Raw genomic sequence first — 55,207 nt, 5'->3', positions numbered from 1 at the left:
ACCGTCGGTCGGGTCGTGGCCGTACAGCCGCGCCTCGGGCACCCCGTGCTCGTGCAGCGCGGTGACCCGCCGGGCGGCCCGTTCCCGCAGCTCGTCGAGCGGACCGTACTGGATCGACTCGGTCGGGCACGCCTGCGCGCAGGCGGGCGTCATGCCCGCGCCGATCCGGTCGTAGCAGAGCGTGCACTTCCACGCCCGGCCGTCGCCCTTGCGCTGGTCGATCACGCCGTACGGGCAGGCGGAGATGCAGTAGCCGCACCCGTTGCAGATGTCCTCCTGCACCACCACCGTGCCGAACTCGGTGCGGAACAGCGAACCAGTCGGGCACACGTCCAGGCAGGCCGCGTGCGTGCAGTGCTTGCACACGTCGGACATCATCAGCCAGCGGAAGTCGGTACGGGACTCCACGCCGGTGGACCGCCCGGGCGGCTGGGTGCCGGGCATCCCGAGGAACTCCGGACCGGCGGCCATCCGCGCCGCCGCCTCCGGCTGCCCCGTCGGCAGGCCGGGGTTCGTACCGGTGTCGGCGGCAGTGACCGCGCCTGCCGCTGCGGACCCGGGGCTGGTGGCCGGGCCGGTCGGGTCACCGGCGAACGGCGGCGTGCGGTGCCCGGCCGGGCGGGGCTGCTCGATGAACGCGACGTGCCGCCACGAGTTCGCGGTCAGCGCGCCGGTGTTGTCGTACGACATGCCGAGCAGGTCGAACCCGGAGTCGGGGACGCCGTTCCACTCCTTGCAGGCCACCTCGCACGCCTTGCAGCCGATGCAGACGCTGGTGTCGGTGAAGAAGCCCATCCGGGGCGGCGCGGCGACCCAGCCCGCGTCCGGGGCCGGGTCCAGCGGGCCGTACAGGCTGTTGGCGTCAGGCATGCGGTTCCCCGTCCTGGTGCGCGGCGGGCGACTGCTCGTCGGTGCTGCCGGCGGCGTCGTCCCCGCCGGCCGCGTCGGTGGTCACCATCGGGACCTTGCGGTCCGCCGTCATCCCGGCCCGCCGCTGGTATTCGCCGACCAGGTCGAGCAGCGACGGGCCGGTGGGCCGCCGCCCGGGCCGGATGTCACAGGTGCCGACCTTGCTCTCCTGGATGAGGACGTTCGGGTCGAGCGTGATGCCGAACAGGTCGTTCGCCGAGTCGCCGGTGACCAGACCCTCGCTGCCGAAGTGGTACGGCAGCCAGACCTGGTGGATGATCCGGCCGTCCACCCGCAGCGGGGTGAGCCGATCGGTGACCAGCACCCGCGCCTCGATCACCGCCCGGCCGCTGATCAGGTGCGCCCAGCCCAGGTGCGCCAGCCCGATCTCGCCGGCCAGCTCCGGGGACACCTCGACGAACATCTCCGGTTGCAGCTCGGCCAGGCGCGGCACGGTACGGCTCATCCCGCCGGCGGTGTGGTGCTCGGTGAGGCGGCTGACCGTGAACACGTACGGGAAGACCTGGCTGTGCGGCTCCGGCGGACTCGGGTTCATCCGGTTGATCGGGTGCTCGTAGATCTTGCGGGTCGGGTTGGCCTGCTGACCGTAGAGCGGGTTGCGCATCGGCGACTCGGCCGGCTCGTAGTGCGTCGGCAGCGGGCCGTCGAGGACGCCGCTCGGCGCGTACAGCCACGCCTTGCCGTCGCCCTGCATGACGAACGGGTCGTCACCGGCGAGCGCGGCCGGCCCGGAGGCGCCCTCGGGCGGCCGGTACGACGGCGGCTTCGTCTTCTCGAAGTCCGGCACGTCGTACCCGGTCCACTCGCCGGCGTCCGGATCCCACCAGACGTACTTCTTGCGCTCGCTCCACGGACGGCCGTCCGGGTCGGCGGAGGCGCGGTTGTAGAGCGTGCGCCGGTTCGCCGGCCACGCCCAGCCCCACTCGGCGGCCACCCAGTCCTGCTCGTGCCGGGACCGGCGGCGGGCCGCCTGGTTCACCCCGTCGGCGTAGACGCCGGAGTAGATCCAGCATCCGATCGCGGTGGAGCCGTCGTCGCGGGCCTCGCCGAAGGCGTCGAGCGGGCGGCCGGTTGCCACCTCGTACCCGTTGATCTCCTTGAGCACCGCCTCGGCGCTCGGCTCGGCGTGCGGACCGTGCGTCGGGTAGTCCCAGGCCAGGTCCAGCAGCGCCCGGTCGCGGCGCTCGGTGGAGCCGGCCAGCTTCTCCCGCAGCACCCGGCCGAGGTGGTAGAAGAACCACAGCTCGGAGCGGGCGTCGCCCGGCGGGTCGACGGCCTTCTCCCGCCACTGCAGAACCCGCTGGGTCTGGGTGAACGTGCCCTCCTTCTCCACGTGCGAGGCCGCCGGCAGAAAGAACACCTCGGTACGGCACTCCTCCGGCACGATCTCGCCGGTGGCGATCTCCGGACCGTTCTTCCAGAACGTGGCGCTCTCGATCATGAACAGGTCCCGGACGACGAGCCAGTCCAGGTTGGCCATGCCCAGGCGCTGGGCCCGGCCGTGCGCCGAGCCGACCGCCGGGTTCTGGCCGAGCAGGAAGTAGCCCTTCACCCTGCCGTCGATCATGTTCAGGACCTGCTGGTACGTGCCGTGGTCGCCGGTCATCCGGGGCATGTACCCGTAGCAGAAGTCGTTCTCCGGCGTCGCCGCGTCACCCCAGTACGCCTTGAGCAGGCTCGCCGCGAAGGCCCGCGAGTTGCCCCAGAATCCCTTCTGGCCCGGGTGCCGGATGCTGTCCACCCACTCGTCGAAGGTCGGGTGGTCGGCGTGGTGCGGCATCGGCAGGTAGCCGGGCAGCAGGTTGAACAGCGTCGGGATGTCGGTGGAGCCCTGGATGCTGGCGTGCCCGCGCAGCGCCAGGATGCCACCGCCCGGCCGGCCCATGTTGCCCAGCAGCGTCTGGATGATCGAGCCGGTGCGGATGTACTGCACGCCGACGCTGTGCTGCGTCCAGCCGACCGAGTAGACGAGCGCACCGGTGCGCTCCCGGCCCGAGTTCTCCGTCCAGGCGCGCGCCAGTTCGAGGAACTTCTCCTCCGGGATCCCGCAGACGCGGGCCACCATCTCCGGCGTGTAGCGGGCGAAATGGCGCTTCAGGATCTGGTAGACGCAGCGCGGGTGCTGCAACGTCTCGTCCCGGGGCGCCTGCGCCGGCACCGGCTCGCCGTGCGACTCGTGCTCCAGCCCGGAGGCCGAGTCGCGTTCCTTGCCGGTGCCCCGGACCTTCGCGTTGTCCTCCTGGCCCTCGTACTGCCAGCTCGCGTGGTCGTACGAGCCGGTGTCCGGGTTGTAGCCGGAGAACAGGCCGTCGAGGTCCTCGGTGTCGGCGAACTGCTCGCTGACGATGTTGGCCGCGTTGGTGTACGCCAGCACGTACTCCCGGAAGTCGAGCTCGTTCTCCAGGATGTAGCGCACCACGCCGCCGAGCAGCGCGATGTCGGTGCCCGCCCGGATCGGCAGGTACGTGTCGGCGAGCGCGCTGGTGCGCGTGAACCGCGGGTCGACGTGGAAGACCTTCGCCCCGCGCTTCTTCGCCTCCATCACCCACTGGAAGCCCACCGGGTGGGCCTCGGCCATGTTCGAGCCCTGGATGACGATGACGTCAGCGTTGGCGAGGTCCTGCTGGAAGTCCGTGGCGCCGCCGCGACCGAAGCTGGTCCCCAGACCGGGGACGGTGGCGGAGTGTCAAATACGGGCCTGGTTCTCGATCTGGAGTGCCCCCATCGCCGTGAACAGCTTCTTGATGAGGTAGTTCTCCTCGTTGTCAAGCGTCGCGCCGCCGAGGCTGGAGATGCCGAGCGTCCGGTTCAGCGGGCGGCCCTCGTCGTCGACGTCCTCCCAGGTCTCCGCGCGGGCGGCGAGGATCCGGTCGGCGATCATGTCGAGCGCGACGTCGAGGTCCAGGTCCTCCCACTCGGTCGCGTACGGCCGGCGGTAGCGGACCTTGGTCTGGCGCAGCGGGCTGGTCACCAGGCTCTTGCTGGCAGAGCCCTTCGGGCAGAGCCGGCCCCGCGAGATCGGGCTGTCCGGGTCGCCCTCGATCTGGGTGACCCGGCCGTCCTTGTGATAGACGCGCTGCCCGCAGCCGACCGCGCAGTACGGGCAGACCGAGCGGGCCATGCCGTCGGCGGTCTCGGTGCGCGGGGCCAACTCGGCGGACCGCGCCGACTGGGCGGCGGCGCCGCGACCGAGCGGGTCGGTGCCGGTGAGTTGCCGGTAGACCGGCCACCCCTGGATGAAGGTCTTCAGACCCACCCGGGCACCCCCTCCGCGTCGAGAACGGCTCACCTCTGCCCGTAACCCTAGGCCAGCCGCCCGGGGCGTGCGACTCGAGCCCGCAGACAGAACCGCCCCGGCCTGATGGCCGGGGCGGTTCTGGGCGTCGGTGTGCATGTCGCCTCTCGGCGAGTGGCGCAACGCGGCTCCAGCCGAACGGTATTCCGCGAAGGCAATTTAGGTGAGGCCCGGGGACACTGGACACACCGACGCTCTGCACAACGGTACCGGGGTCACGGTTCTTCCGCTCGTTCGTCGTGACCCCGGTCACCGCCGGGTCAGCTGTTCCAGTGCTGGGCGACGAGGTCGGCGGCCTGCTGTTCCCACTGGGCGTAGTGGTCGGGGTAGGCGGAGACCTGGACGGTCTGGGCGGCGTCGGTCAGGGGCATGTCGCGCCAGCCGTCGACCTGCTTGAGGCCGGTGAGGAACGCGGTGGTGGAGTATTCGGGGTCGGTGATCTGCTCGACGGTGCCCCAGCCGCTGGAGGGGCGCTGCTGGAACAGGCCCTGGGAGTCGTGGTCGTTGCGGTCGCCGAGGTGGCCGAGGTTCTCCAGCTTCGACTCCTGCAGGGCGGTGGCGATGGACACGACGGCGGCGCGTTCGTCCATGCCGGCCTTCTTGGTGGCGGCGATGATGGCCTTGACGTTGGTGGTCTGCTCGTCGTCGAGGTCGATGTGGGACTGGGTGCCCTGCACGCCGTGCGGGATGAGGGTGGTGGTGTCGAGCTTGCCGGTCTGGGTGGTGACGGCCGTGTCCCGCACCGGGGTGGTGGTGTCGTGGTTGAGGGGGCCGGCGGCGAGGCCACCGGCGACGGTCAGGCCGGCGATGCCGAGGATGCTCTTGCGCAGGATGCTGTTCATGATGGGGGCTCCGTTCGGGGGTCGACGCCCGCGCCGAGGGGGTTCGGTGCGGGTGCGAGCACCGTCAGGCGCTCAAGGAAGTCTTGGGGGTCCGGCGCGCTGCTCACGCGACTCCGCACGGGGGTGCCCGGGGGGCTTTTGCGGGGCTGGCTGCTCGCGCCGGAGACATGTTCAACGACCGCCGGCCCGGCGTCATTCCCGGGACGCCGCCGCCCGCCTCACGGGGTGCGGGGTGCTGCGGGGGTGCTGGTGTGGTCGTTCACCAGGTATAACGCCCCGCCGCCGTCCCGGATTCCGCCGGCCGGGTGTCCCCGACCACCCCGAAACCGGACAGCGCCGCCCAGCCCTCGCATCCACCACCGACCGCCCAGCGCCCATCACCCGCTCGGCGCCCGCCGCCAGCACCCGCCGCCCAGCGCCCCGGCTACCCGCCGCCCAGCGCCCCGGCGCCCGCCGCTCAGGGCCCCGCCCACCGGCGCCCGCCGGCCAGCCCTCAGCGCCCGGCACCCGCCGCCCAGCCCTCAGTACCCAGCGCCGCGTCCGGCGTCCGGCGGCGTCGATCATGAGGTTGACGGCACTTCGTGTCCGGTTCGTCACCGCCAACCTCATGATCGACGCGGCGCCCCGGCGCGGCCGACAGCGACCCGGCGAGAGGCGGACCCCCACCTACCCGGGCTGGGGGATCCGGGCGGTGAACCTGCACGGCCGGGCCGCCCAGACGGAACAGTGCGAGATCTTGGTACGCCGCCGCCCCCAGAAGGGCGGAAACGTACCAAGATCTCCATCGGGCGGCGGCCAGAGAACCAGCACATGGCGGACGTCAGCCGGGCACCCCGGAGAAGCCCACCACGCCCCTGCGCATCAACCACCACGGGCGACCTTGGAAGGAAACGGCCCCCATAAGGGCCAAAAACTTCCAAGATCTCCGGCGGAGTGCCCCGCGAGGTGAACAAGGCGAGCATCGCGACGGGCGATCATGAGGTTAGCGGCACGTGCCGACCGTTTTGTCCGGTCCAACTTCATGATCGACGGGGCGAGGGGGGCCGGCGGGTGAGCGTCGGTGGCCTGCGGGCGCGGGCCGGCTGCGGGTGGGGCGGGCGGGCACTCAGGTGGGGCGGGGAGGGTGCGGTGACGGCGTCTGTGCGGGACGGACGGGGGGAAAGGGGCCGGGTTGGGGTTACCCTGATGCCATGTCGGTCACCGCGCACGCGTACCTCGCCCGCCCCGGGCGACCCGCTGTGGTGGCGCGCACCCTGGACGAGCTGACCGGTCCGACGACCGGCATCGTCGAGCTGCCGGTGCACCTGATGTGGAGCAGCGAACGCGCGTTCGACCTGGGCGACCCGGACGAGTTGCTCTGGATGTACGAGAACGTGCTGCGTGAGACGACCCGGGTGGAGGATCTGCGCGAGCTGATCCACGCGGGCACGCTGCGCCGGCTGTGGCCGCTGCTCAACCTGCCCCGGGGCGTACGCCTGGCCTGGGAGGGCCGGCACCGGAGCCTGCGCCCGGCGTGACCCACCCGCACGACTTCTACCGGCAGGTGGCCCGGGTGGCGCTGGCCGCGGCCGGCCCGCACCGCTTCGTGCTCGGCGGCGGCGTCGCGTGGGCGGCGCACGGCCTGGTCACCCGCCCCACCGAGGACGTCGACCTCTTCGCCGACGTGGAGGGCGCCGCCGCGGCGGCGGCCGACGGGGTACGCGCGGCGCTGGAACGGGCCGGTTACCGGGTGGCCGAGGTGGACCCGGGTGGGCTGGGTGAGGTGTTCGACGGCTTCGACCGGGACCTGCGCGACTTCGTGGTGAGCCGGGACGGCCGGCAGATCCGGCTCAGCCTGGCCCGCCTGGACCGGCACCGCAGCCCGGTGGTGATGGACCTCGGCCCGGTCATGGACGTCCGGGACCTGATCGCCAACAAGACCGCCGCGCTGGTGAACCGGCGGGAGGTACGCGACTACATCGACGTGTCCGCCGCGCTGGACCGGTACACGGTCGCGGAGCTGCTGGAACTGGCCCGGCAGGTCGACCCGGCGCTGGACGACGAGGACGTGCGCGCGGCGGGCCGCTACCTCGACGGGCTGGCCGACCGGCGGTTCACCCGGTACGGCCTGGACGCGCCGCGCATCGCCGAGGTACGCCGCCGGATGGCCGCCTGGCCCCGCTGAGCAGCGGAACCAGACGACCGAGCCGCGACGCGCCGGACGGCCGAGCGGGCGGACCAGTGAAGCAGCCGGCCGGACGGCCGGACCGGACCAGTGAAGCAGCCGGACCGGACGAGACGGCTCACTTCGTCGGGCGGCCGCCCGTGACGCCGAGGATCTCGCCGGTGACGTAGCTGGACTCCTGCGAGGCGAAGTAGACGTACGCGGGCGCCAGCTCGGCCGGCTGACCGGGACGGCCCAGCGGCGTGTCGGTGCCGAACTCCTTGACCTTCTCCTCCGGCATGGTGGCCGGGATCAGCGGCGTCCAGATCGGGCCGGGCGCGACCGCGTTGACCCGGATGCCCCGGTCGGCCAGGTTCTGCGCGAGCGCCTTTGTGAAGTTGGCGATGGCCGCCTTGGTGGTGGCGTAGTCGAGCAGCTGCGGCGACGGGTCGAACGCCTGGATCGACGACGTGTTGATGATCGTCGAGCCTTCCTTCATGTGCGGCACCGCGAACTTGCAGAGCCAGAACATGGCGTACACGTTGGTCTTGAAGACCCGGTCGAACTGCTCGGTGGTGATGTCGAGCAGGCCGTTGTCCTGCGACATCTGGAAGGCCGCGTTGTTGACCAGGATGTCGACGCCGCCGAGGTCGCTCAGCGCCTGGTCGACGAGCGCGCGGCAGTTCGCCTCCTCGCGCAGGTCGCACTGGACGGCGACGCCCTTGCGCCCGGCCTGCTCGATCAGGCCGACGGTCTCGCGCGCGTCCTTGGCCTCCTCGTCGCCGAGGTAGGTGACGAGCACGTCGGCGCCCTCGCGGGCGAAGGCGATCGCCACGGCCCGGCCGATGCCGGAGTCGCCGCCGGTGATGACCGCCCGCTTGCCGGTGAGCCGGTCGCTGCCCCGGTACGACTCCTCGCCGTGGTCGGGCTTCGGCCCCATCTCCTGTTCGGTGCCGGGCGGCGTCTGCTGCTGCGCCGGCTGTCCCTCGCTCTGTCCGTACTGCTCGGCCGGGTGCTGCTGGGTGAACTGGTCCTCGCTCATGGATCCGCCCCTACCCCGGTGACGGGCGCGAAAACAGCAGCCTGTGACCGGAGGGGAAACAATTCGGGCCGCTGTGGCGCACGCGACATCTGGTGGTTATGGTGCGCAACGGCGCCCACGAGGCGCGTACCCCATTTGGAAAGGCACCTCATGACCTCCTCCTCCGGCGCCTCCCGGCGCCAGGTGCTGGCCGTCGCGGCCGCCGCCGCGACCGCTCCTCTGCTGGCCGGCGCGCCCGCCGAGGCGAAGCCGAAGCCGAAGACCTGGGACCTGACGATCCTCGGCACGTCGGACACCCACGGCAACGTCTACAACTGGGACTACTACTCCGACGCGGAGTTCGACGACAGCAAGCACAACGACGTCGGCGTCGCGAAGCTCGCCACGCTGGTCAACCAGATCCGCGCCGAGCGCAAGGGCAGGGCCACGCTGGTCCTCGACGCCGGTGACACGATCCAGGGCACGCCGCTGGCCACCTACTACGCCAAGCAGGAGCCGATCACCAGCACCGGTGAGACGCACCCGATGGCCCGGGCCATGAACGTGCTCAGGTACGACGCGGTGACGCTCGGCAACCACGAGTTCAACTACGGCCTGCCGCTGCTGGCGACCTGGATCGAGCAGCTCGGCTTCCCGGCGCTGGCCGCGAACGCGCTCAACGCCAAGACCGGCAAGCCGGCGTTCCTGCCGTACGTGATCAAGGAGGTCCGGCTCGGCGGGCACGGCGCGCCGAAGCTGCGCGTCGGCATCCTCGGCCTGACCAACCCCGGCGTGGCCATCTGGGACAAGGGCAACGTCGAGGGCCGCCTCGTCTTCGCCGACATGGTCGCCACCGCCGCGAAGTGGGTGCCGGAGATGCGCCGCCGCGGCGCCGACCTGGTCGTCATCTCCGCCCACGGCGGCGACAGCGGCACCTCCAGCTACGGCCCGGAACTGCCGAACGAGAACCCGACCGCGCTGATCGCCGAGCAGGTCCCCGGCATCGACGCGATCCTGTTCGGCCACGCGCACAACGAGGTGCCGGAGAAGTTCGTCACCAACCTCACCACCGGCGAGCGGGTCCTCACCTCCGAGCCGTCGAAGTGGGGCCAGCGGCTGACCCGGATGGACTTCACGCTGACCCGGGAGAAGGGCCGCTGGACGGTCACCGCCAAGTCGGCCACCACGCTGAACACCAACACCGTGGTCGAGGACCCGGCGGTGCTCGCGGCCGTGCGCGGCCAGCACACGAAGACCGTCGAGTACGTCAACCGGGTCGTCGCACAGTCGAGCGTGGAGCTGTCCGCCGCCGAGTCGCGGTACAAGGACACCCCGATCCTGGACTTCATCAACCACGTCCAGACCGAGGTCGTCACCGAGGCCCTGGCGGGCGGGGAGTACGCGGGCCTGCCGGTGCTGTCCATCGCCGCGCCGTTCAGCCGTACCGCGGTGTTCCCGCAGGGCGACGTGCGGATCCGCGACGTGGCGGGCCTCTACGTGTACGACAACACGCTGGAGGCGGTCGTGCTGACCGGCGCCGAGGTGAAGGCGTACCTGGAGTACTCGGCGAAGTACTTCAGGACCTTCCCGGTCGGCACCACTGTCGACGTGGAGAACATCAACGACACCACAGTGCCGGACTACAACTACGACGTGTTCTCCGGCGTCGACTACGACATCGACATCGCCCGGCCGGTCGGCCAGCGGATCACCCGCCTGGTGCTGGCCGGCACCGACACCCCGGTCGCGGCGGACGCCCGGTTCGTGGTGGCGGTGAACAACTACCGGCGCAGCGGCGGCGGCAACTTCCCGGGCATCGTGAAGACCCAGGTCTACAACGCCCAGCAGGAGATCCGCCAGCTGCTCATCGACTGGGCGCAGGCCAAGGGCGTCATCGACCCGGCCGACTTCTTCGTGCCCAACTGGAAGCTGGTACGCGAGGGCGTGCCGGTCTTCTGACCGTGACGCGACGGGGTCCGGGCGGGTGTCCGGGCCCCGTCAGCCGCCCGCGCGCAGGTGCCACTCCGACTCGCCGCCGACCGGGTCCGGCCGGTCCGGAGGGAACTCGGTCTCGGTGGCCTCGATCCGCTCCTCCGGGCGTACCCGGGCCGGCAGTTCGCCGAAGCGGACGTGCCGCAGGAACGCGTACTCCTCGTCGGTGAACGACTCGGCCGGTTCGCTCATGACCGCATTGTGCGCCTGCCCGTCCCGCCTCCGCATCAACCGCTTCGGCACGGGTAAGCCGCCGCGACGACCGACGGCGACGAGGTGGAGGCGACACGAGATGCGCGCAGTACGGATGACCGCACCCGATGTGCTGGAGCACACGGAGGTGCCCACGCCGCAGGCCGGCCCCGGTGAGGTGCTGCTGCGCGTCGGCGCGGTCGGCGCCTGCCACTCCGACCTGCACATCCTCGACGCGCCGGCGGGCGTGTTCCCGATCCCGATGACGCTCGGGCACGAGATCGCCGGCACCGTCGACACGGTCGGCGCCGGGGTGGACGGCTGGTCGCCGGGCGATCGGGCCGCTGTCTACGGGATCATCGGCTGCGGCCGGTGCCGGGCCTGCCTGCGGGGCGAGGAGAACCGCTGCCGGGTCATCCCGGTCGGCGGTGTCGGGCTCAGCCGCGACGGTGGGCTGGCCGAGTACGTGGTGGTGCCCGCGTCCCGGCTGCTGCCGGTCGGCGACATGGACCTGACCCAGGCGGCGCCGCTGACCGACGCCGGGCTGACCCCGTACCACGCGGTGGAGCTGGCCCGGCCCCGGCTGCGGCCCGGCACCTCCTGCGTGGTGATCGGCATCGGCGGGCTGGGACACATGGGTTTGCAGATCCTGCTGGCCACCACCGCGGTACGGGTCATCGCTGTGGACACCAGCACGGCTGCGCTGGACCTGGCCCGCCGGCTGGGCGCCCACGAGGTGGTGCAGGCCGGCCCGGACGCGGTGGAGAGGATCCGCGAGCTGGTCGGGCCGGCGCCGGACGGCGCGGACGTGGTGCTCGACTTCGTGGGCGCGCAGCCCACGATCGACACCGCCCGGCAGGTGGTCGCCACCGGCGGTCAGATCCTGCTGGTGGGCCTGGCCGGCGGCACGCTGCCGGTGCGGCCGGTCGCCGACGAGCCGCCCCCGGTGCCGCTGGAGACAGGCGTGGTGGTGCCGTTCTGGGGCACCCGGGCGGAACTGCACGAGGTGATCGCGCTGGCCCGCGCCGGCCGGCTGCACGCCGACGTGCAGACGTTCCCACTCGCGGAGGCGCCCCAGGCGTACGAGGCGCTGCGCCGGGGCGAGGTGCGGGGGCGGGCGGTCATCGTCCCCTGAGCGGGGGCAGCCGGTCGAGCAGCGCCAGGCCGGCGCGTACCGGCCGCCGGTCGAGCAACTCGGCGAAGCTCGCCCGGCCCTGGCAGAACCGGACGAACATCCGCCAGCCGGGCGGGCTCGCCAGCATCGCGTGGAACACGTCGGGCCGCCGCTCGAACACCTCCAGCAGCCGGTGCCCGGCGCGCATCTCCGGCGTCAGCCGCCGGTCGACCTCCCGGGCGTACGCGTCCAGGTCACCGGCGGCCACCGCCTCCCCGGCCAGCCGGCCGGAGCGCAGCGCGTAGCTGATCCCCTCGCGGCTCCACGGTTCCAGCAGCCCGGCGGCGTCCCCGGCGACCAGCACCCGACCGTGCCGCAGCGGGGAGTCCCCGGTGCGGCAGCGGGTCAGATGGCCGGAGTCGTGCTCCGGCGTCAGCCCGGTCAGCCCGAGCCGGTCGGTGAAGTCGCGCAGGTAGGCGCGGGTCCGCTCGCCGTCGCCCCGAGCGGCTATGACACCGACTGTCAGACGGTCGCCCTTCGGGAAGACCCACGCGTAGGAGCCGGGCAACGGCCCCCAGTCGAGCAGCACCCGGCCGCGCCACCGCTCCCGCTCGGCGGCGTCCACCGGAAGTTCCAGTTCCAGCCCGAGGTCGACCTGGCGGAAGCGCACCCCGACGTGCCGCGCGGTCACCCCGGACGAGCCGTCCGCGCCGATCACGGCCCGGGCGCGTACCGTCTCACCGCCGGCCAGGCGCAGGCGTACCTCGTCGGGGTCCTGCTCGATCGCGCGGACCGCGCCCCCCTCGCGCACCTGCGCCCCGGCGGCGACGGCGGCGGCGCGCAGCCGGTCGTCGAACTCCTCCCGGCGGATCATGGTGACCAGCGGCGCCGGGTGCCGGCGGGTGAACGCGCGTCGCCCGTCCCGGGTGAACGTGACCCGGTCGACCCGGTCGTGGGCGGGCACTTCGACGCGGTCGTCGACCTCGGCCAGCGACGTGCCGATCAGGCCGCCGCCGCACGTCTTGTAGCGGGGATGGGTGGCCCGTTCGACGACGAGCGTGCGCACGCCGGCCCGGGCCGCGGCGTGCGCGGCGGAGAGTCCGGCGGGCCCGCCGCCGACCACGACGAGATCCATGATCACGGGTGCAGCCTAGGGCACCGCCGTGCCGCACCGCCCGGTACGACAGTCGTTCGGGTGAGCATCATCGCCGCCCGTCCGGGTAACCGCCGGTCGCCGGCCGTCCGCGGGTCGGGCGGTCCACGCCGAGGAGGGAAGCGATGCCTCAGGTCCAGCTGTCTGCGGTCGAGGAACGGGTCTACCAGGCGGTGTCCGCGCTGGAGGTGCAGGGGCACGTCCCCTACCCGGACCTGATCGCCCAGGAGACCGGGATGACCGAGGAGGAGCTGCGCGAGCCGCTGCACTCGCTCACCGAGCGGGGGCTGCTGCACCGCGAGGACTCCCCGATGTCCGGCCTGGACTTCGGGCCACGGTGGTGCGCGCGCCAGATGGCGTGACCGGGTCGTTTGCCCCACCGGGCACCGGGTAGCGATCGGAGTCGGGTGATCGACGGTCAGTGGGGGGCACGATGATCGAGGGCCGGTCGTCGACGCCGGTGCCGGACACCGGGTACGACGACCGGCGACGCTGGCGCGCGCTGAGCGTCGGCCTGATCGCGGCGTTCATGACGCTGCTGGACGTCAGCATCGTCAACGTCGCGGTGCCGTCGATCGACCGGGCGTTGCAGGCCACGCCGAGTGACCTGCAGTGGGTGCTGTCCGGGTACGCGCTGACGTTCGGCCTGGTGCTCGTACCGGCCGGGCGGTTCGGCGACGCGCGCGGGCGGCGTACCGCGTTCGTGGTCGGGGTGGGCCTGTTCACGTTGACCAGCGCGCTGGCCGGGCTGGCCCGTTCGCCGGAGTGGCTGGTCGTCGCCCGGCTCGTCCAGGGTGCCGCCGCCGGTGTGGTGAATCCTCAGGTCAGCGGCATGATCCAGGAGTTGTTCCGGGGTGCCGACCGGGGCCGGGCGTTCGGGCTGCTGGGCGCGACCATCGGCATCTCCACAGCCGTCGGTCCGCTGCTCGGCGGGCTGCTCATCCAGCTGGGCGGCGAGGAGCACGGCTGGCGGTGGGTGTTCTTCGTGAACATCCCGGTCGGGATCGTGGCGATGCTGCTGGGCTGGCGGCTGATTCCGACCCGACCGGCCGGCAAGGCCGACCGGCATCGGCTCGACCCGCTCGGCGTGCTGCTGCTCGGCGCCGGCGTCACGGTGATCCTGCTGCCGCTGGTGCAGCGGGAGCAGTGGCAGGGCCCGGGCAAGTGGCTGCTGATCCCCGTCGGCCTGCTGCTGCTCGCCGCGTTCGCGCTCTGGGAGCACCGGTACGCCCGGCGCGCCCAGCCCCTGTTCGACCTGCGGCTGTTCACGGTGCGCTCGTACACGCTGGGCGCCCTGATCGGCCTGATCTACTTCGCCGGGTTCACCGCGGTCTTCTTCATCTTCACGCTCTACCTCCAGATGGGCCTCGGCTACAGCGCGCTCGTGGCCGGTGTGGCCATCACGCCGTTCGCGCTCGGTTCCGCGCTTGCCTCCGCGCTCGGCGGCCGGGTGGTCACCCGGTACGGCCGTCCGCTCGTCGCGATCGGGCTGCTCGCAGTGGTGGCCGGGCTGGTCGCGACCGACCTGGTGCTGGCCGGCGGGCCGCACGAGAACGTGCCGCTGCGGACGGCGCTGCCGTTGCTCGTCGCCGGGCTGGGCAGCGGCCTGGTGATCGCGCCGAACCAGACGCTCACGCTGTCCGAGGTGCCGGTGCCGATGGCGGGCAGCGGCGCCGGGATGCTCCAGACCGGGCAGCGCATCGGGTCGGCCGCCGGCATCGCCGCGGTGGGCGCGCTGTTCTTCTCGACGCTCGCCGAGGACCGCGGCGACTGGAGTACGGCGTTCCGCCACTCACTGCTGCTCGCCGCCGGGATCGTCGTGCTGGCGCTCGGCGCCGCCGTGGCGGACATCGTGCTCGGTCACCGGCGGTCCGTGGGCCGCTCCTGATCGGCGGGCAGCAGCACGGTGGTGAGCAGCCGCCGGGTGCGGCCGAGGGCGGGTAGGCACTACGAAAGGCCGGCACCCGGATCGGGTGCCGGCCTTTCGGTGGCTCTTACTTGTTCCAGTGCTGGGCGACGATCTCGGCGGCCTGCTGCTCCCACTGCGCGTACGCGTCGGGGTAGGCGCTGACCTGCACGGTCTGCGCGGCCTCGGTCAGCGGCATGTCCTGCCAGCCGTCGACCTGCTTGAGGCCCTTGAGGAACGCCAGCGTCGAGTACTCGGGGTCGGTGATCTGCTCCGGCGTGCCCCACCCGCTGGACGGCCGCTGCTGGAACAGGCCCAGCGAGTCGTGGTCGTTGCGGTCACCCAGGTGACCCAGGTTCTCCAGCTTCGACTCCTGGAGCGCGGTGGCGATCGAGATGACCGCGGCACGCTCGGGCAGGCCGGCCTTCTTGGTGGCCGCGATGATCGCCTTGGCGTTGGCGAGCTGCTCGTCGTTCAGGTCCACGTGCGACTGCGCGCCCTGCGGGCTCGCGCCCTGGACCGCGACGGCGGCCGGCTTGGCGGTGTCCGCCGCGTGGGCGGCGACCGGGCCGGCGAACACGCCACCGGTGAAGGCCAGGCCGGCGATACCGAGGATGCTCTTGCGCAGGATCGTGTTCATGATGGGCTCCGTTCGGGGGTCGACGCATCCGGGGGTGGATGCGTGGGCACCGTCAGGCGCTCAAGGGGATCTCGGGGGTCCGGCAGCGCGCGGCGTGCCGGGTGTGCAACGACCGGCCGGCCGGGGTTGTTCCCCCGGGGCGCTCGGCGGCGCCACTCCGGTCGCGCACCGGGTTACAACGCCACCCGCCCGCCACCGATTCCGCCGGTGGAGTGCCGCCCGCCACAGCCGAACCGGACAACGCGGCACGGTCGTGACGGGGAGACGGCCGGCCCCGGACGGGCCGGCCGCTCTCTACGGGCGTCGGGTCACCAGACCTGCTGGACGATGTCCGCCGCCTGCTCCTCCCACTGCGCGTACGCGTACGGGTAGGCGGACACCTGGACCGTCTGCGCGGCGGTGGTCAGCGGCAGCTCATGCCAGCCGCCGACGTTCTTCAGCGCGTTGAAGAACGCCTTGCTGGAGTACTCCGGGTCGGTGATCTGCTCGGACGTGCCCCAACCGGACGACGGGCGCTGCTGGAACAGGCCCTCCGAGTCGTGGTCGTTGTACGCGCCGAGGTGACCCAGGTTGTACAGCTTCGACTCCTGCAGCGAGGTCGCGACGCCGATCACGGCGCCCCGCTCCCCCACGCCCGTCTCCTTGGCCGCCTCGACGATGGCCTTGGCGTTGTCGAGCTGCGCGTCGTCGAGCGGGATGCGCGACTGCGCGCCCTCGACGCCGTGCGGCACGAGCTTCTCCTTGGCCGGCCGGTCTGCCCTGGTCGGCACCTTGTCCAGGCCGGTGGTCTGGCCGGGCTTCACCGCCTCGGTGGACGTCTTCTTGCCGGTGGCCAGGTCGATCGCGGCCTTGGCGCCCGCGTGCGGCCCGCTGGTGACCGGCGCGGCCACGGCGACGGGGCCGACGGCCAGGCCGCCCAGTACGGCCACCCCCGCCACGCTCAGCGCGGCGCGGCGGTTACGGGAGACGGCGGCGGTCTTCGCGACGGCGGTCTTCGCGATGGCGGGGAGCCATCGAGTGAAGTGCTGCTTCACGATGGTTGCCCTTTCGATCGTTACGACGCGCTCCGGGGTGAGCGCCCCTCGAGGGACTACCGCCGGGTAGGTGTTTGGGCTCCGGCGGTACGGGGGACACAACGAGCCCGAAGTGTCGGTCATTCCGTAAATGCCGGGCAGCGCCGAGGCTGCGATCCAGGTCACCCGCGGACTGCGGCAGCAGGGCGGCGCAGGCGCAGACCGGGAGGAATCAGGCCGGGGCGCCGAATCGGACCAGCACGTGCCAGAGCTGCTTGAGGTGCTGAAGCGTGACCGCCGCCGGTCCCCGGTCGGCCCAGCGCTGCGGCTCGCGTACCACCGACGCGGCGGCGCGGCCGACGAGCGCCGCGTCCAGCGGCTCCCCCGGACGGGCGAACTCCGCGGCCACCCGTGCGGCCAGCGGCGGGATGTCGGGGCCGCGGAACTCGGCGTCCACGCCGTCGACCGGCAGCACGAAGCCGGGGTGGAAGCGCAGCGCCAGACCGTGCCGCGCGGCGATCCCCTCCAGGCGGCGTCCCACGTCCGTGCCGCGGAACGACGGGTCGGCCACGAGCGCCTCGACGTCGCGGGCGAGGTCGATCTCGCCGTGCACCTGCGCCTCGATGTAGTCGTCCAGCGCCCGGCCGACCCGCCCGGACTCCCGTTCCCGGCGGCGCAACAGCGTCCGCAGCAGCGTGCCGGTGTCCATGCCGGCCACGCCCAGGGCGACACCGGTCCCGGCGGTGGCGGTCAGCAGCGCCGCGAACACCGGCTCGAAGACGTCGGCGGTGCCGAACTCGGTGGGCTCGACGTGGCTGTCACCGAAGGTGAACGTCGCCCGCGCCAGCACCTCCGGGCGCAGCCGCAGGTGGCAGGACCCGAACCGGGGGCACGCGCCGTCGGCGTGGTCGAGCAGGTTCAGGCCGCCGTACTTGGGGCGCTCCGCCGGGAGCACGCCGGGACGCTGGTACGCCCCGCCGAACATCGCCCGCTCCCAGACGTCCCGGTCGCCGCCCGGGTACGCGGTCAGCCCGCCGTTGGAGATGCCGGTCTCGAACTGGCTGCGGTAGACGCCCTCCCCGTCCAGCGCCTCGACCACTGTGCGGCCGTCCCGCAGCACCCGGTCCGGGTGGAAGTTGAGCGTCAGCCGCCCGTACCCGGTCACCGCGGCGACCACCTCCTCGTACCGGTACGTGGCGCCGGACGCGGCGAGGTGATCGGCGATGACGGCGAGCGCCGCCGGGCGGTCGCGCAGCGCGACGTCGCGGACGTGGCGCAGCGCGGCGGACTGGGCGTCGGTGAGGGTGGCGACGGGCACGGGCCCGAGTATCACCGGACCCGGCGGCGCGCGGCCACACCGTTTCCGCGCCCGTCCACAGCGGACGGACGCCCGTTGGCGCCGGGCGCGGGCGGCCCGGGAGACGCCGCGCGGGCCCGGCCGGAGCAGTCCGGTCCGGGCCCGCGCGGATGCGGGGTCCTCAGTGGCCCCGGGCGATCCACTCGTCCAGGTGCGGCGCCTCGGCCCCGATGGTGGTGTCGTCGCCGTGCCCGGTGTGCACCACCGTCTCCGGTGGCAGCGTGAACAGCCGGGTACGGATCGACTCGACGATGGTGCCGAAGTCGCTGTACGACCGCCCGGTCGCGCCCGGCCCACCGGCGAACAGCGTGTCGCCGGTGAAGACCGCGCCCAGGTCGGGGGCGTAGAGGCTGCACGCGCCGGGGCTGTGGCCGGGCGTGTGCAGCACCCGCAGCGTGGTCCCGCCGACGGTGAACGTCTGCCCGTCGGTCAGCTCGCCGTCCGGCGCCGTGTCCGGGTGCACCATGTCCCACAGCACCCGGTCGGCCGGGTGCAGCAGCACCGGCGCGCCGGTGGCCCGGGCCAGCTCGGGCGCGACCCGGACGTGGTCGTCGTGGGCGTGCGTGGCGATGATCGCCAGCACCCGCCGGTCACCGATCACCTCGCGGAGGGCCGCCACGTCGTGCGGCGCGTCGAGGACGACGCACTCGGCGTCGTCGCCGATCACCCAGACGTTGTTGTCCACGTCGAACGTCTGGCCGTCGAGCGAGAACGTGCCGGAGGTGACGGCGTGGTCGACGCGGGCGGTCACGGGAAGACCACCACCGAGCGCAGCACGTCGCCGTGGTGCATCCGGGTGAACGCCTCCTCGACCTGGTCGAGCGCGATCTCCTCGGTGACGAACGCGTCCAGGTCCAGCCGGCCCTGCCGGTACAGCTCGGTCAGCATGGGGAAGTCGCGGCTGGGCAGGCAGTCGCCGTACCAGCTGGACTTGAGCGCGCCGCCGCGCCCGAAGACGTCGGCGAGCGGCAGGTCGACTGTCATCTCCGGCGTGGGCACGCCCACCAGCACGACGGTGCCGGCCAGGTCGCGCGCGTAGAACGCCTGCTTCCAGGTCTCCGGACGGCCCACCGCGTCGATCACCACGTCGGCGCCGAAGCCGCCGGTGGCGGCGCGGATCGCCTCCACCACGTCGTTCTCGGAGGCGTTCACGGTGTGGGTGGCGCCGAACTTGCGCGCCCAGTCGAGCTTGCGGGAGTCGGTGTCCACCGCGACGATCGTGGTCGCGCCGGCCAGGGCCGCGCCGGCCACCGCCGCGTCGCCGACGCCGCCGCAGCCGATCACCGCTACCGAGTCGCCCCGGGTCACGTTGCCGGTGTTCATGGCCGCGCCGAGGCCGGCCATCACGCCGCAGCCGAGCAGGCCGACCGCCGCCGGCCGGGCCGACGGGTCGACCTTCGTGCACTGCCCGGCGTGCACGAGCGTCTTCTCGGCGAACGCGCCGATACCGAGCGCGGGCGTCAGCTCGGTGCCGTCGGTGAGCGTCATCTTCTGCGCCGCGTTGTGGGTGGCGAAGCAGTACCACGGGCGGCCGCGCCGGCAGGCCCGGCACTGCCCGCAGACCGCGCGCCAGTTGAGCACCACGAAGTCGCCGGGCGCCACGTCGGTGACGCCGTCGCCCACCTGCTCCACGATGCCGGCGGCCTCGTGGCCGAGCAGGAACGGGTAGTCGTCGTTGATGCCGCCCTCGCGGTAGTGCAGGTCGGTGTGGCAGACGCCGCACGACTGGATGCGGACCACCGCCTCGCCCGGCCCCGGGTCCGGCACCACGATGGTGGTGACCTCCACGGGCGCGCCCTTGCGCCGCGACACGACTCCCCGGACTTCCTGGCTCACGGTGCCTCCTTCGTTACGTGCGTCTGCACCCAGAACCTACCGCTGATCATGACCCGCGAACCAATGAAGCCCGGCGGATTGTCCTGGTCATGACGGGGTACCCGGTGTGCCGGTTCTACCAGGTGGGACGGGAGTGATCATGAGGCTGTCACATGCGCCGCTGCGGGTCGCCATCGGCGCGTACATCCTGAACTCGGGGCTGGGCAAGCGGACCCTGGAGGGTGAGGCCGCCGCGGGCGTGCACGGCATGGCGGCCGGCGCGATGCCGCAGCTGCGGCAGATCCCGCCGGACCGTTTCGCCATGCTGCTGTCCCGGGGCGAGATCGCGCTCGGCGCGGCGCTGCTCACCCCGTTCGTCCCGTCGCTGCTCGCCGGCGCCGCGCTCACCGCGTTCGGCGCCGGGCTGGTGCAGCTCTACCTGAAGACGCCGGGCATGCGCGAGGGCACCAGCCTGCGGCCGAGCCAGGCGGGCATCGGCCTGGCCAAGGACGTGTGGCTGGTCGGCGCGGGGCTGACCCTGGTGCTCGACTCGCTGGTACGGCACCGGCACCGGCCCTGACCGGACCGGGCCGGACGCCCGCGAACCGCCGGGCCGCCTGCGTACTCAGGCCGCCGCCGGGACCGCGGCGGCGGCCCGCTCGGCGGCGAGCCGGCGACGGGCGGCGTTGCGGTAGCGCAGCACCTGCGCCGCGCCGAGCGCCCAGAGCAGGAACTGGACGGCGAACGCCCAGCGGAACGCGGACAGCGGCGGCGCGTCGTGCCCGGCCGGGGTGGCCAGGTCGAGCACCACGCCGACGGCCAGGATCAGCACGATCGAGGCGGCGAAACCGCCGACGTTGACGATGCCGGTGGCGCTGCCAATGCGGTGCACCGGGTTGAACGAGCGGGCGTAGTCGAACCCGATCATCGAGCCGGGGCCGTTCACCGCGAGCACCACCACGAGCGCCACCAGCAGCGCGTGCGGCGCCCGGCCGGGCCAGGCCAGCACCACCGCCCACATCCCGGCGGTGGCGGCGGTGATGGCGAAGACCAGCACCGAACGGTGGAACGGGTAGCGGGCGCACAGGTGCGCGAGCACCGGCCCGCACACGAGCGTCACCATCGTCATCACGGTGAGCAGCCCGGCCGCCGCGGTGGGCGAGAAACCCTGTCCCTGCACCAGGAACGGGTAGCCCCACAGCAGTGCGAACACCGAGCCGGAGAACTGGGTGACGAAGTGCGTCCACAGGCCCAGCCGGGTGCCCGGCTGGGCCCATGCCTCGGCGAGCCGGCGGCGCACGGTGGCCAGGTCGGGCGCGAGCGCGGTGGCGTGCTCGGCGTGCGGGGTGTCGCGGACCGCGACGAGGACCAGCAGCACCACAGTCGCGCCGAGCGCCGCGGCGGTCAGGAACGCCGGCGTCCAGCCCGCGCGGTGCAGCAGCAGCACCAGGGGTACGGCGCCGAGCACCGCGCCGAGCTGGCCGACGGTGCCGGTGAGCTGCACCAGCAGCGGATTGCGCCGGCCGGGGAACCAGAACGCGACGATGCGCAGCACGCTGATGAACGTCATCGCGTCGCCCAGGCCGACGAGCACCCGGGCGGCGACCGCGAGCGGCACGTCCGCGGCGACGGCGAACATGAGCTGCCCGGCCACCATCAGCGCGCCGCCGGCCAGCAGCAGGCGGCGCGAGCCGTAGCGGTCCAGCAGCACCCCGACCGGGACCTGCATGACGGCGTAGACGGCGAGCTGGGCGACGGAGAACGTGGCGAGCGCGGCGGCGTTGATGTGGAAGCGGTCCGCCGCGTCGACCCCTGTGACGCCGAGCGAGCTGCGGTGGAACACGGCGGTCAGGTACGCGGTCAGTGCCACCGCGTACACCAGGGCTGCGGGCCGGCGGGGCGCGCTCACCGCAGCGTTCCGAGCATCCGCGCGGCGGTGTCGATGTGCGCGGCGACCGCGTCGTGCCACGCCTGCGGGTCGTCGCCGTCGAGCGCGGCGAGCTGGCCGGCGTGCTCGGTGAGGGCGACCTCGGCCCAGCCGGGCGAGAGCCGGAAGCTCGCCTCGCCCATGCGCAGCTGCCGGTCGCGCAACCGGTGGTACAGCTCGGCCAGGATCTCGTTGCCGGCCGCCTCGACCACGGCGGCGTGGAATGAGCGGTCGGCGGCCATCAGAGCGGTGATGTCACCGGCGGCGTGCGCGCGGCGCATCTCGTCCAGCCGGCGGGCCAGGTCGGCGCGCAGCTCGGCGCGGCGCGGCCAGACCCGGTCGGCGGCGTGCAGCTCGACCAGGCGGCGGGCCTCGATGACGTCGGCGATCTCCCGGGCCGACACCGGCCGGATCAGCGCGCCCCGCTTGGGGTAGAGCTTGACCAGCCCTTCGCTCTCCAGCCGCAGCAGCGCCTCCCGGACCGGGGTCCGGGACACGCCCGTCGCCTCGGCGATCTCGCCCTCGCTGACGAGCTGGCCGCCCGGGTAGACCTGTTCCAGGATGGCCTGCTTGAGGTGCCGGTACGCCCGCTCGGCGGCGGACGGCGCAATCCGGCTGGGATGCGTCATGTATCTAAGCTTGCTCCCCCGGCCGGCGGGACGGTCCGGCGCGGGCCGGGACAGTGGCGAAGGCCACGGTCAGGCCCACAGCTCCCGCAGCAGCGCCTCCACCTCGGCGGTCCGCTCGATCTGCGGCATGTGCCCGGTGTCGCGGAACAGGTGGCTGCGCGCCTTCGGCAGCCGCGTGCGGGCGTACGTCAGATGCGCGGCGGGCAGGACCAGGTCGCGCTCGCCCCAGACGAGGAGCGTGGGCAGGTCGAGCGCGGCCACCGCGTCGAGCAGGTCGGCACGCCACTGCGGGCGTACGCCCCGCCAGGTGCCCAGGTCGCGGACCAGCTCCCGCATCACCCGGGCCGCGTGCGGCTGACCGGCCGCCGCCAGCGCGGTGGCGATCCGCTCGTCGGTGACGTACGCCGGGTCGTAGAAGATCGCCCGCTCGGTACGCCGGGCGATCTTCGGGTGCGGGCGCAGCAGCAGCGGCGCCAGCGGGCGGATCGCCAGCAGCCGCAGCGCCACCGTCACCTCGCGGCCGAAGCCGGCGCTGTTGAGCAGCGCCAGGCTGGCGGCGCGCTGCGGCGCGTCGGCGGCCAGGCGCATGGCCACCGCTCCGCCGAGGGAGTTGCCCACCAGGTGGGCCGGGCCGGTCACCCCGGCCACGTCCAGGAACCGGGCGACCGCCGCGGCCAGGGCCGGGAGCGTGTGCGGGCCGTCCAGCGGCGCGGAGCCGCCGTGCCCGGGCAGGTCCACCGCGAGCACCAGGTGGTCGCGGGCCAGCGCGGTGTGCAGGGCGGTGAAGTCGTCGAGGGTACGGCCGATGCCGTGCAGCAGCACCACGGGCGGCCCGTCGCCGCTGATCCGGCACCGGGTACGGCGTCCGTCGACGGTGCGCTCGTCGGCCGGGGGCAGGACGAGCGTCACGCCTGGCGTCCGGGTTCCGCCGCGGCCTCCTCGCCGGCCCGGGGAGACGGCACCGGCACGGCGGCGTCCGCCGCGACGGGGGACGCCTCGGCGGCCGGGGCGGCGGGGCGGGCCGGGCCGGCGGGCGCGGCGGCGGGCCGGGCCGGGCGCATGCCGAGGGCCAGCACCTTGCCGTAGCCGGCGGGGGCGACGCGGGCGAGCAGGTCGGGCAGCTTCGCCGACCAGCCGATCAGCACCCGCCCGCGGCGTCGCTGCGCGCCGCGCAGGATCACCTCGGCGGCTGTGGCCGGGTCGATGGTGAGCAGCTTCTCGAACTGCTTGCGCCCGGCCTCGTACTCCTCACGGGAGACCCCGCTGCCGACCCGGGCGCTGGCGGCGATCCGGGTGCGGATGCCGCCCGGGTGCACCGATGTGACGCCGATGCCGTCGTCGACCAGTTCGTGGCGCAGCGCCTCGGTGAAGCCGCGCACGGCGAACTTGCTCGCCGAGTACGCGGCCTGCCCGGCAGGCGCGATCAGCCCGAACAGGCTGGACACGTTCACCAGGTGGGCGCCGGGCTCGGCCTTGAGCGCGGGCAGCAGCGCGTGGGTCAGGCGGACCACCGCCCGGAAGTTGATCTCGATGACCCAGAGGAACTCCTCCAGGGTGACCTGGTCGAAGCGCCCGCCCAGCGCCACGCCGGCGTTGTTGATCAGCAGCCGGATCCGGGGATGCGCACTGTGGATCTCGGCGGCGACCCGGTCGGTGGCCTCGGCGTCGGCCAGGTCCACCAGGTGGGTCTCCACCCGCCGATCCGGGTACGCGGCCCGGATCGCGGCGACGGTCGCGGCCAGGCCGTCGGCGTCGCGGTCGAGCAGCACCAGGTCGGCGCCGCGCCGGGCCAGCCCGTGGGCCAGCGCCGCGCCGATGCCGCCGGCCGCGCCGGTGAGCACCGCCGTGCCGCCGGGAAAGACGAGGTCACGCATCGGTTCCTCCGGAGCTTGTCGTGGCGGCCGAGGCGGTGGCGGGCGCGCCGGCGCGGGCGAACCGCACCCCGTCGGTGAGCGGGCCGTGCCGCATCAGGCGTACGTCGCGGGGATAGTTCTGGTGCAGCCGCCACGGGGCCTGCGGCCCCTGCTTGGGCAACTGGTCCACGGCGCGCAGCACGTAGCCGGACTGGAGGTCGATGATCGGCACCAGGTCGTCGGTGTCCGGGGCGAGCGGCGTGACGATCTGCTGCCCGGTGTCGTCGAGGTGGCGCAGCAGCCGGCAGACGTACGTGGCGACGAGGTCGGCCTTGAGCGTCCAGGAGGCGTTCGTGTAGCCGATGGTCATGGCGAAGTTCGGCACGCCGGACAGCATCATGCCCTTGTAGGCCACCGTCGATGCGAGGTCGACCTCGGCGCCGTCGACGTTCAGGGTCATGCCGCCGAGCGCGAGCAGGTTGAGGCCGGTGGCGGTGACCACCACGTCGGCGGGCAGTTCCTCGCCGGAGGTGAGCCGGATGCCGTGCTCGGTGAACGTGTCGATGGTGTCGGTCACCACGGACGCGCGGCCGGCGCTCAGCGCGGCGAACAGGTCCCCGTCCGGCACCACGCAGAGCCGCTGGTCCCAGGGGTTGTAGCGGGGCGAGAAGTGCCTGTCGACGTCGTACCCGGACGGAAGGCGGCCCTTCGCGGCCCGGCGCAGGAACCGCTTCACCACACCGGGGGCGCGGCGGCTGAGCTGGAAGTTGGCCACGCCGAGCGCGACGTTCTTCCACCGGGCCACCGCGTACGCGGCCTTCGGGGGCAGCCAGCGCCGCGCGGCGTCGGCGAACGGGTCGCGCGAGGGCAGTGCGATCACGTACGTCGGTGAGCGCTGGAGCATGGTGACGTGCTCGGCCCGCTCGGCCATGGCCGGGACCAGTGTGACGGCGGTGGCGCCGCTGCCGATCACCACTACCCGCTTGCCGGCGTAGTCCAGGTCGTCGGGCCAGTGCTGCGGGTGCACGAGCGTGCCGGCGTACCGCTCGACGCCGGGGAACCGTGGCGTGTAGCCCTCGTCGTAGCGGTAGTAGCCGGAGTTGGTGAACAGGAACCCGCAGGTGACGGTGACGTCCTCGCCGGTGTCGTCGCGGTGGGCGTGCACGGTCCAGCGTGCGGTGGCGCTGTCCCACTCGGCGCGTACCGCCCGGTGGTGGAAGCGGATGTGCCGCTCCACGTCGTACTCGCGGGCGGTCTGGCGCACGTACGCCCGGATGGAGTCGCCGTCGGCGATGGCCTTCGGGTCGGTCCACGGCTTGAACGAGTAGCCGAGGGTGTACATGTCCGAGTCGGAGCGGATGCCCGGGTAGCGGAACAGGTCCCAGGTGCCGCCGATGGCGCCCCGGGCCTCCAGTACGGCGTAGGTCTTGCCGGGGCATTCGCGTCCGAGGTGGACGGCGGCGCCGATGCCGGACAGGCCGGCCCCGACGATGAGGACGTCGACGTGGTCTGCGGCCATCGCTTCTCCCGTTCGCACCGGCGGTGGACCGGACACTATCCATCGCCGTCGACCGCAGTCAACACCGTGTCGAGTCGAATCGACACGGTGTCGAGCGGGTGTAGCATCAGCCGACATGACGACCGCCCGTACGCCGGCCGGCGCCGCGCCGACGCGCGGACGGCGAGCCGGCCGGTCCACCGGCGACGAGCGGGAGACGGCGATCCTGGCCACGGCCGAACGGTTGCTGACCCAGCGCCCCTTCGCCGACATCTCCATCGACGACCTGGCCCGCGGCGCGGGCATCTCGCGGCCCACGTTCTACTTCTACTTCCCGTCCAAGAACGCGGTGCTGCTCACGCTGCTCGACCGTGTCACCGAGGAGGCCGACGCCGCCGCCGGTGGCGTGTTCGAGCGGCTCGCCGAGGATCCGCGCGCCCACTGGCGGGAGCTGATCGCCCGGTTCCACGCCACCTTCGGCGGGCACCGCGACGTGGTGCTGGCCTGCGCCCAGGTGCGCGGCACCAACGCCGAGGTGCGGCGGCTCTGGGCCGAGGTGCTGGAACGCTGGGTCCGCGCGGTGCAGGCCGCGATCGAGGCCGAACGCGCCCGCGGCGCGGCCCCGGACGGGCTGCCCGCCCGGGACCTCGCCATCGCGCTGAACTCGATGAACGAACGCGTCTGGTACGCCACGTTCGCCGGGGACGGCCCGGCGGTGGCCGAGCGGGACGTGGTCGACGTGCTGCTCGACGTGTGGCTGACCGCGATCTACCGGACCACCACGCCGCCGGTCACGCCGCCGCCACTCACGCCGTCCGGCGGAACTCCATGACCCAGTTGGTCTCCCAGGTGCGCTCACCGTCGGTGGAGAACGCCTGCTCCCACCGGCAGGAGACCGGGGTGATCGCCGACCAGAGGAACCGGCAGCGCACCGGCCGCCCCTCGTCGGTGTCGTCGGCGTAGAACTCACCGACACCATCGGTGAACCGGCCCACCACAGGCGGCAGCTCCAGCACGCCCCGCGCGCTGTGCATCCAGTAGATCGACCACAGCCCGGTCGCCGGGTTCAGGATGCGCACCGAGGCGCCGGAGAAACCCCGGCTCGGGCAGCGCATCTCGTCGAAGCTGCCCGCGCCGCCGAAGAACGAGCGCGCCTCACTGACGCCGGCGAACTCGTCCCAGTCGTCGCCGCCGACGTGCCGCTGCCGCAGCCGCCGGTTGGTCACGTCCCAGACGCCGGCGAGGAAGTCGAAGTCGCCCATCAGCGGCCCACCGGCCCCTCGGCCCGGGCGTCGGCAAGGTAGCCGGCCAGGTCCGGCCGGTCCGGCGCGAACACGTGCCGGATCCAGGCGGCGCGCTCGTGTTCCAGCACGCCCAGTTCCCAGACGCAGCCGACGCCGCGGCGGGTCAGGTCGACGAAGTGCGCCGGGTCGTCGTCCGGGCAGTCCAGCGCCGGCTGCCCGGCGATCGCGATCCGGCACTCGACCACGTTGTCGAAGAACCAGCTGTAGGCCAGCAGGTACGCCCCGGTGTCCGCGCCCCGGTGCAGCACCACCCAGCTCGCCGGCGGGGTCGTGCCGTCCGGGCCGGGCAGCAGCGCCGGCAGGTACGCGTACGCGGCGTCGACCACCCGCGGTTCGAGGCGGCGGTCCGGCTGGTCGATGTGGTAGCGCTTGACGTGCCGGCCGCCGACCTCGACGGTCCCCGGCACTGTCAGCTCCTTGTCGTGAAAAGCCATGCGGGCACGCTAGGACCGCTCCCCTGACAGCTACTGTCAGTGGAATGCGGGCCAGTCGACTCCTGTCCATCCTGCTGCTCCTGCAGGCGCACGGCCGGCTGACCGCCGCCGACCTGGCCGCCCGCCTCCAGGTGTCGGCGCGCACCGTCTACCGGGACGTGGAGGCGTTGCACGCCGCCGGCATCCCCCTGTACGGCGAGGCCGGACACGACGGCGGCTACCGGCTCGTGGAGGGCTGGCGGACCCGGCTGACCGGGCTGACCGCCGGGGAGGCCGACCGGCTCCTCTTCGCCGGGCTTCCCGGGCCGGCCGCCGAACTGGGCTACCAGTCGGTCGTCGCCGCCGTGCAGCTCAAGCTGCGGGCCGCGCTGCCCGCGCCGCTGGCCGACCGGGCGGCCCGGCTGGAGCAGCGGTTCCACCTGGACACACCGGGCTGGTACTCCGACGGTGACCCGTCGCCGCACCTGACCGAGGCCGCCGAGGCGGTGTGGCGGCAGCACCGGGTCCGGGTGCGCTACCGGGGCTGGCGGGGCGAGACGACCCGGGTCCTCGAACCGTACGGGCTGGTGCTCAAGGGCGGGCGCTGGTACCTGGTCGCCGCCCGGCCGGACCGCGCCGACCCGGCCACCTACCGGGTCAACCAGATCCTCGACCTGACGCCGCTGGGCGAGCCGTTCGAGCGGCCGGACTTCGACCTGCCGGCCTGGTGGCGCGCGCACGTGGTGGAGTTCCGGGCCGGGCTGCACCGCGACGAGGCGCGCATCCGGCTGTCGCCGCGCGGGTTCGCCCGGCTGCGCGAGGTCGGCAGCGACGTGGTGGTGGCCGCCGCCGAGGCGAGCGCCGGCCCGCCCGACGCCTCCGGCTGGGTGCACGCGGTCATCCCGATCGAGTCGCTCACCCACGCCCACGGCGACCTGCTCCGGCTCGGCGCCGAGGTGGAGGTTCTCGCCCCCGCCCCGCTGCGCGCCCGCCTGGCCGAGACCGCCGCCGCCCTGGCCGCCCTCTATCCTCCGCCCACCCCGCCCGTCCCCCTTTGATCAAGGAGTTCGTGTCCGTCGACGAGATCGACCCGGCGCGAACTCCTTGATCAAAGGGGCGGGGTCCGGTGTGCGCCGGCCACCGTGGAGAGCGCTCGGTCGATCTCGGAGGGCGGGGTGGCCGCGTACCCGAGGACCAGGCCGGGTGGTTGCGGGCGCTGGCCGTGCCAGGACAGCGGGTGGACCTTGACGCCGCGGCGCAGCGCCGCCGCCGCGAGCGCGCGGTCGTCGACGTCGCCGGGCAGCGTGACCATCAGGTGCAGCCCGGCCGCGGCACCGTGCACCACAGCCCCCGGCAGGTACGCGCGGACCGCCCGGACCATCGCGTCCCGGCGACGTACGTGCCGGTGGCGCAGCAGCCGCAGGTGCCGTTCCAGCGCGCCGGACTCCATCAGCTCGGCCAGCACGAGCTGTGGCAACGCCGCGTTGCCGAGGTCGGCCCCACGCTTCGCGGCCACCACGTCGGCGTGCAGCGCGGGCGGCACCAGCATCCACCCGATCCGCAGAGCCGGCGCGAGCAGCTTGGAGATGCTGCCGACGTAGCAGACCCGGTCCGGCGCCATGGCACGCAGCGCCGGCACCGGCGGACGGTCGTAGCGGTGCTCGGCGTCGTAGTCGTCCTCCACCACCAGGCCGCCGCCCCGTGCCCACCGCAGCAGCCGCCGGCGCCGGTCGCCGTCGAGCACCACGCCGGTCGGGAACTGGTGCGCCGGGGTGAGCAGCACGGCCGGCGCGCCGGAGCGCTCCAGCTCGTCGACGCACAGTCCCCGGTCGTCCACCGGGACCGGCGGTGTCGCCAGCCCGGCGTAGACCAGGTGCTGCCGTACGCCGAGGGAGCCGGGATCCTCCACCGCCACGGTGTGCGTGCCCCGGTCGTGCAGCACCCGCGCGAGCAGGCCGAGCGCCTGGGACACCCCGGCCACGATCACCACCTCGGCCGGGTCCGCGCGGACGCCCCGGTTGCGGGCCAGCCAGTTCGCGACGGCCAGTCGCAGCGCGGGCGTCCCGGTCGGGTCGCCGTAGCCGAGCGCCGCGGGCGTCATCCGGTGCAGCACGGCCCGCTCGGCCCGCAACCAGGCCGCGCGGGGAAAGGCCGCCAGATCGGGTACGCCGGGAGTCAGGTCCACCTGCGCGGGTACGGCGCGCAACTCGTCGAAGGCGTCGACGCCGGGCCGGGTGGCGAACACCTCCGGTGCTCTCCTCGGCTCGGACGGCCGCGTGACCACGGCGGTCGGCGTGGCGACCACCACCGTTCCGACCCGGCCGCGTCCCGCCACCTGCCCGTCCTCGGCGAGCCGCTGGTACGCCTCGGTCACCACGCCGCGGGAGACGCCCAGCTCGGCGGCGAGCACCCGGCTGGCGGGCAGGCGGGTGCCCACCGGCGCCCGGCCGTCGGCGATCGCGGAACGCAGCCGGGCGGCCAGCCAGTCGGCGCGGCCACCGGGCGGCGCCTCGCCGACGTCGAGCTGGAGGAAATCCGCACCGGCCGCTTTGGACTCCTCGGGAACGACGTGTTTGGCCCTGTCCATCGGGCCATTATGGTCGCAGGCTGGACCGCATGACAGTCGCCTTCCTGCTCACCTCGCTCGTCGTCGCGATCACTCCGGGCACCGGGGTGATGCACACGCTCGCCACCGCCGTGACCGCCGGACGCCGGGCCGGCCTGGCCGCTGCTGCCGGCGGCACGCTCAGCCTCGTCCCGCACGTGATCGCCGCGGTGACCGGCCTGGCCGCCCTGCTGCGCGCCGGCACCCCGGCGTTCCGCGTGGTGACCTGGCTGGGTGTGGCGTACCTGCTCTGGATGGCCTGGTCGGCGCTGCGCGACCGGGGCACGTTCGCCCTCGACGGTGACCGGCCCCCGCGTCCCGCGGCGGCCGTGTTCCGGGACGGGGTGCTGCTGAACCTGCTGAACCCGAAGGTGACGGTGTTCTTCGTGGCGTTCCTGCCGCAGTTCGTACCGCCGGACGCGCCCGCCGCCACAGTGCGCATGCTCGCCTACGGCCTGGTGTTCATGGCAGTCACGCTGCTGGTGTTCGCCGGGTACGCGCTCCTGGCCGGTGCGCTGCGCCGCCGCGTGCTGTCCCGGCCCCGGCTGACCGGGCTGCTGCGGCACGCCTTCGCCGGCAGCTTCCTCGTCCTGGGCCTCGGCCTCGCGTTCACCGCCTAGCCCGCCCTCACCGCCCAGAAGGAGCCTTCCCGTGCGTTTCCGTCACTCCCCCGAGATCTGGTCGGCCTTCCCCGAACTGACCTGCGGCGTCCTGCACGCCACGGGCGTCACGCCCGACGTCGACGTGGTGCCACGGCTGGCCGGTTACCTCGGCACCGCGCGGGACCGGCTCGCCGCCGGGTCGGAGGGTGGCTTCCCGGAGATCCAGGCGTGGCGTCGCGCGTTCACCCGGATGGGCTGCCCGCCGACCCGCTACCGCTGCGCGGCCGAGTCACTGCTGCGCCGGCTGCGGCGGGACGGGGACGTGCCCCGGCTGCATCCGCTCGTGGACCTCGGCAACGCGCTGTCCGTCCGGTACGCGGTGCCGGTCGCCGTGCTCGACCTGGCCCGGATCGACGGCGACCTGACCGTGCGCCCGGCCGACGGCACGGAGCACTACCTGGGGCTCGGCGGGGAGAGCGAGCACCCCGCGCCCGGCGAGGTGATCTTCGCCGACCGGGGCGGACACGCGCACGCCCGGCGCTGGTGTCACCGGCAGAGCGGCGCGTCGGCGGTACGGGCCGGCACCACCGAGGTGCTCGTGGTGATCGAGGCGATGCACGAGGGCGCGGCGCCGGCAGTGCGCCGGATGCTGGACGAGCTGGCGGCCGCGCTGGTCGAGCAGTGGTGTGTGCCGTCGCGGACGGCGCTGCTCACCGCGGACGCGCCGGAGTTCGCCGTCCCGGTCCGGACGGGCTGACCCCGCCGGCGTGATGACGACCGGTCGGGCGGCGTGGCGGCTGCCGGTCGCGCGGCGTGGTCGCCGACGCGCAGGTTTCGGGCGCACGGCGACGACGCTGGTAGCCGACCGCTCGTGGTCAGGCGTCGGGGTCGGTCCGGTCGCGCGCCATCAGCTCGTCGAACTCGGCCGCGGTGATCTCGCCGGTGCGCAGTCGGCGGGCGTTGGCGGCGAACCGGGCGATCGCCGCGCCGCGCGGGTCCGGCTCGGTGAGCAGGCCCGCGTCGGCGGTCAGAGCGCTCGCGGCACCCGCCACGTCGTGCGGATCGGCCACGTCGACCGGCTCGCCGTGCAGCTCCCGCAGGGCGTCGGCGAGCCGCGCGTCGGCGGCGTCGCCGGTGCCCCACAAGCGCCGGGCCAGGTCGACGGTGCGGCCGAGCGAATCCTCCCCCACCCGTTCGGCGCCTATCTCGGCACGCATCATGCGCAGGAAGCGGAATGTCACGGCATCGGAGTCATCGGCGATCACGCCCGTACCCTAGCGAGCGGGTCCGACGAAACCGCCGGGCGAGCCGGGGTCGTCCGGCCGGTTGAGGCCGCCACCCGCGGGTAGTGCGCGGACATGCCCGAACGATACGAGGACTACGACCGCGTCGCGATCGTCACCGGCGCGGACTCCGGCATCGGCAAGGCGTGCGCGGTGGCGCTCGCCGAAGCCGGTTACGACATCGGCATCACCTGGTACGGCGACGCGGCGGGCGCCGAACGCACCGCCACCGAGGTGCGCGCCACCGGCCGCCGCTGCGAGACCGCCGAGCTGGACCTGACCCGTCTCCCCGAGGCGGCGGCGGTGGTCGACGAGCTGGCCGATCGGCTCGGCGGCCTGGGCGTACTCGTCAACAACGCCGGCACCGGCCTCTCCGAACCCTTCGTGGACGTGAGCTGGGATAAGTGGCGGGAGGTGCTCGCGGTGGACCTGGACGGGCCGTTCCTGTGCTCGCAGCGGGCCGCCCGGCTGATGCGCGCCGCCGGGCGGGGCGGCCGGATCATCAGCATCACCAGCGTGCACGAGCACGCACCCCGGGTCGGCTCGTCGGCGTACTGCGCCGCCAAGGGCGGGCTCGGTCTGCTCACGAAGGTGATGGCGCAGGAACTGGCCGCCGACGGGATCACGGTGAACGCGGTGGCGCCGGGTGAGATCGCCACTCCGATGACCGGGCAGGAGGACGTCGACCCGTTCACCCAGGAGCGTCCGGGCGTGCCGGTGGGACGTCCCGGTGACGCCCGCGAGGTGGCGGCGGTGGTGGCGATGCTTGCCTCACCGGCTGCGGCGTACGTGACGGGGGCCTCGTGGGCGGTGGACGGGGGGATGCTGTTGATGGGTCCGCAGGCTTCTGCTCTTTCCTCTGATTCCTGGCGGTCCGTCTGAGGTCCGTGCTCGGGAGGTCACCGTTCAGGGCCGGGGCGACCGTGCCGCCAGGCGGTCAGGAGTTATTCGGGCACGGTCGCCCCCGGCCGCGTCGTGGGTCAGGGTCGTTCGTTGCTGCCGGGTTCGAGGGCGGCTTCCGTGGGCGCGTCGAGCGGTGCTTGCTGCTGCTCCGGGTAGTGGCAGGCGGTGAGCTGCCGGCCGCCGTCGCGGGTGACCAGCGCCGGTTCTTCGGTGGCGCAGTGGTCGGTGGCTTTCCAGCAGCGGGTGCGGAAGCGGCAGCCTGATGGTGGGTTGAGTGGGGTGGGGACGTCGCCGGTGAGGCGGATGCGTCCGGCGGGTCCGAGTGCGGTGACGTCGGGGATGGCGGACAGCAGCGCCCGGGTGTAGGGGTGCTGGGGGCGGGTGTAGATGGTGTCGCGGTCGCCGATCTCGACGATCTTGCCGAGGTACATGACGGCGACGCGGTGGCAGAAGTGCCGCACGACGGCGAGGTCGTGGGCGATGAACACGAATGCCAGGTCGAGGTCGCGTTGCAGGTTGATGACCTGCGCCTGGATCGACACGTCCAGCGCGGAGACGGGTTCGTCGGCCACGATCAGTTTCGGTTTCAGCGCCAGGGCGCGGGCGATGCCGATGCGCTGGCGTTGCCCGCCGGAGAACTCGTGCGGATACCTGTTGTAGTGCTCCGGGTTCAACCCGACGAGTTCGAGCAGTTCCTGGACCCGTTTCTTCACCCCGCCGGGCGGGGTGATCCGGTTGACCTGCAACGGCATGGCCACGATCCGCCCGACCGTGTGGCGGGGGTTCAGCGACGCGTACGGGTCCTGGAAGATGATCTGCAGGTCCTGCCGCAACGCCCGCAACTCACGACGCCCACCGTGGGTGATGTCCCGCCCCGCGAAGGTGATGCTGCCGGCGGTGGGTTCCAGCAGACGCACCAGCATCCGCCCGGTCGTGGTCTTCCCACACCCCGACTCCCCCACCAACCCGAGCGTCTCCCCCGCACGCACGTCGAAGTCCAGCCCGTCGACCGCCCGCACCGCACCCCGCGCACGCAGACCCTGCCGCACCGGGAAGTGCTTCGTCAGCCCCCGCACCGACAGCAACGGCTCAGCCGCCTCCCCTGATGCCGCCTCACCGCGCCGCGCGCCGACGGCCACGCCGGTCGTGTCCTGGCCGGTGTTCATCTCGCCACCCCCACCTGCGCGACCTCGTCGCGGTAGATCCGCTCCCGCGCGGCGACCGGCAGATGGCAGGCCACCAGATGACCCGCCACCCCCGCCGTGACCAGCTCCGGCACCTCCGTGCGGGAGCGGTCGCCGTTCACCCCGGACCAGCGGCACCGCGGATGGAACGCGCACCCCGACGGCAGGTTGATCAGCGACGGCGGGTTACCCGGGATGGGCAGCAGGTCCGCGTCGGCGTCACCGTGCAACGACGGCACACTCGACAACAACCCCCACGTGTACGGATGCTGCGGCGCCCGCAACACCCGCTCCACACTCCCGTGCTCCACCGCCCGACCCGCATACATCACCAACACGTCATCAGCCACCTGCGACACCACACCCAAGTCGTGGGTGATCAACACGATCGCGGACCGGAACTCGTCCTGCAGATCACTGAGCAGGTCCAGGATCTGCGCCTGCACCGTCACGTCCAGGGCGGTGGTCGGCTCGTCGGCGATCAGCAGGTCTGGGTCGTTGACCAGCGCCATCGCGATCATCGCCCGCTGCCGCATCCCACCGGAGAACTCATGCGGATACTGATCAAACCGCTTCGCCGGCTGCGGAATCCCCACCCGCCCCAGCATGTCCACCGCCCGCGTGCGCGCCTCCCGCCGACCCGCCCTCGGATGATGCACCCGATATGCCTCCGCGATCTGCCGCCCCACCGAGTAGTACGGATGCAACGCCGACAACGGATCCTGAAAGACCATCGCCATGTCCCGGCCCCGCAGCCGCCGCACCTCCTCCTCACCCGACCCGACCAGCTGACGCCCACCCACCCAGATCTCCCCCGAGACGGCCGTCCGCTTCGCGTTGTGCAGACCGAGAATCGCCAGCGACGTCACGCTCTTACCCGACCCGGACTCCCCCACGATCCCGAGCGTGCGACCCCGCTCCACCGCGAACGACACACCGTCCACGGCCCGCACCACACCGTCCTCGGTGTCGAACCGCACCCGCAGATCCCTGACCCGCAGGTACGGGCCCTCGCCGCTACGCGGCACCGGAAGCTCCACCATGTCCGTCCCCTCCCTCAGCTCAGCCGGACCCGTGGGTCGATCACCGCGTACAGCACGTCGACGACGATGTTGGCGACCACGATGAACACCGCTGCCAGCAGCACCGTCGCCATCACCACCGGCAGGTTGAGGAACTGCACCGCCTCCACAGTCGCCTTGCCGAGACCCTGGAGGCCGAAGATGGTCTCGGTGATGAACGTGCCGCCGAGGCTGGTGCCGATGTCCAGCCCGGCGATCGTGACGATCGGGGTGATCGCCGCCCGCAACGCGTGCCGGGTGTGCACCTTCCGGGCGGGCAGCCCCTTCGCCCGGGCGGTACGGACGAAGTCCTCCGACAGCGTCTCCAGCATCTGGGCCCGGGACAGCCGGGCGTACAGCGCGGAGTTGAGGAAACCGAGCGTCATCCAGGGCAGCAGCAGCCCGCCCGCCCAGCGCAGCGGGCTCTCGGTCAGCGGGGTGTAGCTGGGGAACGGCAGCAGCCCGGTGGAGTAGACGAGCAGGTAGAGCAGGATCAGCCCGAAGAAGTAGACCTGCATCGACGCCCCGGCCAGCGTGACGCCGATCGCGGCGCGGTCGAACGCCGTACCGCGGCGTAGCGCCGACACCATGCCGAGCGAGACGCCGAGGCCGAGCCAGAGCACGGCGCCACCGAGGACGATGCTGAACGTCACCGGGGCGCGCTGGGCGACGATCTCGGTGACCGGCTGGTTGTTGCGGAACGAGTAGCCGAGGCAGGGCGCCGGGCAGTCCTGCCGGAAGTCACCCTCGCCGTAGGTGCGGCCGGCGAAGACGCCGTGCACGAAGTCGGCGTACTGCCGGGGCAGCGGCTGGTCGATGCCGAGGCGGCGCTCGACCTGCGCGATGTCCTCGGCCGTGCAGTTCTTGCCACACATCACCTTCGCCGGGCTGCTCGGCACCGCGAAGAAGAGGACGAACGTGACAAGGCTGATGACGACCAGGGTCAGGGCGGCGACGAGCAGCCGCCGTACGACGAAACGGAGCACGGGAGCACCTCCCCCGGGGTGGGCGCGGGGACGGCCGCCGTGGCAGCCGCCCCCGCGCGGCTGTCACTTCTTCACGTAGATGCCGTTGAGCGAGATGATCCCGAAGGCGTCGCTGAGGAAGGCGTTGCCGACCTTCGAGCCGTGCAGCTCGTAGGTGGCGTCGTAGTAGCAGGGCACGACCGGGGCGTACTTCTCCATGATCATGCGGTCGAGCGCCATCCAGCCGGCGTCCTGCTCCGCGGCCGGCAGGTCGCGCACCCGGTCGATCTCCGCGCTGACGGACGGTTCGTTGAGATACGACAGGTTCTGGTTGCCCTCGGCCACGATCTCCCGTCCGTCGTAGACCGGCGGGATGACGGTCGAGCCGGTGGGCCAGTCCGAGCCCCAGCCGGTGAGGTAGAGGTCGTACGGGTTGCCCTTGCGGCCGACCTCGTCGTAGTAGCTGCTGTTGTCGATCGGCTTCATCACGATGTCGAAGCCCATGTCGGTGAGGTTCTTGCGCAGCGCCTCGGCCTGCTGGGTGCGTAGTTCCAGGTTGGAGTGGGCGAGCACCAGCTTCGGCCGCTTGCCGGCGAGCAACTCGGCGGTCTTGGCCTTGTCGCCGGTGACCGGGGCGTTGAACAGGTCGTACGGGACGAACCCGGCGGTGGTGGGCGACATGAGCGTGGTGGCGGGTGAGCCCGCGGCCTGCCCGCCGAGCACCTTGAGCAGGGCGTCCTTGTCGACGGCGTAGTTCAGCGCCCGCCGTACGCTCAGGTCGGTGACCCGCTGGGTGTTGATGCTCAGCACCCAGTTGTACTGCGTCGGGCCGCGCACCACCCGGTCGGCGACGCCCGCGCCGGTGGTGCGGGGCAGCACCGACGGCGGCACGTCCGACCAGCTCAGCGCCGCCTGGTCGGCCGGCCCGTCGGCGACCAGACGCTCCGCGATCTGGGCCTGCTCCAGGCCGAACGTCATCCGGATCGCGTCCGGGTACGCGTTGCGGATCGGGTCGGTCGCCGGATCCCAGTTCGGGTTGCGTTCCAGCTCCAGCGACACGTCGCGCTGGTAGGACTTCACCCGGTACGGCCCGGACGAGAACGGCCGCAGGTCGTAGTTCGCGCGGGTGTCCTTCGCGGCGGGCACCGGCGCGCTGGTGGGCAGCGCCGCGGCGTACGGCAGGTCGCAGTGCGGCTGCGGGAAGGTGAACCGGATGGTCCGGTCGTCGGGTGTGGTGACGCCGTCGGGCACCGGCTTGCCGCCGTCGTACGGTCCCTTGTAGGTGGCGTTGTACGCCCCGCCCGGGTACAGCCACTGCTGGATGTAGTGCGGGCCCTCGTTGAGGTTCGCCGCGAACGACCTGGCGATGCCGTGTGCGACGTCCTTGCTGGACACCGGCGTGCCGTCCTCGTACTTCACGCCGTCGCGCAGGGTGAACTCCCAGACCTTGCAGTCACCGTTCACGTCCTTGCCGGGGTTGGTGGCCAGGTCGCCGACGAGCAGCAGCTTGCCGCTGCCGTCCTCCTTGTAGCCGTTGAGCGCGCGGTAGAGCAGCCCGCCGGCGACCTGCTGCACGTTGACGTAGTTGCGGGCCGGGTCCAGGTGCTCGAAGTCGGCCGGCTGCATGACGGTGAGGGTGCCGCCGCGGGTCGCCCCGTCGACGTCCTTCGCCGGGCCCTGGTTGTCGGCGGCCTCGTACGAGACAGATCCGCTCTGGGTCTTGGTCTTCTGGTCGTCGCCGCCCCCGCCGTCGTCGGTGGTGGGGCTGCAGCCGGCGGCGGCCAGCGCCGCCGCCGCGAGGACACCTGTCAGTGTCCGGGTTCGTGCGCGCACGGTTGCTCCTTCCTGCCCGGCGGCCCCCGCCGGCCGGGCACTGATGGCCGTGGGGACTACCGGGTGGAGCGGGGGTCCAGCGAGTCGCGCAGCGCGTCACCGAGCAGGTTGAACGCCAGGACCAGCAGGAAGACCGTCAACCCGGGGAACAGGGTGTACCAGGGGTCGCTCGCGACGTAGCCGATGCTGTTGAAGATCATGCGGCCCAGGTCGGGCGTGGGTTCGGTGACGCCGATGTTGACGAACGCCAGCGCCGCCTCGATGGCGATGAACTGCGGCACCATCAGCGAGACGGTGACCAGGATCGGCGCCCAGATGTTCGGCAGCAGCTGCCGCAGCAGGATGTGCGCGGTGCCGGCGCCGGCGGCCCGGGCCGCGTCGACGAACTCCCGCTCCCGCAGCGAGATCACCTGCCCGCGGACCAGACGCGCGGTGTACGTCCAGCTGAACAGGCCGAAGGTGGCGACGATCAGGGCCACCCGGAAGGCCGGCGACGGCGCCTCCCGGTCGGAGTAGAAGCGGTCCTGGAGGATCGGGATGACCGCCAGCGCGAAGATGAGGAACGGGAACGCCAGCGTGAGGTCGATCAGCCAGTTGACGACGCTGTCCAGCCAGCCTCTGGCCCATCCGGCCAGCACACCCACCGCGACACCGATGCCGCATGCCAGCAGCGCCGAGGTGAACGCGATGAACAGGGACGTCCGCAGGCCGTAGACCAGTTGCATCAGGATGTCCCGGCCACTGCCGGGTTCGAGCCCGAGCCAATGGTCGGAGCTGATTCCGCCGGCATACCCGATCGGCATTCCGAAATCGTTGAGACGGTCCACGAACTTGTCGGTCGGGTCGATTCCGGTGAGCCGTCCCAGCAGCGGCGCGCCGAGCGCGACCAGGGCGGCGACGGCGAGCGTGACGGCACTGGCCTTGGCCGTACGGTCGCGTTTGAGCCGCAGCCAGGCGAGCCGGCCGGGTGACCGGCCGACGAATTCGCCGGGCCGGCCGGGCGGGCCGGGAACGGCCTCGACGTCGGGGCCGGGGGCGGCCGGTGGGTGCGACAGTTCGCTCATGAGCAGTCCTCCCGATGGGGACGAAAACGCCCTGCCACCCGACGGTAATGCGCTTCCGGGCACCGAAAAGAATCGTTCCGATAACGGCCGTTCCGGTTGTCGAGCATTGACAACGATCCGGCGTACGGAATGCATCGGCGCAATAACGGCGCTATTCGGTTGTCAGCCTTTCAGGCAGGCGTGTCGCGAATTCGGAATGCGTTGCCGCGAGGCATTCAAGCGGTTGTCAGCCGTTCGGGCATTCCCGTACGCCGGTGTCACACCGACGGTCCGCGCGGTCGGCCGGTGCAACCCTTCGTGACTCTTCGCGTTCACACCGTCCACCTAGGGTTCTCGGCGGTCCGGTTCGCACGACGTGCCGGGCCGCCCACCGGCCCTCACCCGGGCCCCGACGGAAGGACCACCCATGCCCTTCGCCCGACGTACCGCCGCTGCGGCCCTGGCCGCCGCGCTCGGCGGCCTCGCCGCGCCGGCCTCCCCCGCGGACGCCGCCCCGCGCCCCGGCCCGGAGACCCCCTCGGTGCTGCTGCTCACCGTCGACGACGGCACCGCCGTGCGCGCCGCGGTGCTGACCTGCGGGCCCACCGGCGGCCTGCACCCCGACCCGATCACCGCCTGCCGGCTCGTCGCCCGCGTCGACGGCGATCTGGACGCGCTCGACATGGACGGCGCGCCGTGCACCTCCCAGTACGCCCCGGTCGTCGCCCGCGCCGCGGGCTTCTGGCAGGACCGTCCGGTCTCCTACACCCGGACGTTCGGCAACCCCTGCCTGATGCAACGCACCACAGCCGCCCTCTTCACCTTCTGACCCTCCCCTCCCCACCCCTTCGCGTCGATCATGAGGTTGGCGGCGTTTCCGGTCCGATTTGTCGCCGTCAACCTCATGATCGACGGGGCAGGTGGGGTGGGGGCGGGGTGGGTGCGGAGAATGGTGCGGGTGGACGGGGGTGCTGTGGACGGGCGCGTGGTAGGTGGCGGGCGGGAGTTGCGGGCAGACTGTTCGCGCTGCGCCGGGGTGTGCTGCGTCGCGCCGGCGTTCACCGCGTCGGCCGACTTCGCCATCGACAAACCCGCCGGGCGGCCCTGCCCGAACCTGGGCGCCGACTTCCGCTGCGGCATCCACACCGAGCTACGGGAACGCGGCTTCCCCGGATGCACGGTGTTCGACTGCTTCGGCGCCGGTCAGCACCTCACCCGGCACACGTTCGCCGGCCGCGACTGGCGCGCCGACGCGGCCACCGCGCAGCGGATGTTCGACAGCTTCGCGGTGCTGCGGCCGCTGCACGAGCTGCTGTGGTACCTGACCGAGGCGGTACGCCTCACCGCGCCCGGACCGCTGCGCGACGAGCTGACCGCCGCGCTCGACGAGACCGGCCGGCTCACCGACGGCACCCCTGACGAACTGCTCGCCCTCGACGTCGGCGCACACCGGGACCGGGCCAACCGCCTGCTGTCCCGCGCCGCCGAGCAGGCCCGCGCCGGGCGGGCCGGCCCGGACCGCCGGGGCGCGATGCTGATCGGGGTGGACCTGCGCCGTACCCCGCTGACCGGGGCGAACCTGCGCGGCGCCTGCCTGATCGGCGCCGACCTGCGGGGCGTACGCCTCGGCGCCGCCGACCTGACCGGCGCGGACCTGCGCGGGGCCGACCTGCGCGGCGCGGACCTGGGCGAGTGCCTGTTCACGCACCAGTCGCAGCTCGACGCCGCACGCGGCGACCACCGGACGGTGCTGCCGCCGGGGCTGCGCCGCCCGCCCCACTGGTCCCTGACGCTGAACCCGGCTCGTCCCCGCCCACGCCGGCGCCGCTGACCCCACCCTCGGCGGTGATCAAGGAATTTGTGTCCGGTTCGGGGCCGGATCGGGACACGAACTCCTTGATCAACGCGAGATGGCCGGGGCCGGGTTTGGTGGGGGTGGGGTCGGGTAGGCGGCGCGGACGGCTGATGACCGACGGGAGGGCCACCGGTGGGGTATCGGGCACGCGACGGTGAGGAGCCGGTCGACCCGGCGCACGCCGAGGACGAGGCCGGGCAGGTTCCGCTGGTGCAGACCGCGGCGGACACCGACGTGCCGGCGCCCGCTCCCGGCGCGCCGGAGCCGGACGAGGTGACCGAGGACGACGGATCCGGCATGGCGGGCGGGGCGTCCGGCAGCAGCTCGGGCGGCTCCTCGATGCCGACCCACCCGGACGCCGCCCGCGGCCGGGACGCGGCCGGCTGAACGGGCGCGAGCCCCGAACGGGCACAGGCCACCGAATCGACGCGGGCCACCGGACGGCTACCGGCCACCGACCGGGCACAGGCCGCCGAACGTTTGCCGTCAACCGCTGCGGGCAGGAGTGCGACATGACCAGTGAACAGTCCTTCGGCCGCGCGGCCGGCGACGAACCCGACGGCGCGACCGCGTACGAGGCGTCCCTGCGCCCGCCGGGCGAGTCCCTGCACACCACCGACGACACCGGTGACGACTTCGCCGACCTGCCCGCCGAGGACCGGCGGTCGGCACGGGAGGTCAGCCGCGCCGGTTACGACGTGGAGGCCGTCTCCGGCACCGGCGATCCGTCCGAGGAGCCGGAGGAGATCGAGGAGGGCCGGCCGCTGCGCTGACGCCCGCGCGGGGTGGCGGCCGGGCCGGCGCCCCGCGCCTCGGTCATGCCCCGGTTCGCCAGCGCGTCCGCGCGCTCGTTCTCCGGGTGCCCGTTGTGGCCCTTCACCCACAGCCACGTCACGTCGTGCCGGGAGCAGGCCGCCTCCAGCGCCTGCCACAGGTCGGCGTTCTTCACCGGCTGCTTCGCGGCGGTCAGCCAGCCGTTGCGCTTCCACGCGTTCAGCCAGCCGGTGATGCCGTTGCGCACGTACGTGCTGTCGGTGTGCAGCCGTACCGTGACCGGACGGGTGAGGCTCTCCAGCGCCCGGATCGTGGCGGTCAACTCCATCCGGTTGTTCGTGGTCGGGGTGGCCTCCCCGCCGCACAGCTCCCGCTCGTGCCCGCCCCAGCGCAGCACGGCGCCCCAGCCGCCGGGCCCGGGATTGCCGCTGCACGCGCCGTCGGTCCAGATCTCCACGACCCGGCCGGTCTCCGCCTCCGCCATGCCCGGCAACCTACCGGGTACGCGGGCACGCGGGACCACCCGACCCGCCGCGCCCGGCTAGCGTGCGGGCATGACCACTCCCCCGGAATTCGCCACGCTCTGCAACTTCCGTGACCTCGGCGGCTGGCGGACCGGCGACGGCCGCACCGTCGCCCGGGGCCGGCTCTACCGCTCCGACTCGCTGGCCAAGCTCGCCGGTGCCGATCTGGACCGGTTCGCGGGGCTCGGCGTCCGCACCGTGATCGACCTGCGGTATCCGTGGGAGATCGCCGACCGCGGCCGGGCCCCGGAGAGCCTCGGCGTGACCTGGCACAACCTGAGCATCGAGCACCGCCCGTACGTGCAGGCCGACATCGACCCGGACGTGGACCCGTGGCGCTACCTGGCCGACCGGTACGCCGAGGTGGCCGAGGACGGCGTGGCCGAGCTGCGCCGGGCCCTGGAGGTGATCGCGTACGGCGAGCACCCGCTGGTGTTCCACTGCGCCTCCGGCAAGGACCGCACCGGGCTGCTCGCCGCGCTGGTGCTGTCAGTGCTCGGTGTGGACGACGACCAGATCGCGGCGGACTTCGCGCTCACCGAGCACGCCACCGACCGGCTGGTGGCGGAGTGGCGTGACCGCAACGGCGGCGCGACGCCGGGTTGGCCGGCGTACGGGCGGGCACCGGCCGAGATCATCCGGCTGGTGCTGGCCGACCTGCGGGCCGCGCACGGTTCGGTGCACGGCTACGTGACCGGCCGGCTCGGCGTCGACGCTCAGACGATCGACGCGCTGCGCGCCCGCCTGCTCACCGGCGACACGAACCCGCTGCCCACCCAGGGCACCCCCGGCGGTACGCCGACGCCGGCCGCCCGCTGAGCGACGGCGACGGCCGGCACCGAAGGTTCGCCGACCTGCTCGGCGCGCAGCCGTCGGCCCGGTCACAGCGCCGCCGACGAGCACCGGTGCCGACGACGAACCGGCACCGCCGTGGCGGCGAAAAGCGGACGACGCCGATGCCACTGTCTGGCACGCTGCGTGGTCGTGGACACGCGGTGGGACGGCCTGCGGGCCGAGGTGCGGGCGACGATCGACGAGCTGGTCTCCTCCGGCCGGGAGGCCGGTGTGCAGGTGGCCGCGTACCTGGACGGGGTCGCGATCCTCACCGAGCAGGCCGGTCCGGCCGACACCGCCACGGGCCGGCCGATGACCGCCGACACGCCTGTGCACGCGGTCTCCACCGGCAAGGGACTCACCGCCACAGTGGTGCACGTCCTGGCCGAACGGGGACGGCTCGACTACGACATGCCGCTCGCCGCGGTGTGGCCGGAGTTCGCCCGGCACGGCAAGGACGGCATCACCCTGCGGCATGTGCTCACCCACACCGCCGGCCTGCCCGCGCTGCCCTCCGAAGTCACTCCGGAGGACTTCACCGACTGGACGCGCATGTGCGAGCTGCTGGCCGGCGCGCGGCCGCTGTGGGCGCCAGGCGAGCGGCTCGCGTACCACGCGTGGACGTGGGGCTGGCTGCTCGGCGAGGTGGTCCGGCGGGTCACCGACGCGCCGGTGTCGCGGGTGCTCGCCGAGGAGGTGTCCGGGCCGCTCGGCGTGGACCGGGAGCTGTTCCTCGGCGTACCGGAGGCGGACCTGCCCCGGCTGGCGCGGCTGGAGGACGCGGGGCTGTCCGCGCTGATGACCTGGGCCGGGGCCAACCTGCCGCACTTCGACGCGGTCGCCCCGCCCGCGGTACGGCCGGACACCGTCATCGGTTCCCGGCCCGACGTGCTGCGCGCCGACGTGCCGTCGGTCGGCACGATGAGCGCCCGCGCGGTGGCCCGGATGTACGCGGCGCTGCTCGGCCCGGTCGACGGGGTGCGGCTGATCTCCGCCGAACGGATGCGGGAGGTGTCCGCACCGGCGGTGCGCGCGCAGGAGTGGGTGTTCGGGCAGGAGAGCACGTTCGGGCTCGGGTACGCGGTCGAGGCCGACGGATCGTTCGGCACCGCCGGCAGCGGCGGCAGCCTCGCGTTCGCGTACCCGGAACTGGGGTTGACCGTGGCGGCGGTGCGCAACCGGCTCGGCGCGGGCGACGGCGACCCGATGGAGCAACTGCGGACGCTGGTGCGCGACCGCGTCGCCGAGGCGACCGGCCGCCACCGGCTGTCTTGAACAGCGACGCGGGTCACGTCAGCGCGGCGCGTCTCGGAGAGCCGGGAGAAGGTCGCCGCGGATCCAGGCCCGCAAGGTCGTGGGCGTGGTGGTCACCACCGAGCGCTGCTGCTCGGGCACGAAGTCGTCACGCAGGCCGGTCGACATCCCCAGCACGGCCCGGGCCGTCGCCGGGGGCATGCCGACGGCGAGGAACTGCTCGTACCTGGCCTCGTCGGCGATCCGGTCGACGACGACGTCACGCCCGAGTTCGTCGGTGAGAATGGCGGCGACCTGGGACCAGGTCAGGTCGTCGGGGCCGTGGACGGCCTGGACGCGACGGCCCGCCCAGTCGCAGTTGAGGAGGGTCAGGGCTGCCACCTCGGCGATGTCGCGTGGGGCGACCCAGCTCATCGGGACGTCGACCGGGAGCACGGTCTGGAGCCGGCCGGACTTCACCGACTCGATGTCGAGGAGCAGATTCGTGAAGAAGTAGCCGCATCGCAGATGGGTGACGTCGACGCCGAGGGCGTCGAGGGCCACCTCGGTGGCGGCCAGGCCGTCGATCTCCCCTGCGCCGTGGCGCTTCTCCGCGCCCACGCTGCTCTGGAACACGACCCGGCCGATGCCGTTGCGGGTGACAGCTGTGGTGATGGCCTCGGTGGCGCGGGCGTAGTCCGCCAGCGGATCAGCGGAAGCCGCGGGCGGGTCGACCCAGTAGACCGCGTCGACACCGCGGGTTGCGGCCAGGACCTGGTCCGGTTCCCGGGAATCGGCCGGCGCCACCTCGACGTGCCGCGCCAGCTCGTCCGGCACGCTCTGCGGGTGGCGGGCCAGCAGTAGTGGCCTGACGCCGGCTCGGACCAGCATCCTCGTGACGTGGCGGCCGACGTTGCCGTTGGGCGTGGTGACTGCAATTCGCACGGCGAGTCCTTCCCGAAGATGTCAGGAGACACGCTAGGCGGGGATGCGGCCCGTTCCTGGCCGCATCTGCGCGGACCATGGGGAGGTGGACACCCCGTCGAGCCGGTCGCTGCGGTTGCTGTCGCTGCTGCAGAGCGGCCGCGAGTGGAGCACCGGCGAACTGGCATCCCGGCTGCAGGTGAGCGAACGCACGGTGCGCCGTGACGCCCGGCGTCTCCGCGACCTGGGCTACGACGTGCGCTCACGGCCCGGTCCCGGCGCCGGCTACCGCCTGCGCCCGGCCGTGCGGATCCCGCCGCCGCTCCTCAGTTCCGACGAGGTCTCGACCATCATCACGAGCCTGCTCGTGCTCGAGGCGTGGATGCCCGACGACGCGGCGGTCGGCTCGGCCCGCGCCAAGCTGCAGCAGGTGCTTCCGCCCGGCCTGCGCCACCGTGCTGAAGCGACAGCGATCTCCACCCAGATCCTCCACCAGGACCCGGCACCGCTGGACTGGACACTCGCCGGCTCCCTCACCGACGCCGTTGCCGCCGGCGCCCACGTCCACTTCCGCTACGTCGACCAGCACGGCCACGAGTCCCGGCGCACCGTTCAGCCTTACCGGCACCTGCTACGCCGGCGGCACTGGTATCTCGTCGGGTACGACATCGACCGCGACGGCTGGCGGATCTTCCGACTCGACCGCATGCACTCGATTCGCACCGTCCCGGGGCCGTACCGGCCCCGGGCCTTTCCGTTCGACTCGATCGACCACTGGCTCACCACCGACTTCGGCAGGGGCGGCCGGCCGTCCGCCCCCGCGCCCGCCGATTCGCCCGGCCGCCGGACTCCGCCGGCGCCCCGACGCCGCTAGCGGCGCAGCCGCGCCCGCAGCCGGCCTGCCGCGTCGCCGAGCACCGCGACGGTCATCGGCAGCAGCGGGCTGGACCGCATCACCGCCAGGTCCTCGGCCGGGCTGGTCACGCCGTCGAGGAACCGCAGCACCCGCTCCGGCGGGTTGCGGTCGAACAGCCGCTCGAAGAACTCGACCCCGCCGACGTGCCCCCGGTCCAGCGCGCGCAGCGCGACCGCGTCCATCCACAGGTGTCGCAGCGGGTACGCGGGCGCCGGCACCGGCGGGCGTCCGGCGGCCAGCGCCCGGGCCACCTGGTCGGCCTGGCGCAGCATCGCCGAGAACGTGAAACCGGTGGACGGACGGGTCGCCCCGCCGGCGGTGCCCAGCCGCACCACCCGAGGGCTCGGGCGGGACTCGAACGGGCCGTCGGTCATCGGGATCACGCCGTCCTCGACCTCCCGCACCCGCAGCGTGGACAGGTCCAGGCCGAGCAGGCCGGCGTACCCGCGCAGCGCCGTGTCGTAGCCGGCGTCGTCGAGCAGCTCCGGCCCGAACTCGGTGTACTCGACCAGCGCGAACCGGTCGTCGACAGGCAGCACGTACCCGAAGGAGACCCCGCGTTCCGGCTGCGGCGTGCGGAAGTCCATCAGCACCGCCCGCTGCGGGTCGAACGTCGGCCGGTCGGCGGCCAGCCACCAGCCCCGGAAGTGCTGCAACCAGCTGGTCCGCCCCGGCCGCTTCGGCCGCCGGGGCCGCGAGTCGAGCACCCAGCTGGCCCGCACCAGGTCCCGGCCGTCCGGGTCGCGGACGACGACCCGCTCACCGTCGTCGTGCAGCTCGCCCGCCGGGGCGCTGATCCGGACCGCGTCCAGCCGCCGCTCGGCCTCGGCAGCCCGGTCGTAGACCGGGGCGGAGCGCAGCATGCCGTACCGCAGGGGGTCGAGCGTGAGCACGCGGCGGCCGGCGGGCGTGACCACGTCGACCTGCGACCAGCTCGCGCTCAGCAGCGGGTCCAGGTCGTCGCCGGGCAGGCCCCAGAACGCCCAGGTCCGGTCCTGGCCGCGCTTGTGCACCGGGTCGACCACCGCGACCCGCAGCCCGGTCACGTCGTGCCGGTCCAGCGCCGCCAGTACCAGGGACGCGGCGCCGCCGCCGCCGACCAGCGCGAGGTCGACGTCGACCGGGAAGGATGCGTGCATCCGGCCACGCTGCCACATCGGCGGGCGCCGCCACCGGCCGACCCGCTCAGGGCACCGGGGCGGGCCGCTGCGGGGCCGGCTCGGCGTAGGCGGCGGCCACCGTCGCCCGGTCGAAGACCCGCCACGTCGCGGCGATCACCGCGACCGCCACCACCAAACCCACCCAGTACGGCGCCGTGATGCCGAACCGGGCCGCCACCACACCGCCGAGCAGCGCGCCGACGCAGTTGCCGCCCGCCGCGACGAACAACGTGGTGCTGCCGACCCGGCCCATCAACGCGGGCGGGGTGAGCCGCTGCCGCAGCGAGTTCGCCACGATGTTCCACAGCGCGCTGTGCGCCCCGAACGCGAACAGCGCGAACCCGACCACCACCGCGCTGCGGGAGGCGGCGAGCGCCAGGTGCAGTCCCGCCTCGACCAGCAGCCCCGTCCGCACCGTCCAGGTGGGGGTGATCGCGGCGATCAGCCGGTCCCCCATCAGCGAGCCGAGCACTCCGCCGGCCGCCATGCAGGTGAACAACGCGCCGTAGCCGACCGAGCCGAGACCCAGCCGCTCGGTGGCGAGCAGCACCAGCACCGCCACCGCAGCGGTGAGCGTGACGTTCAGCAGGCCGATCAGCACCGTCATGGTGCGCAGCAGTCGCTGCCCCCACAGCCAGCGGAACCCCTCCGCGACCTCAGCCCGCACCGAACGCCGCTCCTGAAGCGCCGGCCCGCCCCGGTACGTCCCGGCGAGCAGTCCGACCAGGACGGCGGACAGCGCGTACGTGCCGGCGTTGAGCGCGAACGGCAGCGACGCCGCCAGCACGAACAGGAACCCGCCGAGCGGGCCGGCGATCATGTTCTGCATCACCTGGGTACCGCCGCCGAGCCACCCGTTGGCGCGTTCCAGCAGCGAGCGCGGCACCACCGCCGGCAGCACCGCCTGCGCGGCGGTACGGAACACCACCTCGCCGGTGTTCACCACGAACAGCACCGCGTAGAGCAGCGCGATCCCGGCCCGGTCGGCGAGCATCGCCACCGCCAGCGCGGCGAGCGCGGCGACGCGTACCCAGTCGATGAGCACCATCAGCCGCCGCCGGTCCACCCGGTCCGCGAGCACGCCGCCGGGCAGCGCGAACAGCAGCCACGGCAGCCACGACACCGCCGCCCCGGCCGACACGACCAGCGGATCGTCGGTGATCGACGCCACGTACAGCGGTGCGGCCACCGTCGCCGTTCCGCTACCCAGCGCGGACAGCGTGCTCGCCGTCCACAGTCGGGCGAAGCGCCCGCCGAGCCGTTCCCCCGTCACGGCGAGGCAACCTACCAGCGACGACGCGCGCCGCCGACCGGTTTATCCGGCCCGGCGGGTGTTGAGGCGGGCCGCCTGCCGGTTGAGGTGGTCGCGTTCGGCCAGGCTGGACGCGTGGCGGGCCGCCTCCGCGTACAGCCGGGCCGCGGTGTCCGGGTCGCCGTCGCGTTCGTGCAGGTACGCGGCCACCGCCGTGTAACGCGGCAGCGTGTCGTCGAGCGCCGCGAGCGCCGCCAGCCCGGCGCGCGGGCCGTCCGCCTCGCCGACCGCCACCGCCCTGTTGAGCCGCGCGATCGGGCTGCCGGTCAGGCGCACGAGTTCGTCGTACCACTCGACGATCTGCACCCAGTCGGTCTCGGACGCGGTACGCGCGTCGGCGTGCAGGGCCGCGACGGCGGCCTGGGCCTGGAACTCGCCCAGCCGGTCGCGGGACAGGGCGGTCTGGAGGATGCCCACGCCCTCGGCGATCAGCGTGGTGTCCCACCGGCTGCGGTCCTGCTCGGCGAGCGGCACCAGGCTGCCGTCGGGCGCGGTCCGCCCGGCCCGGCGGGCGTGGTGCAGCAGCATGAGCGCGAGCAGCCCGGCCACCTCCGGGTGGTCGATGGCGGCGGCGAGCTGCCGGGTGAGCCGGATCGCCTCGGCCGCCAGGTCCACGTCGCCGGAGTAGCCCTCGTTGAACACCAGGTACAGCACCCGCAGCACGGTGGCCACGTCGCCTGGCTGGTCGAACCGCACCCCGGACACGGTGCGCTTGGCCCGGCTGATGCGCTGCGCCATGGTGGCCTCCGGCACCAGGTACGCGTGCGCGATCTGCCGGGTGGTGAGCCCGCCGACGGCCCGCAGCGTCAACGCGACGGCCGACGACGGGCTCAGCGACGGATGCGCGCAGAGGAAGTAGAGCCGCAGCGTGTCGTCCACGGCGGACACCGGGCCGGGCGGCGGCTCCTCGTCCACGAGGTCCTCGCGCCGGCGCCGGGCGGCGTCGGCGCGGGCCACGTCGAGGAACCGCCGCCACGCCACTGTGACCAGCCAGCCGCGCGGATCGCGGGGCGGGTCGGCCGGCCAGACACGCAGCGCCTCGATCAGCGCGTCCTGTACGGCGTCCTCGGCCGCCGCGAAGTCGACTCCGCGGCGGACGAGGACACCGAGCACGCCCGGGATGAGGCTGCGGAGCGCGACCTCGTCCATCGGACGGGTCACTCCGTGATGGTGGGCGGCGCGGTCAGGAACGGGCGCAGCTCCAGCCACTCGTGGATCGGCTTGCCGCCCTGCCCGGGCGCGGCCGACAGCTCGGCGGCCAGTTCGAGCGCGCGGTCGTAGCTGTCCACGTCGATCACCATCCAGCCGGCGATCAGGTCCTTCGTCTCGGCGAACGGGCCGTCGGTGACCGGCGGGCGTCCCTCGCCGCCGTAGCGGACGAACGTGCCCTCCGGGGCGAGCGCCTGACCGTCGACGTACTCGCCGCTCTCCTGGAGCCGGGCCGCGAACTCCTGCATGTAGCGCACGTGCGCGGAGATCTCCTCCGGCGTCCACTTGTCGATCTGCGGCATGTCGCTGACCGGGGTCGGGCCGCCGCGGTAGTGCTTCAGGAGCAGGTACTTCATGTGTGTCTCCTCGTGGAGGGTGCGACCCATTCTGGCCGCGTTCACTCCGGGGACGAAGCAGCCCGTTCGTTCTCGACATCGGTGGCGGAGGAATTTTCGGACGCGGGGGTCACGTCGCGTAGAGCGTCCTAGGAGGCTAGTTTCAATGATCCGGGCCGCCCACCCCCGTCGCGGCGGCCCGGACCGTCAGCGGGCGGTCCGGCGCGGGCCGTCCGCGCGGGCCGTCAGCGGACGGCCCGCCGCAGGCCGGTGATCAGCACCGCGCCCGCGACCAGGTGCAACGCCACGAGCGTCAGCGTCGCCGCCCGGCCCGCTCCCCCGCCCACCGGCCCGAGCAGGGACACCAGCAACACGAGGCCCGCGACCACCGTCCAGGCGGTCCGGGCGCGGCCGGTGAGCCGCTCCAGCAGGGCCAGCAGCGCCCAGCCGGCCAGCCCGGCGAGCAGCGTGCTCACCACCACGGCCACCGGTGTCACCCGCTGCTCACCGGAGCCGGTACGCGCGGTCAGCTCCACCCCGGCCACCGGTACCGCGACCAGCCAGCCCAGCAGCGTGGCGGCGGCGGCCGCGAACACCGTGAGCAGGCGGTCCCGGCGGCGGTTCGGGCGGGTGGCGACGGTCGGCATCGTGTTCTCCATGGGTGGTTCCTCCACATCGGACGACTGCCGGAAACGCTAGGTCCGGCGGGCCGTCGCGCGGATCGGGCCGTGGAGCGGTTCGCGGCTCCGTCGCCGGAACGACCACCGGGCCGGATCTCCGTCTGGCGACCGATGAGAAGCGGCGGCTCCGCGGCCTAGCATCCGGACATGAGGTGCGCGTCCCGGTCCCGGTTCCTGCTGCTGCTCGACGGCGGCATCGCCACCCTGAGCCTCGCCGTCAGCCTGCTCGCGCTGCTGGCCTCCGACGCCGGCCCGGCCACGACCGGCGCGACCGCCGTCGCGGCCGGCCTCGCCGCGGCGCAGGCGAGCTGTCTGCTGTGGATCAGGCGCCACCCGGGGTACGCCCTCACCGTCGCCGCGCTCGCGGGCGCCGGCCTGGAGGCGCTCTGCCCGCAGCTCGGCTGGCTCGGCCTGGTCGCGATCCCGATGGCGTACGTGGCCCGGCTGCGCCCGCCCCGGTACTCGCTCGTCGCGCTCGCTCTGCTGCTCGCGCCCACGCCGTGGAAGCTGGTCACCGGCGGCTGGCGGGACCTGCTGCTCGCGGTGACCGCGCTGGGCCTGAGCTGGACGCTCGGCGAGTTGCAGCGGGGCCAGGCGCAGCGGCGCTGCGAGCGGGAACGGCAGGTGCGCGCCGCCGAACGCGAGCGGATCTCCCGGGAACTGCACGACGTGGTCGCGCACCACGTCGCTGTCATCGCCGTCCAGGCCGCCGCCGCCGAGGACGTGTTCGACGAACAGCCGGAGCAGGCGCGGGCCGCGCTCGCCGCGATCGACACCGCGGCCCGGTCGGCGCTCACCGAGCTGCGGGCCATGCTGCACGCCCTGGCCGCCGACGACGGGTCCGGCCCGGACGGGCCGCAGCCGGGGCTGGCGCAGCTCGACGCGCTCGCCGACGCGGTACGGGCGGTCGGCCTGCCGGTGACGCTGCGCCGGGACGGCGACGGCGACGCACTACCGGGCGGGGTGCAACTGTCGGCGTACCGGATCGTGCAGGAGTCACTGACCAACGCGCTGCGCCACGGGCACGCCACCCACGCCGACGTCGACGTCCGCTACCGCGACGGCGTGCTGCGGCTGGAGGTCGTCAACGACGGCCCGGCACCCGCCCGCCGTCCCGGTACGAGCACCGGGCGCGGCATCGTCGGCATGCGGGAACGGGCCCGGCTGCTCGGCGGCACGCTCGACGCCGGCCCGCTGCCGGCCGGCGGGTTCCGGGTCCACGCACGACTGCCGGTCGGGGCGAACCGGTGACCGTGCGGGTGGTGGTCGCCGACGACCAGGAGCTGATCCGCGCCGGGCTGCGCACAGTCCTCGACGCGCGACCCGACCTCACCGTGGTCGGGGAGGCCGCAGACGGCGTCGAGGCGGTCGCGGTCGCGACCCGCACGAGGCCGGACGTGGTGCTGATGGACGTCCGGATGCCCCGGCGCGACGGCATCGCCGCCACCCGCGACCTGGTGGCCACCGGCAACCCGGCCCGCGTGGTCATGCTGACCACGTTCGACCTGGACGAACACGTCTACGCCGCGCTGCGCGCCGGGGCGAGCGCGTTCCTGCTCAAGGACACCCGCCCGGCCGACCTCGCCGAGGCGGTACGCGTGGTCGCCCGGGGCGAGGCGCTGCTCGCACCCACAGTGACCCGGCGGCTGCTGGACCGGTACGCCGACCGGCTGCCCGCGCCCGCCCCCACCGGCGACGTGCTCGCCGCGCTGACCGCCCGCGAGCGGGAGGTGCTGACGCTCACCGCCCGGGCACTGTCCAATGCGGAGATCGCCGCGCGGCTGCACCTGAGCACCGCCACCGTGAAGACCCACGTCTCGGCGATCCTCACCAAGCTGGGCCTGCGCGACCGGATCCAGGCGGTGGTGCTCGCGTACGACACCGGGCTGGTCAGGCCGGAGCCGCCGAGCCGGTAGCCCGGAACCGGACAGCGAGCCCAGACGTGGCGAACCGGGACGGTTCGCCGCCCGGCCTGGCCCGGCATGTCCGCCGTCTCGTGGCGGCAGGGAGCACACCGGACGGCAACGAAGATTTCTCAATTACCCCCTGTGACCGCCGCAACCCTCTTAGTGTTGGCCACACCGGTGCTCGTCACGGAGTTGGCCACCCGAACGACGTCCCACGCCTACAGCGGACGAAAAGTGAGGGAAGACGCGGATGAAGGCACAGTCATTTCTCGGATCGGCGGCGTTCGGCGTGGGCCTCGGCGCACTGCTGCTCCCGGCCGCCGCGCTGGCGGACACCAGAGTCTCACCCGCCACCACCCCGGTCGGCGGCACCGTCGTGCTGACCACCACGTGCAACCCGAACGCCGGTGACGCGATCTTCCGGGTCACCGGCCCGGACCGGGACCAGAACGTCCGGTCCACCACGGCCGCGGCGGGCGGTGGCCTGAGCGCCGAACTGTTCACCGCCGGGTTCACGCTCGGCACGTACACGGTGGCCACCACCTGCGGCGACGGCAGCGACGGCGGCAGCGCCACGTTCACCGTCACGCCGATCGGCGGCGCGCAGGCCGGTGGCGGCGGACGGGACGGCGACACCGGCGTGCTGATCGCCGGCGGCGTCCTGGCCGCCGGGGCACTCGCCGGCGGCGCGTACGCGGTCATCCGCCGGCGCCGCGCGGGCGCCGTCGCCTGACCGGCTCGTCGAGCGGTCCGCCCGCGCCGGAACATCCGGCGCGGGCGCCGCGTCCCCGTCGCACGGAGGTGGGATGCTGTCGGAGTCGCAGCGCCGGTCGCGCCTGCACACCGCCGTCGTGGTCACCGCCGTCACCGTGGCCGCCGCCACCGGCACCGGGCTGGTCTCGGCCGGGCTAGGCACCACGTCGGCGTCACCACCGCAACCCGGTGCCTCCGCCGCCCCGGCGACCGAACGACCCGGTACGGCCGGCCCGGCCCTCCCCCGCGCCACACCGGTGCGGGTCACCATCCCGCGCATCGGCGTCGACGCCGAGATCGTCCCGGTCGCCACCGACGCCGACGGCGCGCTGGAGGTGCCGCCGCTGGAGCACCCGGAGGTCACCGGCTGGTACCACCCCGGTCCGGCGCCCGGCCAGGCCGGCAACGCGGTGCTGGTCGGGCACGTCGACTCGCAGCACGGCCCGGCGGTCTTCTTCCACCTCGGGCGGCTGCGCCCCGGCGACACGATCCGGGTTCTGCGGGCCGACGGACGGACCGCGACGTTCACCGTGGACGGTGTCGGGGCGTACCCGAAGGAGCGTTTCCCCACCGCGAGGGTCTACGGCGGCGACGCGGCGGCGCGGCTACGGCTGATCACGTGCGGCGGGCGGTTCGACCCGAGGACCGGGAGCTACCCGGACAACATCGTCGTCTTCGCCACCGCGACCCGCTGACGCTCAGCCGGCCAGGTGGGCGAGTTCCGCGTCGAGCAGGTCCGCCAGCAGCTCCACCCGGCCCGGATCGTTGTCGGCGGTGATGTTCCGGCTGGGCATCTCGACGGTCATCAGCAGGTAGAGATACAGCCGGTAGAGCCCGAGCCGCCGCCGCGCCCCGGCGTCGAGCGGGAACGGCGCCGCCGCCCGGTAGGCGCGTACCAGCGGGTCGTCCGGCTCGTCCTCGGCGCGGCGGAACAGCAGCGGCGACACCAGATCCATCAGCGGGTCGCCCCACAGGTACCGCTCGCCGTCGACCAGGCCGCTCAGGCGCGGAGTGCCGTCCGGCCCGTCGACGGCGAGCACGTTCCCGGCCCAGCCGTCGAAGTGCAGCAGCGCCGGGCGGTCGACCGCGTCGAGCACCGCCGCGTGCCGGGCCACCAGCGCCCGGATCCGGGACGCGGGCACCGGCAGCGGCACCGACCAGTCCGCGGCGTCGGCGAGCATGTCGTCCACCATGGCCGGGTAGGCGTCCCGCCACGTGCCGGCCGAGGCCCGGTCGCCGTCGTAGCCGTACCGCTCGCCGGTGACCGTGTGCAGCGCGGCGAGCGCGCGGCCGAACTCCGCGCGCAGCGGCCCCACGTCCGCGCCGGCCTGGGTCAGGTCCCAGAGGGTACGACCTGGTAGCCGCGCTGTGAGCAGCCAGTCACCGAGGCCGGGGTCGGTGCCGTGGTGCAGCAGCGCCGGCGTCGGTACTCCCGGTGCGCGGTCGGCCACCAGACGCAGGTAGTGCGCCTCCGCGCCGATCATGTCGCGCTCGTAGCGCAGCAGCGGCACGTTCGGCGGCGGACCGACCTTGAGCACCACGTCGCGGCCGTCGGTGAGGCGTACCCACCAGACGGCGGCGAAGCCGCCACCGCTCAGCGGGCCGCAGCCTTCCACCTCGGCCTCGGGCCCGAGCGAGGCGGCGAGGTAGCGGCGGACCTGAGCGGGGTCGAGGACGCGCTGAGTAGGGCTCACACTCATGGTCCGGGGAGCGTAGCGGGTTGAGGTGTAAGGAAGGGCCCCCTGTTAACGCCTCCGGTAGAGGAAGGGCCCCTTCTTAACACCTCCCCGGCGCTTGGGAGAATCGTGCAATGGCGAAACGGGGTGAACGTCCGGCGGCCTGCCCGTGCGGCACCGGCCGGCCGTACGCGGACTGCTGCGCCCCGGTCCACCGGGGCGAGGCGACGGCGGCGACCGCGGAGGCGCTGATGCGGTCCCGGTTCAGCGCGTTCGCGCTCGGCGACGCCGCCTACCTGCGGCACAGCTGGCACTCCACCACCCGGCCCGCGCGGCTGGAGCTGGATCCGGGCACCCGCTGGACCCGGCTGGAGATCGTGGAGACCGGGCAGGGCGGGCTGTTCGACAGCGCCGGGACGGTCCGGTTCCGGGCGCACTACCGCGAGGACGGCCGGGCGGGCGTGCTGGCCGAGAACAGCCGCTTCGCCCGCGAGGACGGCCGCTGGGTCTACGTGGACGCGCTGCCCGATTGACACCTCCCCCGCCGCGACGCGTGCGGCCCGCGGCGGCGGGTGTTAACAAGGGGCCCTTCCTCTACC

At 73.5% G+C, this 55,207-nt stretch carries 57 protein-coding genes (1 of these 57 only partly in view); 24 read left to right on the top strand and 33 right to left on the bottom strand.

Features of this window, described 5'->3' with window-relative positions; all coding sequences use genetic code 11:
* The 3 genes from Q3W68_RS17720 to Q3W68_RS17710 all read right to left on the bottom strand — a co-directional run.
* Positions 1-870: the 5' portion of a 4Fe-4S dicluster domain-containing protein gene (locus Q3W68_RS17720; protein WP_302906490.1), read on the bottom strand. 174 nt of this gene lie to the left of the window's left edge; only the first 870 of its 1,044 coding nucleotides appear in the window; it begins with the start codon at positions 868-870; the stop codon falls past the left edge of the window.
* Positions 863-4,186 carry a formate dehydrogenase gene (fdh, locus tag Q3W68_RS17715; protein WP_302906489.1) on the bottom strand — a complete coding sequence of 1,108 codons (3,324 nt, stop codon included), beginning with the start codon at positions 4,184-4,186 and terminating at the stop codon, positions 863-865. Before fdh ends, Q3W68_RS17720 begins: the two co-directional genes overlap by 8 nt.
* Before the next feature lie 299 nt (positions 4,187-4,485).
* Entirely contained in the window at positions 4,486-5,067 is a 582-nt protein-coding gene (locus tag Q3W68_RS17710; protein WP_302906488.1) for a hypothetical protein, read from the bottom strand.
* A gap of 1,190 nt (positions 5,068-6,257) precedes the next feature.
* Between Q3W68_RS17710 and Q3W68_RS17705 the strand changes: the two genes are divergently transcribed.
* Positions 6,258-6,584: a hypothetical protein gene (locus Q3W68_RS17705; protein WP_302906487.1), complete on the top strand. Its 327-nt coding sequence runs from the start codon at positions 6,258-6,260 to the stop codon at positions 6,582-6,584.
* The gene (locus Q3W68_RS17700; protein ID WP_145754962.1) at positions 6,581-7,231 is read left to right on the top strand and encodes a nucleotidyl transferase AbiEii/AbiGii toxin family protein; all 651 of its coding nucleotides are present in this window, start codon (positions 6,581-6,583) and stop codon (positions 7,229-7,231) included. Before Q3W68_RS17705 ends, Q3W68_RS17700 begins: the two co-directional genes overlap by 4 nt.
* Positions 7,232-7,349: 118 nt before the next feature.
* Here Q3W68_RS17700 and Q3W68_RS17695 read toward each other — a convergent pair whose 3' ends face one another.
* Positions 7,350-8,252 (bottom strand): SDR family oxidoreductase, encoded by a 903-nt coding sequence (locus tag Q3W68_RS17695; protein WP_302906486.1) that lies wholly within the window; start codon positions 8,250-8,252, stop codon positions 7,350-7,352.
* A gap of 150 nt (positions 8,253-8,402) precedes the next feature.
* Here Q3W68_RS17695 and Q3W68_RS17690 point away from each other — a divergent pair, with 150 nt between their 5' ends.
* Positions 8,403-10,190 carry a bifunctional UDP-sugar hydrolase/5'-nucleotidase gene (locus Q3W68_RS17690; protein WP_302906485.1) on the top strand — a complete coding sequence of 596 codons (1,788 nt, stop codon included), beginning with the start codon at positions 8,403-8,405 and terminating at the stop codon, positions 10,188-10,190.
* A gap of 39 nt (positions 10,191-10,229) precedes the next feature.
* Here the strand turns inward: Q3W68_RS17690 and Q3W68_RS17685 are convergent, their stop codons facing one another.
* Positions 10,230-10,415, bottom strand: coding sequence for a hypothetical protein (locus Q3W68_RS17685; RefSeq protein ID WP_302906484.1), 186 nt, complete (start codon positions 10,413-10,415; stop codon positions 10,230-10,232).
* A gap of 115 nt (positions 10,416-10,530) precedes the next feature.
* On the opposite strand from Q3W68_RS17685, the gene Q3W68_RS17680 reads away from it, so the two are divergent.
* The gene (locus tag Q3W68_RS17680) at positions 10,531-11,550 is read left to right on the top strand and encodes an NAD(P)-dependent alcohol dehydrogenase (RefSeq protein WP_302906483.1); all 1,020 of its coding nucleotides are present in this window, start codon (positions 10,531-10,533) and stop codon (positions 11,548-11,550) included.
* Here the strand turns inward: Q3W68_RS17680 and Q3W68_RS17675 are convergent.
* Positions 11,537-12,664, bottom strand: a complete 1,128-nt coding sequence (locus Q3W68_RS17675; protein WP_302906704.1) for a geranylgeranyl reductase family protein — start codon at positions 12,662-12,664, stop codon at positions 11,537-11,539. The genes Q3W68_RS17680 and Q3W68_RS17675 overlap by 14 nt on opposite strands.
* Positions 12,665-12,807: 143 nt before the next feature.
* On the opposite strand from Q3W68_RS17675, the gene Q3W68_RS17670 reads away from it, so the two are divergent.
* Positions 12,808-13,044, top strand: coding sequence for a hypothetical protein (locus tag Q3W68_RS17670; protein WP_013286401.1), 237 nt, complete (start codon positions 12,808-12,810; stop codon positions 13,042-13,044).
* A gap of 71 nt (positions 13,045-13,115) precedes the next feature.
* Positions 13,116-14,570: an MFS transporter gene (locus Q3W68_RS17665; RefSeq protein WP_302906482.1), complete on the top strand. Its 1,455-nt coding sequence runs from the start codon at positions 13,116-13,118 to the stop codon at positions 14,568-14,570.
* 106 nt (positions 14,571-14,676) lie between these two features.
* On the opposite strand, the gene Q3W68_RS17660 is transcribed toward Q3W68_RS17665, so the two are convergent.
* The 5 genes from Q3W68_RS17660 to Q3W68_RS17640 all read right to left on the bottom strand — a co-directional run bounded on the left by Q3W68_RS17660 (position 14,677) and on the right by Q3W68_RS17640 (position 19,434).
* The gene (locus Q3W68_RS17660; protein ID WP_302906481.1) at positions 14,677-15,228 is read right to left on the bottom strand and encodes a hypothetical protein; all 552 of its coding nucleotides are present in this window, start codon (positions 15,226-15,228) and stop codon (positions 14,677-14,679) included.
* Positions 15,229-15,536: 308 nt separating this feature from the next.
* Positions 15,537-16,262: a hypothetical protein gene (locus tag Q3W68_RS17655; protein WP_191971197.1), complete on the bottom strand. Its 726-nt coding sequence runs from the start codon at positions 16,260-16,262 to the stop codon at positions 15,537-15,539.
* A gap of 211 nt (positions 16,263-16,473) precedes the next feature.
* The gene (locus Q3W68_RS17650) at positions 16,474-17,574 is read right to left on the bottom strand and encodes a DUF3626 domain-containing protein (RefSeq protein WP_368045745.1); all 1,101 of its coding nucleotides are present in this window, start codon (positions 17,572-17,574) and stop codon (positions 16,474-16,476) included.
* 145 nt (positions 17,575-17,719) lie between these two features.
* Positions 17,720-18,349 (bottom strand): MBL fold metallo-hydrolase, encoded by a 630-nt coding sequence (locus Q3W68_RS17645; protein ID WP_302906479.1) that lies wholly within the window; start codon positions 18,347-18,349, stop codon positions 17,720-17,722.
* Complete coding sequence (locus Q3W68_RS17640) at positions 18,346-19,434, bottom strand: S-(hydroxymethyl)mycothiol dehydrogenase (protein ID WP_302906478.1); 1,089 nt, start codon at positions 19,432-19,434, stop codon at positions 18,346-18,348. Before Q3W68_RS17640 ends, Q3W68_RS17645 begins: the two co-directional genes overlap by 4 nt.
* Before the next feature lie 139 nt (positions 19,435-19,573).
* On the opposite strand from Q3W68_RS17640, the gene Q3W68_RS17635 reads away from it, so the two are divergent.
* Entirely contained in the window at positions 19,574-19,993 is a 420-nt protein-coding gene (locus tag Q3W68_RS17635) for a hypothetical protein (protein ID WP_302906477.1), read from the top strand.
* 45 nt (positions 19,994-20,038) lie between these two features.
* Here Q3W68_RS17635 and Q3W68_RS17630 read toward each other — a convergent pair whose 3' ends face one another.
* The 5 genes from Q3W68_RS17630 to Q3W68_RS17610 all read right to left on the bottom strand — a co-directional run bounded on the left by Q3W68_RS17630 (position 20,039) and on the right by Q3W68_RS17610 (position 25,341).
* Positions 20,039-21,322, bottom strand: a complete 1,284-nt coding sequence (locus Q3W68_RS17630; RefSeq protein WP_302906476.1) for a nitrate/nitrite transporter — start codon at positions 21,320-21,322, stop codon at positions 20,039-20,041.
* Positions 21,319-21,969 (bottom strand): GntR family transcriptional regulator, encoded by a 651-nt coding sequence (locus tag Q3W68_RS17625; RefSeq protein WP_302906475.1) that lies wholly within the window; start codon positions 21,967-21,969, stop codon positions 21,319-21,321. Before Q3W68_RS17625 ends, Q3W68_RS17630 begins: the two co-directional genes overlap by 4 nt.
* A gap of 69 nt (positions 21,970-22,038) precedes the next feature.
* Positions 22,039-22,878 carry an alpha/beta fold hydrolase gene (locus Q3W68_RS17620; RefSeq protein WP_302906474.1) on the bottom strand — a complete coding sequence of 280 codons (840 nt, stop codon included), beginning with the start codon at positions 22,876-22,878 and terminating at the stop codon, positions 22,039-22,041.
* Positions 22,875-23,843, bottom strand: coding sequence for an SDR family oxidoreductase (locus Q3W68_RS17615; RefSeq protein ID WP_302906473.1), 969 nt, complete (start codon positions 23,841-23,843; stop codon positions 22,875-22,877). The genes Q3W68_RS17620 and Q3W68_RS17615 overlap by 4 nt, the downstream gene beginning before the upstream one ends.
* Positions 23,836-25,341, bottom strand: a complete 1,506-nt coding sequence (locus tag Q3W68_RS17610) for an NAD(P)/FAD-dependent oxidoreductase (RefSeq protein WP_302906472.1) — start codon at positions 25,339-25,341, stop codon at positions 23,836-23,838. The genes Q3W68_RS17615 and Q3W68_RS17610 overlap by 8 nt, the downstream gene beginning before the upstream one ends.
* A gap of 115 nt (positions 25,342-25,456) precedes the next feature.
* Here Q3W68_RS17610 and Q3W68_RS17605 point away from each other — a divergent pair, with 115 nt between their 5' ends.
* Positions 25,457-26,152 (top strand): TetR/AcrR family transcriptional regulator, encoded by a 696-nt coding sequence (locus tag Q3W68_RS17605; RefSeq protein WP_302906471.1) that lies wholly within the window; start codon positions 25,457-25,459, stop codon positions 26,150-26,152.
* On the opposite strand, the gene Q3W68_RS17600 is transcribed toward Q3W68_RS17605, so the two are convergent.
* Together Q3W68_RS17600 and Q3W68_RS17595 are read right to left on the bottom strand one after the other, a co-directional pair.
* Positions 26,127-26,582, bottom strand: coding sequence for a hypothetical protein (locus Q3W68_RS17600; RefSeq protein WP_302906470.1), 456 nt, complete (start codon positions 26,580-26,582; stop codon positions 26,127-26,129). The genes Q3W68_RS17605 and Q3W68_RS17600 overlap by 26 nt on opposite strands.
* The gene (locus Q3W68_RS17595) at positions 26,582-27,058 is read right to left on the bottom strand and encodes a hypothetical protein (protein WP_302906469.1); all 477 of its coding nucleotides are present in this window, start codon (positions 27,056-27,058) and stop codon (positions 26,582-26,584) included. The genes Q3W68_RS17600 and Q3W68_RS17595 overlap by 1 nt, the downstream gene beginning before the upstream one ends.
* Positions 27,059-27,102: 44 nt before the next feature.
* Here Q3W68_RS17595 and Q3W68_RS17590 point away from each other — a divergent pair, with 44 nt between their 5' ends.
* Positions 27,103-28,095, top strand: coding sequence for a YafY family protein (locus tag Q3W68_RS17590; RefSeq protein ID WP_302906468.1), 993 nt, complete (start codon positions 27,103-27,105; stop codon positions 28,093-28,095).
* Between the two features lie 50 nt (positions 28,096-28,145).
* On the opposite strand, the gene Q3W68_RS17585 is transcribed toward Q3W68_RS17590, so the two are convergent.
* Entirely contained in the window at positions 28,146-29,624 is a 1,479-nt protein-coding gene (locus Q3W68_RS17585; protein ID WP_302906467.1) for a PLP-dependent aminotransferase family protein, read from the bottom strand.
* 29 nt (positions 29,625-29,653) lie between these two features.
* On the opposite strand from Q3W68_RS17585, the gene Q3W68_RS17580 reads away from it, so the two are divergent.
* Positions 29,654-30,262 (top strand): LysE family translocator, encoded by a 609-nt coding sequence (locus tag Q3W68_RS17580; RefSeq protein WP_302906466.1) that lies wholly within the window; start codon positions 29,654-29,656, stop codon positions 30,260-30,262.
* A gap of 31 nt (positions 30,263-30,293) precedes the next feature.
* Complete coding sequence (locus Q3W68_RS17575; RefSeq protein WP_302906465.1) at positions 30,294-31,001, top strand: B3/4 domain-containing protein; 708 nt, start codon at positions 30,294-30,296, stop codon at positions 30,999-31,001.
* Between the two features lie 118 nt (positions 31,002-31,119).
* Here the strand turns inward: Q3W68_RS17575 and Q3W68_RS17570 are convergent, their stop codons facing one another.
* Positions 31,120-31,509, bottom strand: a complete 390-nt coding sequence (locus tag Q3W68_RS17570; RefSeq protein WP_302906464.1) for a hypothetical protein — start codon at positions 31,507-31,509, stop codon at positions 31,120-31,122.
* Positions 31,510-31,602: 93 nt separating this feature from the next.
* On the opposite strand from Q3W68_RS17570, the gene Q3W68_RS17565 reads away from it, so the two are divergent.
* A complete protein-coding gene (locus tag Q3W68_RS17565; RefSeq protein ID WP_302906463.1) occupies positions 31,603-32,409 on the top strand; it encodes an SDR family oxidoreductase in 807 nt (268 codons plus the stop codon).
* A gap of 98 nt (positions 32,410-32,507) precedes the next feature.
* On the opposite strand, the gene Q3W68_RS17560 is transcribed toward Q3W68_RS17565, so the two are convergent.
* The 5 genes from Q3W68_RS17560 to Q3W68_RS17540 form a co-directional block, all read right to left on the bottom strand.
* The gene (locus Q3W68_RS17560) at positions 32,508-33,596 is read right to left on the bottom strand and encodes an ABC transporter ATP-binding protein (protein WP_302906462.1); all 1,089 of its coding nucleotides are present in this window, start codon (positions 33,594-33,596) and stop codon (positions 32,508-32,510) included.
* On the bottom strand, positions 33,593-34,657 hold the full coding sequence (locus Q3W68_RS17555) for an ABC transporter ATP-binding protein (protein ID WP_302906461.1): 1,065 nt from the start codon (positions 34,655-34,657) through the stop codon (positions 33,593-33,595). The genes Q3W68_RS17560 and Q3W68_RS17555 overlap by 4 nt, the downstream gene beginning before the upstream one ends.
* A gap of 14 nt (positions 34,658-34,671) precedes the next feature.
* Complete coding sequence (locus Q3W68_RS17550; RefSeq protein WP_302906460.1) at positions 34,672-35,661, bottom strand: ABC transporter permease; 990 nt, start codon at positions 35,659-35,661, stop codon at positions 34,672-34,674.
* Positions 35,662-35,724: 63 nt separating this feature from the next.
* The gene (locus tag Q3W68_RS17545; protein ID WP_302906459.1) at positions 35,725-37,473 is read right to left on the bottom strand and encodes an ABC transporter substrate-binding protein; all 1,749 of its coding nucleotides are present in this window, start codon (positions 37,471-37,473) and stop codon (positions 35,725-35,727) included.
* Between the two features lie 56 nt (positions 37,474-37,529).
* Positions 37,530-38,537, bottom strand: a complete 1,008-nt coding sequence (locus Q3W68_RS17540; RefSeq protein ID WP_302906458.1) for an ABC transporter permease — start codon at positions 38,535-38,537, stop codon at positions 37,530-37,532.
* Between the two features lie 406 nt (positions 38,538-38,943).
* Here Q3W68_RS17540 and Q3W68_RS17535 point away from each other — a divergent pair, with 406 nt between their 5' ends.
* From Q3W68_RS17535 to Q3W68_RS17520, 4 genes are all read left to right on the top strand, one after another.
* Positions 38,944-39,345, top strand: a complete 402-nt coding sequence (locus Q3W68_RS17535) for an SSI family serine proteinase inhibitor (RefSeq protein ID WP_302906457.1) — start codon at positions 38,944-38,946, stop codon at positions 39,343-39,345.
* Between the two features lie 120 nt (positions 39,346-39,465).
* The gene (locus tag Q3W68_RS17530; protein ID WP_302906456.1) at positions 39,466-40,347 is read left to right on the top strand and encodes a pentapeptide repeat-containing protein; all 882 of its coding nucleotides are present in this window, start codon (positions 39,466-39,468) and stop codon (positions 40,345-40,347) included.
* Positions 40,348-40,503: 156 nt separating this feature from the next.
* Positions 40,504-40,758: a preprotein translocase YidC gene (locus Q3W68_RS17525; protein WP_302906455.1), complete on the top strand. Its 255-nt coding sequence runs from the start codon at positions 40,504-40,506 to the stop codon at positions 40,756-40,758.
* A gap of 125 nt (positions 40,759-40,883) precedes the next feature.
* Positions 40,884-41,144 carry a hypothetical protein gene (locus Q3W68_RS17520; protein WP_120569802.1) on the top strand — a complete coding sequence of 87 codons (261 nt, stop codon included), beginning with the start codon at positions 40,884-40,886 and terminating at the stop codon, positions 41,142-41,144.
* Here the strand turns inward: Q3W68_RS17520 and rnhA are convergent.
* Positions 41,063-41,629 (bottom strand): ribonuclease HI, encoded by a 567-nt coding sequence (gene rnhA, locus Q3W68_RS17515; RefSeq protein WP_302906454.1) that lies wholly within the window; start codon positions 41,627-41,629, stop codon positions 41,063-41,065. The two genes, Q3W68_RS17520 and rnhA, sit on opposite strands and share 82 nt — an antisense overlap.
* A gap of 70 nt (positions 41,630-41,699) precedes the next feature.
* On the opposite strand from rnhA, the gene Q3W68_RS17510 reads away from it, so the two are divergent.
* Both Q3W68_RS17510 and Q3W68_RS17505 read left to right on the top strand, forming a co-directional pair.
* Positions 41,700-42,488: a tyrosine-protein phosphatase gene (locus Q3W68_RS17510; protein WP_302906453.1), complete on the top strand. Its 789-nt coding sequence runs from the start codon at positions 41,700-41,702 to the stop codon at positions 42,486-42,488.
* 165 nt (positions 42,489-42,653) lie between these two features.
* Positions 42,654-43,778 (top strand): serine hydrolase, encoded by a 1,125-nt coding sequence (locus Q3W68_RS17505; RefSeq protein WP_302906452.1) that lies wholly within the window; start codon positions 42,654-42,656, stop codon positions 43,776-43,778.
* 18 nt (positions 43,779-43,796) lie between these two features.
* On the opposite strand, the gene Q3W68_RS17500 is transcribed toward Q3W68_RS17505, so the two are convergent.
* The gene (locus Q3W68_RS17500; RefSeq protein ID WP_302906451.1) at positions 43,797-44,681 is read right to left on the bottom strand and encodes an NAD(P)H-binding protein; all 885 of its coding nucleotides are present in this window, start codon (positions 44,679-44,681) and stop codon (positions 43,797-43,799) included.
* Positions 44,682-44,766: 85 nt separating this feature from the next.
* Here Q3W68_RS17500 and Q3W68_RS17495 point away from each other — a divergent pair, with 85 nt between their 5' ends.
* The gene (locus tag Q3W68_RS17495; RefSeq protein ID WP_302906450.1) at positions 44,767-45,534 is read left to right on the top strand and encodes a YafY family protein; all 768 of its coding nucleotides are present in this window, start codon (positions 44,767-44,769) and stop codon (positions 45,532-45,534) included.
* Here Q3W68_RS17495 and Q3W68_RS17490 read toward each other — a convergent pair.
* The 5 genes from Q3W68_RS17490 to Q3W68_RS17470 form a co-directional block, all read right to left on the bottom strand.
* On the bottom strand, positions 45,531-46,715 hold the full coding sequence (locus tag Q3W68_RS17490; protein WP_302906449.1) for a lycopene cyclase family protein: 1,185 nt from the start codon (positions 46,713-46,715) through the stop codon (positions 45,531-45,533). The two genes, Q3W68_RS17495 and Q3W68_RS17490, sit on opposite strands and share 4 nt — an antisense overlap.
* Positions 46,716-46,761: 46 nt before the next feature.
* Positions 46,762-48,009: an MFS transporter gene (locus tag Q3W68_RS17485; RefSeq protein ID WP_302906448.1), complete on the bottom strand. Its 1,248-nt coding sequence runs from the start codon at positions 48,007-48,009 to the stop codon at positions 46,762-46,764.
* 42 nt (positions 48,010-48,051) lie between these two features.
* Positions 48,052-49,197, bottom strand: coding sequence for an RNA polymerase sigma factor (locus tag Q3W68_RS17480; RefSeq protein WP_302906703.1), 1,146 nt, complete (start codon positions 49,195-49,197; stop codon positions 48,052-48,054).
* 8 nt (positions 49,198-49,205) lie between these two features.
* Complete coding sequence (locus Q3W68_RS17475; RefSeq protein WP_302906447.1) at positions 49,206-49,613, bottom strand: YciI family protein; 408 nt, start codon at positions 49,611-49,613, stop codon at positions 49,206-49,208.
* 224 nt (positions 49,614-49,837) lie between these two features.
* Entirely contained in the window at positions 49,838-50,251 is a 414-nt protein-coding gene (locus Q3W68_RS17470; RefSeq protein ID WP_302906446.1) for a DUF6069 family protein, read from the bottom strand.
* 168 nt (positions 50,252-50,419) lie between these two features.
* On the opposite strand from Q3W68_RS17470, the gene Q3W68_RS17465 reads away from it, so the two are divergent.
* The 4 genes from Q3W68_RS17465 (at position 50,420) to Q3W68_RS17450 (ending at position 53,627) form a co-directional block, all read left to right on the top strand.
* On the top strand, positions 50,420-51,523 hold the full coding sequence (locus Q3W68_RS17465) for a sensor histidine kinase (RefSeq protein ID WP_302906445.1): 1,104 nt from the start codon (positions 50,420-50,422) through the stop codon (positions 51,521-51,523).
* Positions 51,520-52,188, top strand: a complete 669-nt coding sequence (locus Q3W68_RS17460; RefSeq protein ID WP_302906444.1) for a response regulator transcription factor — start codon at positions 51,520-51,522, stop codon at positions 52,186-52,188. The genes Q3W68_RS17465 and Q3W68_RS17460 overlap by 4 nt, the downstream gene beginning before the upstream one ends.
* Positions 52,189-52,429: 241 nt before the next feature.
* Positions 52,430-52,912: a hypothetical protein gene (locus Q3W68_RS17455; protein WP_073829387.1), complete on the top strand. Its 483-nt coding sequence runs from the start codon at positions 52,430-52,432 to the stop codon at positions 52,910-52,912.
* A gap of 73 nt (positions 52,913-52,985) precedes the next feature.
* Positions 52,986-53,627: a class F sortase gene (locus tag Q3W68_RS17450; RefSeq protein ID WP_302906443.1), complete on the top strand. Its 642-nt coding sequence runs from the start codon at positions 52,986-52,988 to the stop codon at positions 53,625-53,627.
* A 3-nt stretch (positions 53,628-53,630) separates the two neighbouring features.
* Here the strand turns inward: Q3W68_RS17450 and Q3W68_RS17445 are convergent, their stop codons facing one another.
* On the bottom strand, positions 53,631-54,632 hold the full coding sequence (locus Q3W68_RS17445) for a phosphotransferase family protein (protein ID WP_302906442.1): 1,002 nt from the start codon (positions 54,630-54,632) through the stop codon (positions 53,631-53,633).
* A gap of 110 nt (positions 54,633-54,742) precedes the next feature.
* On the opposite strand from Q3W68_RS17445, the gene Q3W68_RS17440 reads away from it, so the two are divergent.
* Positions 54,743-55,141, top strand: a complete 399-nt coding sequence (locus Q3W68_RS17440; protein ID WP_302906441.1) for a YchJ family protein — start codon at positions 54,743-54,745, stop codon at positions 55,139-55,141.
* Positions 55,142-55,207: the final 66 nt, after the last annotated feature.

It is taken from the genome of Micromonospora sp. C28ISP2-4, assembly GCF_030519385.1.
GTDB lineage: Bacteria > Actinomycetota > Actinomycetes > Mycobacteriales > Micromonosporaceae > Micromonospora > Micromonospora tulbaghiae.
Note: the sequence above shows the minus strand (reverse complement) of the source record. Positions and strands in the feature narration are given on the sequence as shown.

Coding starts and splice junctions, on each gene's coding strand:
- Q3W68_RS17710 (WP_302906488.1), bottom strand. CDS start 5,067: ATGAACAGCATCCTGCGCAAGAGCATCCTCGGCATCGCCGGCCTGACC.
- Q3W68_RS17705 (WP_302906487.1), top strand. CDS start 6,258: ATGTCGGTCACCGCGCACGCGTACCTCGCCCGCCCCGGGCGACCCGCT.
- Q3W68_RS17695 (WP_302906486.1), bottom strand. CDS start 8,252: ATGAGCGAGGACCAGTTCACCCAGCAGCACCCGGCCGAGCAGTACGGA.
- Q3W68_RS17690 (WP_302906485.1), top strand. CDS start 8,403: ATGACCTCCTCCTCCGGCGCCTCCCGGCGCCAGGTGCTGGCCGTCGCG.
- Q3W68_RS17685 (WP_302906484.1), bottom strand. CDS start 10,415: ATGAGCGAACCGGCCGAGTCGTTCACCGACGAGGAGTACGCGTTCCTG.
- Q3W68_RS17680 (WP_302906483.1), top strand. CDS start 10,531: ATGACCGCACCCGATGTGCTGGAGCACACGGAGGTGCCCACGCCGCAG.
- Q3W68_RS17675 (WP_302906704.1), bottom strand. CDS start 12,664: ATGGATCTCGTCGTGGTCGGCGGCGGGCCCGCCGGACTCTCCGCCGCG.
- Q3W68_RS17670 (WP_013286401.1), top strand. CDS start 12,808: ATGCCTCAGGTCCAGCTGTCTGCGGTCGAGGAACGGGTCTACCAGGCG.
- Q3W68_RS17665 (WP_302906482.1), top strand. CDS start 13,116: ATGATCGAGGGCCGGTCGTCGACGCCGGTGCCGGACACCGGGTACGAC.
- Q3W68_RS17660 (WP_302906481.1), bottom strand. CDS start 15,228: ATGAACACGATCCTGCGCAAGAGCATCCTCGGTATCGCCGGCCTGGCC.
- Q3W68_RS17635 (WP_302906477.1), top strand. CDS start 19,574: ATGAGGCTGTCACATGCGCCGCTGCGGGTCGCCATCGGCGCGTACATC.
- Q3W68_RS17625 (WP_302906475.1), bottom strand. CDS start 21,969: ATGACGCATCCCAGCCGGATTGCGCCGTCCGCCGCCGAGCGGGCGTAC.
- Q3W68_RS17615 (WP_302906473.1), bottom strand. CDS start 23,843: ATGCGTGACCTCGTCTTTCCCGGCGGCACGGCGGTGCTCACCGGCGCG.
- Q3W68_RS17610 (WP_302906472.1), bottom strand. CDS start 25,341: ATGGCCGCAGACCACGTCGACGTCCTCATCGTCGGGGCCGGCCTGTCC.
- Q3W68_RS17605 (WP_302906471.1), top strand. CDS start 25,457: ATGACGACCGCCCGTACGCCGGCCGGCGCCGCGCCGACGCGCGGACGG.
- Q3W68_RS17600 (WP_302906470.1), bottom strand. CDS start 26,582: ATGGGCGACTTCGACTTCCTCGCCGGCGTCTGGGACGTGACCAACCGG.
- Q3W68_RS17595 (WP_302906469.1), bottom strand. CDS start 27,058: ATGGCTTTTCACGACAAGGAGCTGACAGTGCCGGGGACCGTCGAGGTC.
- Q3W68_RS17590 (WP_302906468.1), top strand. CDS start 27,103: ATGCGGGCCAGTCGACTCCTGTCCATCCTGCTGCTCCTGCAGGCGCAC.
- Q3W68_RS17585 (WP_302906467.1), bottom strand. CDS start 29,624: ATGGACAGGGCCAAACACGTCGTTCCCGAGGAGTCCAAAGCGGCCGGT.
- Q3W68_RS17580 (WP_302906466.1), top strand. CDS start 29,654: ATGACAGTCGCCTTCCTGCTCACCTCGCTCGTCGTCGCGATCACTCCG.
- Q3W68_RS17565 (WP_302906463.1), top strand. CDS start 31,603: ATGCCCGAACGATACGAGGACTACGACCGCGTCGCGATCGTCACCGGC.
- Q3W68_RS17560 (WP_302906462.1), bottom strand. CDS start 33,596: ATGAACACCGGCCAGGACACGACCGGCGTGGCCGTCGGCGCGCGGCGC.
- Q3W68_RS17555 (WP_302906461.1), bottom strand. CDS start 34,657: ATGGTGGAGCTTCCGGTGCCGCGTAGCGGCGAGGGCCCGTACCTGCGG.
- Q3W68_RS17540 (WP_302906458.1), bottom strand. CDS start 38,537: ATGAGCGAACTGTCGCACCCACCGGCCGCCCCCGGCCCCGACGTCGAG.
- Q3W68_RS17535 (WP_302906457.1), top strand. CDS start 38,944: ATGCCCTTCGCCCGACGTACCGCCGCTGCGGCCCTGGCCGCCGCGCTC.
- Q3W68_RS17530 (WP_302906456.1), top strand. CDS start 39,466: ATGGTGCGGGTGGACGGGGGTGCTGTGGACGGGCGCGTGGTAGGTGGC.
- Q3W68_RS17520 (WP_120569802.1), top strand. CDS start 40,884: ATGACCAGTGAACAGTCCTTCGGCCGCGCGGCCGGCGACGAACCCGAC.
- rnhA (WP_302906454.1), bottom strand. CDS start 41,629: ATGGCGGAGGCGGAGACCGGCCGGGTCGTGGAGATCTGGACCGACGGC.
- Q3W68_RS17510 (WP_302906453.1), top strand. CDS start 41,700: ATGACCACTCCCCCGGAATTCGCCACGCTCTGCAACTTCCGTGACCTC.
- Q3W68_RS17490 (WP_302906449.1), bottom strand. CDS start 46,715: ATGCACGCATCCTTCCCGGTCGACGTCGACCTCGCGCTGGTCGGCGGC.
- Q3W68_RS17480 (WP_302906703.1), bottom strand. CDS start 49,197: ATGGACGAGGTCGCGCTCCGCAGCCTCATCCCGGGCGTGCTCGGTGTC.
- Q3W68_RS17475 (WP_302906447.1), bottom strand. CDS start 49,613: ATGAAGTACCTGCTCCTGAAGCACTACCGCGGCGGCCCGACCCCGGTC.
- Q3W68_RS17470 (WP_302906446.1), bottom strand. CDS start 50,251: ATGGAGAACACGATGCCGACCGTCGCCACCCGCCCGAACCGCCGCCGG.
- Q3W68_RS17465 (WP_302906445.1), top strand. CDS start 50,420: ATGAGGTGCGCGTCCCGGTCCCGGTTCCTGCTGCTGCTCGACGGCGGC.
- Q3W68_RS17455 (WP_073829387.1), top strand. CDS start 52,430: ATGAAGGCACAGTCATTTCTCGGATCGGCGGCGTTCGGCGTGGGCCTC.
- Q3W68_RS17450 (WP_302906443.1), top strand. CDS start 52,986: ATGCTGTCGGAGTCGCAGCGCCGGTCGCGCCTGCACACCGCCGTCGTG.
- Q3W68_RS17445 (WP_302906442.1), bottom strand. CDS start 54,632: ATGAGTGTGAGCCCTACTCAGCGCGTCCTCGACCCCGCTCAGGTCCGC.
- Q3W68_RS17440 (WP_302906441.1), top strand. CDS start 54,743: ATGGCGAAACGGGGTGAACGTCCGGCGGCCTGCCCGTGCGGCACCGGC.